At 57.0% G+C, this 57,671-nt stretch carries 45 protein-coding genes (1 of these 45 running past the window's edge); 24 read left to right on the top strand and 21 right to left on the bottom strand.

The features are described 5' to 3' along the window. The 3 genes from Y5S_RS08865 to Y5S_RS08855 form a co-directional block, all read left to right on the top strand. Window positions 1–482, top strand: the 3' portion of a protein-coding gene (locus Y5S_RS08865; protein ID WP_035232306.1) for an RNA polymerase sigma factor. 766 nt of this gene lie to the left of the window's left edge; the window shows 482 of its 1,248 coding nt (coding positions 767–1,248); its start codon lies off the left edge, out of view; its stop codon occupies window positions 480–482. 80 nt (window positions 483–562) lie between these two features. Further along, on the top strand, window positions 563–1,042 hold the full coding sequence (locus tag Y5S_RS08860; protein ID WP_052041487.1) for a YybH family protein: 480 nt from the start codon (window positions 563–565) through the stop codon (window positions 1,040–1,042). Between the two features lie 23 nt (window positions 1,043–1,065). Beyond that, complete coding sequence (locus Y5S_RS08855; protein ID WP_035232305.1) at window positions 1,066–1,464, top strand: YciI family protein; 399 nt, start codon at window positions 1,066–1,068, stop codon at window positions 1,462–1,464. On the opposite strand, the gene Y5S_RS08850 is transcribed toward Y5S_RS08855, so the two are convergent. Then, window positions 1,465–2,592 carry a lipid A deacylase LpxR family protein gene (locus Y5S_RS08850; RefSeq protein WP_081939716.1) on the bottom strand — a complete coding sequence of 376 codons (1,128 nt, stop codon included), beginning with the start codon at window positions 2,590–2,592 and terminating at the stop codon, window positions 1,465–1,467. A gap of 386 nt (window positions 2,593–2,978) precedes the next feature. On the opposite strand from Y5S_RS08850, the gene Y5S_RS08845 reads away from it, so the two are divergent. Continuing rightward, a complete protein-coding gene (locus Y5S_RS08845; protein ID WP_035232565.1) occupies window positions 2,979–4,148 on the top strand; it encodes an acetyl-CoA C-acetyltransferase in 1,170 nt (389 codons plus the stop codon). 264 nt (window positions 4,149–4,412) lie between these two features. Here the strand turns inward: Y5S_RS08845 and Y5S_RS08840 are convergent, their stop codons facing one another. From Y5S_RS08840 to Y5S_RS08825, 4 genes are read right to left on the bottom strand one after another with little or no spacing between them, the layout of a single operon-like run. Further along, window positions 4,413–5,531 (bottom strand): HupE/UreJ family protein, encoded by a 1,119-nt coding sequence (locus Y5S_RS08840; protein WP_035232303.1) that lies wholly within the window; start codon window positions 5,529–5,531, stop codon window positions 4,413–4,415. After that, a complete protein-coding gene (locus tag Y5S_RS08835; protein ID WP_035232302.1) occupies window positions 5,528–6,661 on the bottom strand; it encodes a tetratricopeptide repeat protein in 1,134 nt (377 codons plus the stop codon). Before Y5S_RS08835 ends, Y5S_RS08840 begins: the two co-directional genes overlap by 4 nt. Before the next feature lie 37 nt (window positions 6,662–6,698). Beyond that, a complete protein-coding gene (locus Y5S_RS19850) occupies window positions 6,699–6,947 on the bottom strand; it encodes a hypothetical protein (RefSeq protein ID WP_022985404.1) in 249 nt (82 codons plus the stop codon). Window positions 6,948–6,959: 12 nt separating this feature from the next. Continuing rightward, window positions 6,960–8,474, bottom strand: coding sequence for a DUF4331 domain-containing protein (locus Y5S_RS08825; protein WP_052041486.1), 1,515 nt, complete (start codon window positions 8,472–8,474; stop codon window positions 6,960–6,962). 166 nt (window positions 8,475–8,640) lie between these two features. On the opposite strand from Y5S_RS08825, the gene Y5S_RS08820 reads away from it, so the two are divergent. Further along, window positions 8,641–9,186: a sigma-70 family RNA polymerase sigma factor gene (locus Y5S_RS08820; protein ID WP_035232301.1), complete on the top strand. Its 546-nt coding sequence runs from the start codon at window positions 8,641–8,643 to the stop codon at window positions 9,184–9,186. Beyond that, window positions 9,183–9,881: an anti-sigma factor gene (locus Y5S_RS08815; protein WP_035232300.1), complete on the top strand. Its 699-nt coding sequence runs from the start codon at window positions 9,183–9,185 to the stop codon at window positions 9,879–9,881. Before Y5S_RS08820 ends, Y5S_RS08815 begins: the two co-directional genes overlap by 4 nt. A 58-nt stretch (window positions 9,882–9,939) precedes the next feature. Here the strand turns inward: Y5S_RS08815 and Y5S_RS08810 are convergent, their stop codons facing one another. Further along, a complete protein-coding gene (locus Y5S_RS08810; RefSeq protein WP_035232299.1) occupies window positions 9,940–11,853 on the bottom strand; it encodes an ATP-binding cassette domain-containing protein in 1,914 nt (637 codons plus the stop codon). A gap of 64 nt (window positions 11,854–11,917) precedes the next feature. Between Y5S_RS08810 and Y5S_RS08805 the strand changes: the two genes are divergently transcribed. Together Y5S_RS08805 and bioA are read left to right on the top strand one after the other, a co-directional pair. Then, on the top strand, window positions 11,918–12,394 hold the full coding sequence (locus Y5S_RS08805) for a TIGR02444 family protein (RefSeq protein ID WP_035232298.1): 477 nt from the start codon (window positions 11,918–11,920) through the stop codon (window positions 12,392–12,394). 222 nt (window positions 12,395–12,616) lie between these two features. Next, entirely contained in the window at window positions 12,617–13,891 is a 1,275-nt protein-coding gene (bioA, locus tag Y5S_RS08800; protein ID WP_035232297.1) for an adenosylmethionine--8-amino-7-oxononanoate transaminase, read from the top strand. A gap of 273 nt (window positions 13,892–14,164) precedes the next feature. Here the strand turns inward: bioA and Y5S_RS08795 are convergent, their stop codons facing one another. Continuing rightward, complete coding sequence (locus Y5S_RS08795; protein ID WP_035232295.1) at window positions 14,165–14,848, bottom strand: ParA family protein; 684 nt, start codon at window positions 14,846–14,848, stop codon at window positions 14,165–14,167. Window positions 14,849–15,101: 253 nt separating this feature from the next. Here Y5S_RS08795 and Y5S_RS08790 point away from each other — a divergent pair, with 253 nt between their 5' ends. Continuing rightward, window positions 15,102–15,380, top strand: a complete 279-nt coding sequence (locus tag Y5S_RS08790) for a DUF4124 domain-containing protein (RefSeq protein ID WP_052041484.1) — start codon at window positions 15,102–15,104, stop codon at window positions 15,378–15,380. A 79-nt stretch (window positions 15,381–15,459) separates the two neighbouring features. Then, window positions 15,460–16,197 carry an FKBP-type peptidyl-prolyl cis-trans isomerase gene (locus Y5S_RS08785; RefSeq protein ID WP_035232293.1) on the top strand — a complete coding sequence of 246 codons (738 nt, stop codon included), beginning with the start codon at window positions 15,460–15,462 and terminating at the stop codon, window positions 16,195–16,197. A 168-nt stretch (window positions 16,198–16,365) separates the two neighbouring features. Here the strand turns inward: Y5S_RS08785 and rsd are convergent, their stop codons facing one another. From rsd to Y5S_RS08735, 10 genes are all read right to left on the bottom strand, one after another. Further along, window positions 16,366–16,848, bottom strand: a complete 483-nt coding sequence (rsd, locus tag Y5S_RS08780) for a sigma D regulator (protein WP_035232291.1) — start codon at window positions 16,846–16,848, stop codon at window positions 16,366–16,368. Between the two features lie 243 nt (window positions 16,849–17,091). Further along, the gene (locus tag Y5S_RS08775) at window positions 17,092–17,820 is read right to left on the bottom strand and encodes an LrgB family protein (RefSeq protein WP_035232289.1); all 729 of its coding nucleotides are present in this window, start codon (window positions 17,818–17,820) and stop codon (window positions 17,092–17,094) included. Beyond that, the gene (locus Y5S_RS08770) at window positions 17,810–18,178 is read right to left on the bottom strand and encodes a CidA/LrgA family protein (protein WP_035232287.1); all 369 of its coding nucleotides are present in this window, start codon (window positions 18,176–18,178) and stop codon (window positions 17,810–17,812) included. The genes Y5S_RS08775 and Y5S_RS08770 overlap by 11 nt, the downstream gene beginning before the upstream one ends. Window positions 18,179–18,184: 6 nt before the next feature. Next, window positions 18,185–18,688, bottom strand: a complete 504-nt coding sequence (locus Y5S_RS08765) for a disulfide bond formation protein B (protein ID WP_035232285.1) — start codon at window positions 18,686–18,688, stop codon at window positions 18,185–18,187. 169 nt (window positions 18,689–18,857) lie between these two features. Beyond that, window positions 18,858–19,052 (bottom strand): ribosome modulation factor, encoded by a 195-nt coding sequence (gene rmf, locus Y5S_RS08760; RefSeq protein WP_035232284.1) that lies wholly within the window; start codon window positions 19,050–19,052, stop codon window positions 18,858–18,860. 402 nt (window positions 19,053–19,454) lie between these two features. Then, window positions 19,455–21,017, bottom strand: a complete 1,563-nt coding sequence (gshA, locus tag Y5S_RS08755; RefSeq protein WP_035232282.1) for a glutamate--cysteine ligase — start codon at window positions 21,015–21,017, stop codon at window positions 19,455–19,457. Window positions 21,018–21,128: 111 nt separating this feature from the next. Further along, entirely contained in the window at window positions 21,129–23,489 is a 2,361-nt protein-coding gene (locus Y5S_RS08750) for a Tex family protein (protein ID WP_035232280.1), read from the bottom strand. A 167-nt stretch (window positions 23,490–23,656) separates the two neighbouring features. Beyond that, window positions 23,657–24,019 (bottom strand): response regulator, encoded by a 363-nt coding sequence (locus tag Y5S_RS08745; RefSeq protein ID WP_035232278.1) that lies wholly within the window; start codon window positions 24,017–24,019, stop codon window positions 23,657–23,659. Window positions 24,020–24,363: 344 nt separating this feature from the next. Further along, window positions 24,364–27,972 carry an efflux RND transporter permease subunit gene (locus Y5S_RS08740; protein WP_052041483.1) on the bottom strand — a complete coding sequence of 1,203 codons (3,609 nt, stop codon included), beginning with the start codon at window positions 27,970–27,972 and terminating at the stop codon, window positions 24,364–24,366. After that, entirely contained in the window at window positions 27,965–29,260 is a 1,296-nt protein-coding gene (locus Y5S_RS08735) for an efflux RND transporter periplasmic adaptor subunit (RefSeq protein WP_035232276.1), read from the bottom strand. The genes Y5S_RS08740 and Y5S_RS08735 overlap by 8 nt, the downstream gene beginning before the upstream one ends. Before the next feature lie 209 nt (window positions 29,261–29,469). Between Y5S_RS08735 and ompR the strand changes: the two genes are divergently transcribed. The 3 genes from ompR to Y5S_RS08720 all read left to right on the top strand — a co-directional run bounded on the left by ompR (window position 29,470) and on the right by Y5S_RS08720 (window position 32,912). Further along, a complete protein-coding gene (gene ompR, locus Y5S_RS08730; protein ID WP_231552657.1) occupies window positions 29,470–30,180 on the top strand; it encodes an osmolarity response regulator transcription factor OmpR in 711 nt (236 codons plus the stop codon). A gap of 162 nt (window positions 30,181–30,342) precedes the next feature. Continuing rightward, window positions 30,343–31,668 carry an ATP-binding protein gene (locus tag Y5S_RS08725; protein WP_035232274.1) on the top strand — a complete coding sequence of 442 codons (1,326 nt, stop codon included), beginning with the start codon at window positions 30,343–30,345 and terminating at the stop codon, window positions 31,666–31,668. Window positions 31,669–32,336: 668 nt separating this feature from the next. Continuing rightward, the gene (locus tag Y5S_RS08720) at window positions 32,337–32,912 is read left to right on the top strand and encodes an outer membrane beta-barrel protein (RefSeq protein WP_035232273.1); all 576 of its coding nucleotides are present in this window, start codon (window positions 32,337–32,339) and stop codon (window positions 32,910–32,912) included. Between the two features lie 64 nt (window positions 32,913–32,976). Here the strand turns inward: Y5S_RS08720 and Y5S_RS08715 are convergent, their stop codons facing one another. Further along, a complete protein-coding gene (locus tag Y5S_RS08715) occupies window positions 32,977–34,944 on the bottom strand; it encodes a CocE/NonD family hydrolase (protein WP_035232272.1) in 1,968 nt (655 codons plus the stop codon). 258 nt (window positions 34,945–35,202) lie between these two features. Between Y5S_RS08715 and Y5S_RS08710 the strand changes: the two genes are divergently transcribed. Beyond that, window positions 35,203–37,953, top strand: a complete 2,751-nt coding sequence (locus Y5S_RS08710; protein WP_035232271.1) for a membrane protein — start codon at window positions 35,203–35,205, stop codon at window positions 37,951–37,953. Window positions 37,954–38,994: 1,041 nt separating this feature from the next. Here Y5S_RS08710 and Y5S_RS08705 read toward each other — a convergent pair. The 3 genes from Y5S_RS08705 to Y5S_RS08695 form a co-directional block, all read right to left on the bottom strand. Further along, window positions 38,995–40,116 (bottom strand): PQQ-dependent sugar dehydrogenase, encoded by a 1,122-nt coding sequence (locus Y5S_RS08705; protein WP_035232270.1) that lies wholly within the window; start codon window positions 40,114–40,116, stop codon window positions 38,995–38,997. A gap of 81 nt (window positions 40,117–40,197) precedes the next feature. After that, on the bottom strand, window positions 40,198–41,436 hold the full coding sequence (locus Y5S_RS08700; RefSeq protein WP_081939715.1) for a lytic murein transglycosylase: 1,239 nt from the start codon (window positions 41,434–41,436) through the stop codon (window positions 40,198–40,200). Window positions 41,437–41,513: 77 nt separating this feature from the next. Next, window positions 41,514–42,413 carry a YihY/virulence factor BrkB family protein gene (locus Y5S_RS08695; RefSeq protein WP_035232269.1) on the bottom strand — a complete coding sequence of 300 codons (900 nt, stop codon included), beginning with the start codon at window positions 42,411–42,413 and terminating at the stop codon, window positions 41,514–41,516. Window positions 42,414–42,739: 326 nt separating this feature from the next. Between Y5S_RS08695 and Y5S_RS08690 the strand changes: the two genes are divergently transcribed. The 10 genes from Y5S_RS08690 to Y5S_RS08645 form a co-directional block, all read left to right on the top strand. Next, window positions 42,740–43,246, top strand: coding sequence for a hypothetical protein (locus Y5S_RS08690; RefSeq protein ID WP_035232268.1), 507 nt, complete (start codon window positions 42,740–42,742; stop codon window positions 43,244–43,246). 3 nt (window positions 43,247–43,249) lie between these two features. Then, window positions 43,250–45,196: a coiled-coil domain-containing protein gene (locus tag Y5S_RS08685; protein WP_065130283.1), complete on the top strand. Its 1,947-nt coding sequence runs from the start codon at window positions 43,250–43,252 to the stop codon at window positions 45,194–45,196. Next, window positions 45,193–48,714, top strand: a complete 3,522-nt coding sequence (locus tag Y5S_RS08680; RefSeq protein WP_052041481.1) for a tetratricopeptide repeat protein — start codon at window positions 45,193–45,195, stop codon at window positions 48,712–48,714. Before Y5S_RS08685 ends, Y5S_RS08680 begins: the two co-directional genes overlap by 4 nt. Beyond that, window positions 48,711–49,301 (top strand): tetratricopeptide repeat protein, encoded by a 591-nt coding sequence (locus Y5S_RS08675; RefSeq protein WP_052041480.1) that lies wholly within the window; start codon window positions 48,711–48,713, stop codon window positions 49,299–49,301. Before Y5S_RS08680 ends, Y5S_RS08675 begins: the two co-directional genes overlap by 4 nt. A gap of 11 nt (window positions 49,302–49,312) precedes the next feature. After that, complete coding sequence (locus Y5S_RS08670) at window positions 49,313–49,609, top strand: hypothetical protein (protein ID WP_035232267.1); 297 nt, start codon at window positions 49,313–49,315, stop codon at window positions 49,607–49,609. 102 nt (window positions 49,610–49,711) lie between these two features. Beyond that, window positions 49,712–50,431 (top strand): MotA/TolQ/ExbB proton channel family protein, encoded by a 720-nt coding sequence (locus Y5S_RS08665; protein ID WP_065130281.1) that lies wholly within the window; start codon window positions 49,712–49,714, stop codon window positions 50,429–50,431. Between the two features lie 10 nt (window positions 50,432–50,441). Continuing rightward, window positions 50,442–50,930, top strand: coding sequence for an ExbD/TolR family protein (locus tag Y5S_RS08660; RefSeq protein WP_035232266.1), 489 nt, complete (start codon window positions 50,442–50,444; stop codon window positions 50,928–50,930). Then, the gene (locus Y5S_RS08655) at window positions 50,927–51,412 is read left to right on the top strand and encodes an ExbD/TolR family protein (protein WP_035232265.1); all 486 of its coding nucleotides are present in this window, start codon (window positions 50,927–50,929) and stop codon (window positions 51,410–51,412) included. Before Y5S_RS08660 ends, Y5S_RS08655 begins: the two co-directional genes overlap by 4 nt. Window positions 51,413–51,435: 23 nt before the next feature. Then, window positions 51,436–52,830, top strand: a complete 1,395-nt coding sequence (locus Y5S_RS08650) for an AgmX/PglI C-terminal domain-containing protein (protein ID WP_035232264.1) — start codon at window positions 51,436–51,438, stop codon at window positions 52,828–52,830. Window positions 52,831–53,262: 432 nt separating this feature from the next. Beyond that, window positions 53,263–57,671, top strand: a 4,409-nt coding sequence (locus Y5S_RS08645) for a DUF11 domain-containing protein (RefSeq protein ID WP_035232263.1), incomplete at its 3' end; no start/stop codon positions are given.

Genomic DNA, 57,671 nt, shown 5'->3' with positions numbered 1-57,671 from the left:
GTGAATTGGTGTTGTTGGATGAACAGGATCGCAGTCAGTGGGATCGCGATGATATTGCCCGTGCCGATGCCCTGGTGCGCCATTCCTTGTCGAGCCAACGCTTTGGTGCCTACACCTTGCAGGCAGCGATTGCCGGAGTGCATGCGCAGTCCCCTTCGGCGGAGCAAACCGACTGGACAGAAATTGTCGGGCTATACGATCTGCTTCAGCAACACATGCCAACGCCCGTGGTGGCGCTCAATCGCGCCGTGGCGATTGCCATGCGTGATGGCCCGGAAGCGGGCCTGGAGGCGTTGCATCCGTTAATGGAAGACAAGGCCTTGCGGCAATACCATCTGGCTCATGCCGCACGCGCTGATATGCACCGCCGGCTGGGCAAGCTGTCCGAAGCGCGCCATGACTATGAACAGGCGATGAGATTAACAGAGCAACCCGCAGAGCAGCGTTTCCTGCGCCGACGGATTGCGGAGTTAGCCAAATAGCAAAAAAACCGCTGTACTGTCGAAAGTGTCTTGTCCTATCCGACTCCTGTGTAGATCTGTTGATAATCAAGGAGAGCATGATGACGTCGAACACCACACCGCAAGACAGCATTCGTGAGATGGCGGCGCGCTGGCTGGACGCGATCAAGGCGAAAGACCGTGAGGGTGTGCTGGCCATGTACAGCCCCTCCATTCGCTCATTTGATGTGATTTTTGCGCAGCAGGTGCAAGGTGAGGAGGACTACCGGCAACATTGGGACCGCTGCATGGCGCTGTGCCCCGGCGAGCCACTTTTCGAAATGTATGACGTGACGATCACCGTGGAAGGCCAGTTGGCTGTGACCCATGGTCTGTTCAAGTGCGGTTGCGAGGATGAGAACGGTGAGCAGAAGACGGGATGGATGCGCGGTACCCTGGTCTGGCAGCAGCAGGGTGGAGAATGGCTGATCGTGCACGAACATTTGTCCAATACCTATGATCCCGTTAGCGGCGACTTGATCACTGACTGGCAGCCGGATCATGTTCCGGTTCCGCTGATGCCGGTTCATACACACTCTTGAATCACACTATGGGAGCAATACGCATGAATTATTTGTGCCTGGTGTACTACAGCGAAGCGGCCATGCAGGAGCGTGGTGATGATCACTGGCAAAACCTGAACAAGGAATGTCAGTCCTATAGTGGGGGGTTGCAGGAAAGTGGGGTGATGCTTGACGGCTCCGCCCTGCAGCCGGTGTCGACCGCCACTACGGTGCGGGTTCGGGATGGGCAGGTCAGTGTGACTGATGGTCCCTTTGCCGAAACCAAGGAACAGTTGGCCGGCTTTTACCTTATTGAGGCGCGGGATCTTAACGATGCCATTCGTGTGGCCAGCAAGATCCCACCGGCGCGTTACGGCAGTATCGAAGTGCGGCCGGTACGTGACATTTATGGTGAATCGTCGGACGCGGTGCCTTACGCCGAGGCGTTGGGCCGCCGCTGATCAGAAGCTGCGCGAGAAAACCAGTCCGCCCCATAGCACATCCCGGTCGCCATCGCCGTCGCGCAACTCCGAGGTGTGGCCTCGTAGCACATAACTCAGCCGGTAGCCGTTGCCGAAGCCCCAGGTATAACCGAGCCAGGCTTCGGCAATGGCGTGGTTGACTTCATCCTGACCATAGGTCACTTCGCTGTCCCGAAACTGGCCTTGCAGGAAGGCATTGTAGCCACGCCCAACCAGGGAAATTCCACCGAACAGGTAGTGCTCACTGCGATCTCTGAGTGGCTGGGCATTATTGCGTTCACCATAACGGGTCAGCTCCGGTGTGCTTTGCCACCATGGCGTACCCAGCTGGCCGGCCCGGAAGCTCAGGCTCCAGCGGGCTTCTGTGATATAGCCCAATGACCCCTCCACGGTGCTCTTTACTTCCAGGTTGTCCGAGGAAATGGCCAGGGTCTTCTGCCGAGCCACAGAATAGCGGGCAGTCGGTTCTCCGCCCTGGCTGATCTGGTGCTCCCACCCCTCGGCCCGGTTGCTGCCGATCATCTGGTGAAAACCGTTTTGCAGATCTCCAGCCAGATCAAGGCCCAGAACTCCGACGGTGAGTGTGCTATGCCATGCAACGCGATTGTGCGGGTTCACTTGAACCCGGCTGCTGGAGGCATACAGCAGGCTGGCGTAAGGGCGGTCATCGTAAAGCGGCTCAGAGGCGCTCTTGTCCTCGGGAGTAAAGCCAAACAGGCCAGCTTCGAAACCGTGCCCATGCACCGAGCTGGAACCTATGCCGTCTACGCCAAGGGCGCGGTCAATCCAGCTCAGTGGGGTATCCAGCGATAGCAGAAAATCCCTTGCGCGGGTTCCCGTGGCGGCCACGCTCAGGCCGTAGGTGTAGTCCTGATCGCGATTGACTGGCACCAGGGCATCGTTATCCAGGGTAAAGGACCAGCTGCCCGTGGCGGGCTCCTGCCTGGTGGTATCGAAAGTGGGGCGTAGCGCCTCCCGGGCATCGACGGGGTCGCTGGCGCGAGCCAGTTGAATGGGGGGGCTGCCATCCCCTTGTGCCACGGCGGCAACAAGCAATGTGCTGATCAGTAGCAAGGCCGATCGGTGTTTCCGAGTTTGCGTTCTCATGGAGATGTATCACCCGTCTGTGCTGCCACGGCTGCCTGCACCCCTTGCGGAGCCGTGAGTGAAAGTCTGAGGCTGGGCGATTGTTATGAAAGCGTGTTGTTGTGCTGCCAGCGTTGTGCCCGGTGGGCACCAAGTCATGTGCTGCTAGGTTGTGACAAGGGTGAGGGCTAACCGATCGATGAAACAGCGCGGAATTTACCGGGTTTTAATCAATTTTTTCGAACTTTAAGAATTTTACGTCGGGCTGGGTGTGGGGTAGATGGTCGAGCGGCCTGACCGGATTCGCATCTGGCGGTGCGAAAGCGTCATTGAGTAGCCGTCATGCCCGTCGTAGCCTGCAAGTCATATTTCCCGTGGTAATCAGTCAGAAGATTGAGGAGGCCCTGGTGGCAGAAGCATATATCGTAGCGGCGGTACGTACCGCAGGTGGCAAGAAAAACGGTCGTTTGAGCAAGACCCATCCAGCGGATATGGGCGGCAAGGTGATCGATGCCCTGATCGAGCGTACCGGGGTGCCGGCCGAGAAAGTGGATGACGTGATCTTCGGCTGTGTCAGCCAGATTGGTCCACAGACTTTTAACGTGGCGCGCACTTCCATTCTTAGCTCCTGTCTGCCGGAATCCGTGCCGGGCGTATCCATTGATCGTCAGTGTGGTTCCTCCCAGCAAGCCATCCATTTTGCTGCCCAGGCGGTGATGAGCGGCACCCAGGATGTGATTATCGCAGGTGGTGTGGAATCCATGAGTCAGGTGCCGATTGGCTCTCCAGCGGTGGCGGTGAAGGAAATGGGCTCTCCGTTTGATGGTGTGGAAATCAGCAAACGTTACCCTGGCGAACATTTCAGCCAGTTCAATGGTGCCGAGCGCATGGCTGAAAAATATGGCGTCAGCAAGGAAGAGCTGGATCAGTTTGCTTACGATTCCCACAAACGTGGTGCTGCCGCTACAGAAGCGGGCCGTTTCAAGGAAGAAATTATTCCTGTCACCGTGACGCTGGAAGATGGTTCCCAGGAAGAGCATGTGGTGGATGAAGGGATTCGTTGGGAAGCGGATCTGGCGGCTATCAAGTCACTCAACCCGCTGGTGGAGGGGGGCTATATCAGCGCGGCCAACGCCAGCCAGATTACCGATGGCGCTTCTGCCCTGATGGTGGTGAGTGAGAAGGCCCTTAAAGCATTGGGACTGACGCCGCTGGCCCGCATTCATGCCATGTCCGTTGTGGGCTCTGACCCGACCATGGTGCTGGAAGGCCCGATCCCTGCTACCGAAAAAGTGCTGGCCGCAGCGGGCATGACCATTGGCGATATCGATCTGTATGAAGTGAACGAAGCGTTTGGCTCTGTACCGCTGGCCTGGATGAAAGCGGTGGGCGCGGATTACGACAAACTGAACGTGAACGGCGGCGCTCAGGCGCTGGGTCACCCGCTGGGTGGAACTGGCACCAAACTGATGGGTACCCTGATCTACGAACTGAAGCGTCGTGGTGGCAAGTATGGCTTGCTGGCAATCTGTGAAGGCCTTGGAACGGCTAACGCGACGATCATTGAAGTGCTGTAACGTCAGTTGAAAGTTTAAACGCGTGTGAGGTTGGTGCCTGCCGTCTCCGCGCCGCGACTTTCAGCCTGATAAAAAGCCGCTCCGGGAAACCGGGGCGGCTTTTTTGTCTGCAGGGGGTAGCGAGTAACGAGTTTCGAGTTGCGAAAATCAAAAGCGAAAAGAAAAATCTTTGTCTTTCGGTTTGCGTGGGTTTTGCTCTTCGCAACTCGCAACTCGCAACTCGCAATGTACCCGTTAGCACGGAGCCTGGCTGGAGAAAAGTCATCAGCTGAGCCTTTCCACCAGCCAAACCCCGGCAAGCAGCATGATCGAAAGTGACCCCACTGGCACAAAAATGCGTTGATAAAAATGCGTTTGCCGCATCAGATACGCCAAGGGAACAAATACCAGAACAATGGCAACCTGACCCAGCTCTACACCGAGATTAAAGCCCAGCAGTGGCAGGAAGATGCCGCTGTCGGTCAATCCCAGGTCCGCAAGAACCGAGGCGAAGCCCATGCCGTGGATCAGGCCAAAGACAAACGCCATTACCCATCGTTTGGGGAAGTAACGGGGCAGCAGGTTTGCTACGGCGCCAATGGCAACGGTGGCGGCAATGGCAGACTCCACCAGCCATGAAGGCAGTGAGATGATACCCAGAGTGGCAAGCCCCAGCGTGAGTGAATGCGTCAGCGTGAAGGCCGTCACGATGGCCAGGGTTTGAGTCAGCGCGCTGCCCATGTTGGCAGCCGGTTGCCAACCACCTCTTTGCCAGACCAGTACCGCGGGGAACAACAGGGTCAGCAGAAACAGAATGTGATCATAGCCAATCAGGATGTGATGGATCCCCTGATAAACAAAACCCTGGAAGGCCGGCCAGAGGGGGGTGTGTTCTGCGTTGAACTGTTGGCGGCGTTGCTGGTTGCTAAAGGTGGCGGTAAGTTGGGTGCCATCCTGGTCCAGACGTAAAAGGCCATGATGATCCGGATCGCGCTCAAACAGGAGCTGGTAATCGACTTCCAGCTGTTGGGGAGGGGCGCTGCATTGGCCTTGTAAGTGCAGGGCCGCATAGGTGCCATCCACATGATCAATAGCCTGCAAACGGGTCAGGGTTAATGGGCACGGATAACGTATGTCGTCTTGCAAGGCCGTCAGACTGAGTGCGGGCAATATCTCTTTGCCCAAACTGCCCTGCATACGTTGCAACTCCCCCCAGGTGATCACCGCATCGCGATTCTCATCGAGCGGAATCAGCAGGTTCAGATCTCTCAGGGCAATGTCCCAACGTCCGGAAATTTGTTTGCTGTCGGAGCGAGCGTCGAGTTGCAGGTAACTGTCACTGGGTTTATGCGCCAGGGCCTGCACCGTGATCAGGGCAAGAATCAGGGATAATATCGCTTTCATCGGGTTGCCCTCTCGTTCCAGTGTTGAGAAGGCGCGTCGTTGATGTTGTGACGTTGAATAAATCGGTAGGCATCATCCAGTGATTTTTCATTTTCGCTCAGTGCCGCACTGGCCAGCAGGATGCGCAGATCGCTGAGCTCCCTTTGTGTTTCCCAGTTAGCTCTGGCCGCCTCAAGTGCCTCGTCAGCCTGTTCCGTTACCGACAGTAAAAAACGGGCGTGTTCACGATGATGAATGGGTCTTTGTGATTGTTGGGCCATGTCGATGCGTTGCTGATAGGCATTGCGCCAGTTTGAAGCTTCAGAATGCTGGCTTCGCTTGGCGGCAATGGCCAGGCGTAGCAGGGCGTTATCCCTGTCCTGCCAGTCCAGCAGGTCGGCAATCACCTTGGCGTTGGCACCTTGCATAAGCCAGATGTCGCTCTGCAAATAACGCAGGTAGGGCGATTGCGGAGCTATCTGCAAGGCCTGTTGAACATGGGTAAGTGCCAAGGCGTTCTTCCCTTGTTGCACGGCGATTTCAGTGAGCAGGGTGTATAGCCACTGGCGTTCCTCATCTGTCATTGAAAGCTGCTCACTGTTGGCCAGCCGGGTCAGTGTCTGCTCGGCCTTGTCCAGGTTGCCGGTCATTGCCTGGATTCCACTAAGGCAGAGGATGACACTGGTGGCAGGGAGAGAGGTTGCGGCTTGCTGACAGGCTTGTCGAGAAGAGGCGAAGTGGCCTTGCACGCGATCCAGGTTGGCAAGCATCAGCCAGGCCTGGCCCTCATCCGGGCGTTGTTCAAGCAAGCGATTCAGTCGGCTTCGGGCCAAGGAAAAATGGTGCTGGTATTGTTCGATTTCTGCCATCAGCAGTTGCGTAGCGGCAGCGTTGGTGGGCGTCAGGAACGGCTTTAATGTGGCTTGGGCATAACCCAGAAAGCGGGAGTCCTCCCTGAGTCGAGCTTCATCAATCAGTTGTCGTGCCTGCGCTGTGGCGTTGGCCTGGTTTTTCATCGGTGAAGATTGCTGCAGCGCTTGTTCGGCCGGAGATAGTCGAGCCAGAACCTGGTCGTTGGAAGATGGGGTGTAGGGGGCCGCCCAGTTCTGCCCGGCAATCAGGCTGAACAGGACGACAAAAAAAGGTGCCATCACTCTGTGGTGATGGCACGCCCCCCGATTCCATTTTTTAGTTTGGAGAGTCCAGAACACTGTTGTAGGCCTCCGGGTTGTTCTGGTCGCGGTCCACAAGCCGCAGGTTGTTGATGTTGACCGGGTCGCGGTCATCTCGTGTATTGGCCAACTGCACCTTGACGAACGCCGTGTAGTTGATGGCAGCATTCGCTTGCGGTGGCGGTCGGTCATTATTGTCGTCACCGCCGCAGGCGCTCAGCGCCATTGCAGAAAGCAGTACGGTGGTCATGGTAAAAAAACGCATGATGTCCTCCTGTTACATGGCCACGTTGTTGGCACCCGGCAGCGGGGTGTTCAGGTAGGGGAAAGTGGTGAGATAGGCATTCGGGTCCGGAAGCGCTCCGTCATTCACAATAGCGCCACCATTTACTTGGCTATTTTGTGTGCCACAGCTACCGATCTCGCCGCCCGGATCTGCGCCATTAACGTCACCACCACACAGGAACCCTTCGGCAGCGGTGAGTGCAATATCGACTACATCATCAATTGGCCGGCGACCATTGGGGAAACCGGCAAAATCTCCACCTGCTACGCCCAAATCCACCTGGGAACCTGCTGCAGTTGCCGGGATGGCAGTGTTGAGGCGCAGTATTTCACTGGCCGTTACCATGGGCAGCTGGGTAACGCCGGGTACACCCGTCAGGAAGACCGTGACCAGATCGTTACGTGGTGTCTCCGGAGCAGTGACACCAAACAGGATCTCTACCAGTGCAGGCAGCGTCGGATTGGTCACATAGGTGGCAAACTGACCGTCATCTTTCGGTTCACTGGCATTGAAACGGTCCTTGTCTTGCAGGCCGATAATGACCTCATTGACCAGCGGATTACCGAGGCGTGACACCTGTGTATAGGCGCCTCCTTTCACGGCCGGCCCTTTGGCATTGGCGCTGGCGGTAGTGTCTGTGCCTTTCGGGGAAGGGTTAATGACGGTGGCCTGACGTACACTTGCGGTGGTCCAGCCGCCAATAACGCTGTTTTCACCGGTCAGACAGGACGCAGGGACTTCCAACGCCAGACTGGTGACGTTCTTGTCGCCAATGGTATTACTACGGGAATCGCGGTCGCCGAGTGGATTGAGCGCAACCAGATCAAATACTTCCCCGAGGTTCACAACAAAGCCTTCCTGTCGTTGACCCGCAAATACTTTGCCCGGCATGGGGCAGTCCGGGATGGCAACCTCGTGGATAAAGCTGTCGGCATAGGTGGCATAGTCCGGCAGCGATTTGGTGCCGATGTTGTCCAGGGGCTTGTCGAATGTCTCACTACCGCTGCCGGCATCGGTGAGATTTTGTACTGTGCCGGTGCGACGATCGCCAGTAATCATCTTAACTGTATAGGTTTCGAGCACGTTCTGGGCGCTATTGTCACCTGCGGTAATCTGGCCAATATTGATCAGGGGAACGGGTACGCTGGTGCCTCCAACATCGACTGCCAGATTTTTGCGTTCGGTGTTGAACTGGAATTGGAAGGTAATGTCTTCCTGGGCATTGCCGGTGTTGTCGATGTGAATCTCGTAGATGGCCTCGTCGTCCAGAGAGAAGTAGTTGGGGCCGCCATAGGCATCCTGCAGCGGCAGATAATTGGCGATCAGGGTGACGTAACCCTCGCGATCAGCTTCGTAGCTGTTGAACATGTAGAAATCGGTGCCATCAACTTTGGGCATACCGGTAATGAAAGGCGCTTCCCGATGACTGGATGCCATGGCGCTGGTGCTCGCCAGCACCATGGCCAAGGTAGAGGCAGCGGGTATGAGAAGACTGCGGCATTGCATGGTGGATCTCCCTTTGTATTCGTTGTGAAGGGAGTTACGCCCGACACGGCGTTACGGATGCAGAAAATATTTTGTTTTTTTATGCATCCAATCCGTCGAAATTCACGTACTACTAACATCTTTGCTGTCATGACTGGGTCTGTTCACACCAACTCAGGCCCCGGTTATGGATTGCGACAATGAACGGCTAGTGACTTTGCTGGCGAAGTCCGCACAGGGCGACCGGCAATCGTTCGCCAGTCTTTATCAGCAAACCAGTGCAGCGGTTTATGGCATGTGCGTGCACTTGCTGCGCAATACCGATGAGGCTCAGGACGTGTTGCAGGAAACCTACATTCAGGTATGGCATCACGCGGGTGAATACCATGCAGACCGTGGTACTCCGATCACCTGGATGATGTCTATTGGTCGTTATCGTTGTCTCGACGCCCTGAGGCGAAGACGGCATCACGTGGATTTTCAGCAGGTGGAGTCCATCCAGGAGAGCGACGCGCCGGGCCCTATGCAAATGGCAGACGCCCAGTCTGAGCGTCAGCGCCTGAGTGATTGTCTCAAGGATCTTGATGAGCGCTATCGCGCTACCATCGAGATGGCTTACTACCGTGGGTTCACACACCAGGAGCTGGCCCTGGCCATGGGCCAGCCCTTGGGAACGACCAAGAGTCTGGTCCGTCGTGGCCTGTCAGTGTTGAGACGGTGTCTCGGTTCATGAAGCCTGATCACTTTGAGCGTAACCAGGCGCTTGCTTCTGAATATGTGGTGGGGACATTGCAGGGTGCCGCACGCAAGCGATTCGAGCACTGGATGATGGAATCACCGCGCTTGCGCCGTCAGGTGTGGTACTGGGAGCGAAGGCTTGAACCGTTCAATAACACTTTACCCAAAACGACACCTCCTGCGCAGCTGTGGGATCAGATAGAGCAACGATTGTTCCCGGAGCCGCAAGCATCCAATGTCGCCGCAGGGCAGGGGCAGGGGCTGTGGTTCTGGCGCTGGAGTGCAGGGCTCGCCATGGCAGCTTTGCTGGTTGTACTCATCTGGACTCCTTTGCCATCGCAATCCACACAGGGGGTGGTAGCGGTGGTGCAGTCGGAGCAGGCTCAGCCGCTCTGGGTGATGAATGCGTCCGCGGCGGATCACAGCTTGACCATGAAGGCCTTGCCATCGGTGGCTACCAATACGGGGCAGGATTTTGAACTGTGGCTGCTGTTAGAGTCTGGCGTGCCCGTTTCCTTGACGGTGTTACCTACGGAAGGTGCCGAACTACGTATTCAGCTGAGCAACGAGCAGGCGCGAGAATTGCTGAAGAGCCGATCGCTTGCCATCAGTCTTGAGCCCAAGGGGGGGTCGCCTACCGGGCAGCCCACCGGTCCGGTTCTCTATCACACTCAGCTGGTAGACTTCTGAGGCAACCGCAACAGTAACAACAACAGTAAGTGAAGAGGGCGTGCGGCCGGCGGCCATGTTACTCCAGTGCGCTTTCGGCCTCTTCCAGCGCTTCCATGGCTTCCAGCAGAGCACCCTCCAGCTCGTCGTGTTGTTTCTTGAGGCGCGCTTGATCTCCCAGCAAGCCGTTCATTTCGTTTTTACGGCTATCGTCGGTGTAGAGTGATTCATCGCCCAGCGACGCTTCGGTTTTTTCCAGTTGGCTTTCACAGTCGGCCAGTTGTTTTTCCAGCTTTTCTACCTGTTTTTTCAGCGGACGCAGCTGTTCACGCTTTTGGGCGGCCAGTTGACGACGGGCCTTGGCATCCATGCCGTCATCGGCTTTTTCTTCCCGTGCCGGTTTGCCGTCCTTGCGGTTTTGTTGCAGCCAGCGAGCGTAGTCATCAAGGTCGCCATCAAAACGCGATACCGCACCATTGGCCACCAGCCAGAATTCATCCACCGTGGTTTCCAGCAAATGGCGGTCGTGGGATACCATCACCACTGCCCCCTCGAATGCCTGCAGGGCAAGGGTCAGCGCTTCGCGCATGTCCAGGTCCAGATGGTTGGCGGGTTCATCGAGTACCAGTAACGCGGGCTTTTGCTGCACGATCATGGCTAACGCCAGACGCGCTTTTTCGCCTCCCGAAAAACGGCCTATCGGAGCAAACACATCGTCGCCCTGAAAACCGAATCGGCCCAGCTCATTACGCAGTTGTGATTCGCTCCATTTGGGGTAGAAGCGTGACAGCATCTGGTACGCGGTGTCGTTGTGATCAAGACGGTCCACCTGTTGCTGGTGGAAGTAGCCGATGATCAGATCGTTGTCTTTCTCAAAGCGTCCCGCCAATGGCGGCAGCTCACCCACCAGGGTGCGCACCAGAGTGGATTTCCCTGCGCCATTAGGGCCAAGCAAACCGAGGCGCGATTCCGGCCGCAGGCTAAGGCTGACATTGCTGAGAATCGGTACGGCCCCGGAATCGTTTTGGTAACCGCACTGCACTCCATCCAGATTTTCCATGGGGTTGGGCAGCTTTTCCGGCGTATGGAAATCAAAACTGAAGCCGGAGTCCACATGGGCAGGAGCAATCAATTCCAGTTTTTCCAGCGCCTTCACCCGGCTTTGGGCTTGCTTGGCCTTGCTGGCCTTGGCCTTGAAGCGGGCGATAAATTTTTGCAGGTGGGCTACCTGTGCTTGCTGCTTGTCATGCATCTTCTGCTGCAGGGCCAGCTGCTCGGCGCGCTGACGCTCGAAGTCGGAATAGCCGCCGCTGTACTGATGTAGCTGCTGGTGCTCTATGTGGAGGATCTGGTTGATGGTGGCATCCAGAAAGGCCCGGTCGTGAGAAATGACCAGCAGGGCGCCGGGTTGCTGCACCAGATAGCTCTGCAGCCAGAGGATGGCATCCAGATCCAGGTGGTTGGTGGGCTCATCCAGTAATAGCAGGTCGGCATCGCTCATCAGTACCTGTGCCAGATTGAGGCGCATGCGCCAGCCACCGGAGAAGCTGGATACCGGTTGCTGTTGCTGGGCTTCGCTAAACCCCAGACCTGCCAGCAGGGTGGCCGCGCGGGCCGGTTGCTGCCAGGCATGCAGGGCTTCCAGCTCGCCGTGGGCGGTGGCAATGGTGTGGTTGTCCTCAGCCTGTTCGGCATTGGCCAGCTTGTTCTGCGCTGCGCGCAGGGCTTTGTGGCCATCCAGAACATAGTCGATGGCAGCTTGTTCCAGCGCGGGGACTTCCTGAGCCATCATGGCCAGGCGCCAGTCTGCTGGCCGATTCAGGTTGCCGCCGTCGCTCTCCAGTTCGCCCATGATAAGCTTGAACAGAGAGCTCTTGCCGGTGCCGTTACGGCCCACCAGGCCCACTCGCCAGCCCTTGTGCAGCACAAAGCTGGCGTCTTCCAATAACAGGTCGGGGCCACGGCGCAGATTGATATGTTCCAGAGAGAGCATGATAGGAGCCAGTTGGACACAGGAAACCGGCGCAGTGTAAGCCAGCAACCGTATTGGGGGAACCGTGGACGAGACCGTAAAGCAGGATCTATGGCGCTATGCACTGCTGCGTTGGCAAGATCGGGAATTCGAGCAGGCGTGCCTGCACTTGCAGGATGACTACCAGGTGCCAGTGTCCCTGTTGCTGTGCGGGTTGTGGCTGGCGGAATCTGGCAAGCAGCCAGATGCTCTGGTAGGACGCCGCATGACCGAGGTGGCGGAGCAGTTTGAGGCCGATTATCTGCGTCCCCTGCGGGCGGTACGCCGCAAGGCGTCGGAGGATATGCGGCTGCCGGAATTCAAACGCCAGATTCAGCAGGTGGAACTGGAAGGGGAGCGTTGGTTGCTGACCACCTTGCCGTCGTTTTGCGACCGCCTGCTTCCCGCAGGAAAACCGGTGGATGCCATGGGGTGGCTGCTGGTGCTGGTGCCGGAGGTGGCACAGTGTGAGGGGCTGCAGAGGGCGTTGAGCGAGCTGGTTGGGTTGCAGGATGCAAGTTGAAAGTTCCAAGTTGCAACGCGGGGATACTGGGTTGCCACACGATTGACGCATGAGTCCGCGCTGAAAGTGCTCATGGTTGGAATGGCTTTCCACATGAGCTGAGTCGCGGCGGCAAGGTTAATGATTTGGCACACTCCCATGTCGCGCTTTGCGCCTTGAAACTTGCATCTTGAAACTCCCCCCTGCCATTCTTCCTTTCCACGTTTATGCCCGGACGGCCCCATGACCACCGATCTCGATTTTGACCGCGACCACCTTTGGCACCCCTATACCTCCACCACTGCTCCACTGCCTACCTTTCCGGTAGCCAGTGCCAAGGGGGTGAGGCTGACACTGGAGGATGGTCGTGAACTGGTGGATGGCATGTCATCCTGGTGGGCGGCGGTGCATGGTTACAACCATCCGGTGCTGAATCTGGCGGCCAAGGATCAAATTGACCGGATGGCGCACGTGATGTTTGGAGGTCTGACCCACGAGCCAGCGGTGGAGCTGGGCAAGAAGCTGGTAGCGCTCACCCCCGAGCCATTGCAGAAGGTGTTTCTGGCCGACAGCGGTTCGGTGTCCGTGGAAGTGGCGATCAAGATGGCGCTGCAGTTCTGGCTGAGCCAGGGCCATAAAGGCAAGGACAAACTGCTCGCCCTGCGCAACGGGTATCACGGTGATACCTTCGGAGCGATGGCGGCGTGTGATCCCGTCAATGGCATGCACTCCCTGTTCAGTGGTGTGTTGGCGCAGCATCATTTTGCCCCGGCCCCGCAGAGTCCATTTGAGGGGCCTCTGGCTCCGGATGATGTGGCCGCAGTGCGTGCCCTGCTGGAGCAGCATGGCCATGAGATCGCGGCTGTGATCCTTGAGCCGGTGGTACAGGGGGCTGGGGGGATGCGTATCTACAGCCCGGAATATCTGAAGGCCGTACGAGCGCTGTGTGATGAATTCAGTGTGTTGCTGATTTTCGATGAAATCGCGACCGGCTTTGGCCGTACTGGCAAACTGTTTGCGCTGGAACATGCCAATGTCTGTCCGGATATTCTCTGCCTTGGCAAGGCGATTACTGGCGGATACATGACCTTGGCCGCTGCGCTGTGCACGGACCGTGTGGCGAAGGGTATCTGCGACGGTGAGGCCGGGGTGTTGATGCACGGCCCAACGTTTATGGGTAACCCGCTAGCCTGTGCCGTAGCGAATGCCAGTATTCAACTGTTGCTCGATTCCGGCTGGGAGCAACGGGTGGCCGCCATCGAGGCGCAGCTGAAGGAGGAGATCCTGCCACTCACACGGTTCAGTAGTGTGGCAGATGCCCGTGTGCTGGGTGCTATCGGGGTTATGGAAATGAAAGAGCCGGTGGACATGGAAGCGGTACAGAAAGCCTTTGTGGAGCAGGGTGTGTGGATTCGCCCTTTCGGCAAGCTGGTCTACATCATGCCGCCGTTCGTGATTGAGTCTGAAGACCTGAGCAAGCTGACCGGGGCCATGAGAGATCTGGCGGCGCGGAGTTGATAGCTGCAAGTGGCAAGTTTCAAGTTGCAACGCGATCAGGATCAGTCCTGAGATCCATGGTTGTAGCCGCGTTATGGCTCCGGCAACCAGCCAGGAAAAGTAAGACCAGGGCAAACTGGCGATCGAGAAAATGGTTTGCCGTGTGGAGAGAAAAGAAAGCACTCAAGACCTTCGATTGTCCCGCTTCACGGGGCGCGGAGATATAGATTGCCGACTTGGCACTTTCCTTATCCGCGTTGCAACTTGAAACTTGTCACTTGCAACTAGCGCTTCCTACCGAAACCCCGGCATGGCCTGAATCAGATGGCGCTGCACTTCCAGCCATTCGCCGATCAATCGCCAGTGCTGTTTATCATCCAGATGACGTGAGACGGCGGCGTCCATGATGCCTTCGCCATTCGTCATGGCCTGCACATACGTCTGAGTGTCGCGCAGGGTGACGAGATAGGGGATCTTGAGGCTGGTGAGAAACTGGCGTAGTGATTCATACATCTTGGTGCGTGTGCGCACCCGGTTCGCAATCACCGCGAGACGGCGCGGGCGGCGTCGATAACTGGGTGTCAGCATCACGTTTTGCAAGAAGCGGGTGGTGGCGCGAATGTCGATGGGGCTGGGTAATACGGGTACCAGGACAATGTGGGAAAGCCGCAGCAGATGATCCAGCTGATGGGTGTCCAGCCCGGCGGGTGAGTCGATGATCACCACCTCGGCTGCCTGGTCCAGCCGTTGCTGTAAGCGCCCAAGAGATAACGGTTCCCCGGCAGGCCAACCGACACCGTGAATGTAGTCGGTATGACGGAGCTTGAGCCATTGCAGGGTGGATTGCTGGGGATCAAGGTCCATGAGTGTGACTTGGCGTCCCAGCGCTTCGTAGTAACAGGCAAGATTGGTGGAAATGGTGGTTTTGCCGCATCCGCCCTTGCTGTTGGCAACCAGAATAACGGTTCGTTTGGCCATGGAACGGGCCTGTGGGTAGGTGGGTGCGCGATTTGTTGGTCTATTCTGTGCGCTATTCATGCCGTAGGTTGCCAAATATTTCGTATGATTCTACCCGCCATAGGGATGGAAGCCATGTTGGTAATGAAAAAGGGTGATCCTCCTCACAAGCCTCCACAGTACCCCATTTGATATCAAAGTGGTGTAAATTGTGGGGCGATTTGCCATTACAGGGAACCTTATGAGGTTCTCCTGTCTTAAAGGGGGTAACAGCATGCGGTATTTCTTGATTCTGATTGTGCTGGTGGTCGCAGTAGGGGCTGCCTTGTTCACCGTTCCTCTGGAAGGGGGCAAGCCATTACTGGATTGGCGGCATATCGAGAGAAACTGGCAGCAACCGGAAAAGCTGATTGACGATGGATTTGACGGATTGACCGGAAAGCCACAAGAAACAACGGTGTTTCGCTGGCGCGACACACGGGGTAACTGGCAGTATGGCCAGACTCCGCCCCCTGGGGTCGATGCGGAAGAAACTACCGTCAAGCCACGCTAGGCCTGCATGCCTGTTTTTTGGCGTGTCTGGCTGGGTAGCGAATTGAACACACAATAAGATGAGTCCATTTGGAGGCAGAATGAAGAAGTTGGGAATCGTGCTGGCAGGTACCGTGCTGCTGGCAGCCTGTGGCCAGGATAAGGTCGAGCTGGAAACGGATAATCAGAAAGGCTCCTACGCACTGGGTTTTGTCAGTGCCGAGCAAATGCAGCAGCTGGGCGTCCTGGACAAGGAAGCCTTCATGGCAGGCCTGAAAGATGGCCTGGTTGAAAACCCTGAAGGCAAGATGAATGAAGAAGAACTGCAGGCTGCTTTGCAGGCGTTCCAGCAGCGCGTGATGGAAGCGCAGCAGGAAAAAATGAAAGCCGCCATGGAAGAGCAGCAGAAAGAGCAGGAAGAAGCGGGTGCCAAGAACCAGGAAGAAGGCGCAGCCTTCCTGGAAGAGAATGCCCAGCGTGACGGTGTTACTGTGACCGATAGCGGTCTGCAGTATGAAGTCCTGGCCTCAGGCGAAGAGGGTGCCAAGTCTCCGACCCTGGACGACACTGTGGAAGTGCACTACCACGGTACCCTGCCTGACGGCACCGTATTCGACAGCTCTGTAGAGCGTGGCAACCCGGCCACCTTTGGTCTGAAGCAGATCATCAAAGGCTGGCAAGAAGTGCTGCCGATGATGAAGGAAGGCGACAAGTGGAAAGTATTTGTACCTTCCGAGCTGGGTTACGGTGAGCAGGGTGCAGGCCCGGGCAGCGACATCGGTCCCAACCAGGTGCTGATTTTCGAAATCGAGCTGCTGGATGTGAAAGGCGACGAGTAATTTTCGTCACTGGCACCAAGAAAGGGGCACCAAGCGGTGCCCCTTTTTTGTTTGCGGGCGGAATTACACAAAAGGTGGGTCGGATGTCTGGGGTCGTACGATAAAGACCCAATATCGGGTTTCAGTCTTTAGCGTCTGACATCCGACATCAGATGCCCCTCACAACAGTCAATGCATCGCCTGGCGCAGGGGCGGTTCCTGTTGATGGATGCTGAGAATCAGTTGATCTTCCAGTGCGAAGCGCTCTTCCAGTGTCTGCATCAGCAGGCTGATACGCTGTGGTAACTGGGCTTTCAGTTCCGCACAGGTGCCGGGGTTTTCAAAGTCGGCGTTAAAGGCCAGCGCTTCATCGGTGGAGCTGTCCAGCTGGCGAAGAATATGATGGGTGAGTGCGGGGTTCTCCCGATGGAAATGGCGCGCTTCATTGACCAGCTCGCGATAAACCTCGAAGTACCCGGCGCTGATGTAATCCATCAGCAATTCGCAAAACTGCTGAAGCTGTTTTTGCTGCGGTTCCCGGGAGCTGAGTCCTCGTACTCCCTGCAGGGTGCACAGCAGGACAATCAGTTGCTGGCGCTCATCCAGCCAGGCCTGTACCAGGGTTTCAATGCGTTGCCACTGGGCGGTTGCGCTGGGTGATGTGCTCGCCATTGTCGATCCTCCTTGTCGGCCAGGCAGAGGCTTTCTGCCATGATTCCTTCCAGATTTTCGAGACTAGGCGTTTTCGGCGGATCGTCGCAATGGGCAGAATCGGCGTGTTTGGGTTGCTCGCCGGGCGAGGGAGAAAAAACAGCGCGAGCTCAGGCACTTGCTGCTAAAGACGGATTTCTTATAACCAAAGCGGTTTTTGTGACAGGGCTGATGAGCCGGGGAAACTGTGCCCCGGCTCACAATTCATGAGAGAAGTGCGGCAATCCAGGGCCAGATCCAGGGCAGAGCCAGCGCGGTGACCAATCCACACAAGCCCAATGCCAGACCACTGAAGGCTCCCGCTTTTTCACCAAACTCGAAGGCCCTGGCGGTACCAATGGCATGGGCGACCAGTCCCAGTGCAAAACCGCGGATACGGTCATCGTTAACCTTGAGGAGCCGGAAAACCGGGCCGGCTGCCAGCGCCCCGACAATGCCGGTAATGGCCACAGCACCAGCCACCAGTGATTCAGAGCCACCCGTGGATTTCACCACTTCCACCGCAATAGGCGTGGTAATGGACTTGGGGGCAAGCGAGGCAATGACATCCTGCGGTGCGCCCAGCCACCAGGCCAGCCCCACGGAAATCCCCGCGGCGATGGCCGCTCCGATCAGCGTAGCGATGACAATGGGGGTGAGTACACTGCGTACGGTGTGTAGTTGCCGATACAGGGGCCAGGCCAGCGCCACGGTGGCCGGTCCAAGCAAAAAGGCAATCAGGCTTGTCTGCTCGCGGTATTCCTCATAATCCACGCCCACCAGTGGCAGCACCACGATCACCGGGATAGAGGCCACCAGGAAAGGGTGGAACAGGGGCAGGCTGTTGCTCTTGCCGTACACCCATAGCGCAAACTGGTAGCTGGCCAGGGTGAGGAGAATGCCGAACAGGGGGGTGTGGACCAAGCCGGCAAGGGAGCCCATTTCAGCGCTCATGCTGATCCCCCTGTTCCTGATGCTTGTTGCCCATGAGGAATTTCAACATCAGAGTCACAAGAATCAGGCTGACAATGGTGCCGCCCACCACTGCGACTGCAAGGGCGAGGGCGTTTTCCTGATAGCGATCCCATTGCAGCACGATGCCAACCCCAAGCGGGAAAATCAGCAGGCTGATGTGCTTGATCAGGGTGCCTGCCGCTGTTGCAACACGTTGAGTGAAAGGTGCATTGAGCAGCAAGGCGACCAACAGCAATACCATTCCCAGCACCGGGGCAGGAAGTGGCAGGCCGGTGAGGCGGACAACCACCTCTCCCAGAAACTGAAAAAACAGCAGAATCAGTAGACCATCAATCATGGCGGTTCAGCGCGGCAGAGGGCGGAACAGCTGGATCAGGGCAACCACTAGCAGGCCGGCGAAAACCACCAGCGACCAGGCTGGGAGGCTCAGTCCGAGGAAGCTCCAGTCCATCTCGGCACACTCACCGGAGCCCGCCAAAACTTGCTGGAGCACATTCTGGAGAGGGAAGACGTCGAGCATGTACTCAAGTCCGGGGCCACAGGCGGGCACCTGATCCGGCGGCAGGTTTTGCAGCCAGATGTGGCGAATGGCTACTGCGCCGCCACCAATGGCTGCCAAAGCAGTGAGCAGACCATAAATGCGTACACCAACCCCCTTGGGGCCGTGCAGGGTGGCGACCAGCAAGACCACCGCGGCGGCAATCACGCCAACACGCTGGAAAATACACAGTGGGCAGGGTTCCAGGCCATCCACATGCTGCAGGTAGAGGGCCCCGGCCATGGCGGCAAGGCAAGCTAGCAGAGCAAGCAGGTTGAGCTGTCGTGGAGCAGGAATGATGGACGTCATGATGGGCTCTTTCGTTCGTTGACGCCGGAAGGGTAGGCAAAAGCGCGCCGGGCGGCAACTTCGGAGCGACAAAAGCAGGGTGACGCCGGAGTGGGCATCAGGAGGAGCTGGCCTGTTGTGCTATCGGCAGGGGCGCTTGTTCTCCCGGCCAGGCCAGTTCTGGTATTGGTCAGGCCTGTTGTGCGGACGGGGTACTGTGATTGCGATCATTCCACGCTTCAATGCCGGCCTCCCAGCCCTGAAACCACCATTGGGTCAGTGGATCATCCGCAGCAAACGGGCAGCGATTGCTGTCGCCTCCGCCCATACCCCACATGCAGCCCTGGTTGTAGGCCTTTTCCCGTTGTTGCTGATTCGGGTCCATGTGTTTCTCCCTGTCTCGTTCCTTGAGACTAGCATTGCGGCAGGGTTTGCATAGGGGAACACAGCGCATTTTTGTAGTGAATACGACGCAAAGTGCTACAACGTGTACGGATGGTCAAAGCGGGTGTGACGTGGGTCTTGCAGGAAGTTGGAGCGAATTGCGAGGTACGAGTTTCGAAAGGCAAAACACTCGCTCTGTTGTTAATGCTGTTCACTTTAGTCGTGATGCTGTTTTTTTGTGGGAGGGTGCTTGCACGCGAATGAAGCCCCTTGAAGTAAAAGCTTCGCGTGCAAGCCCCCTCCCACAGAAACATCGAGCTTAATTGAACAGCATCACGCTGTGTTTTCAGGCTTTCACAACTCGAAACTCGTACCTCGTAACTGGCTTTTTGAGTCTGGCTGCCTAGTCCCTGAAATAATCGGCCAGGTACTCGCTGAACGGCGGTTCGTTCTCTTGCTCCCAGGCGGCCTGCTCCGTCAGGCTGCTGGCGGCCAGCTGTTCCAGGCGGGCATTGGTTTCATCGCAGCGCTGACGGGACAGGAAGTGATCCCGGTGCGCCAGTGCCTGGTTCATGGCGAACTGGAAGAAGCTTTGTTTGCGGCCTTCCAGTTTTTCCAGGATGCGTGCAGAAGGGGTGGCATCCGGGGTGTGCACCTTCTCCTGTTGGCGAGCCAGGGCATCGGCATAGTCATTGCCGCCGTGGGCGCGATCAAACAATTCCGCGATGGGTTGCATCTGTGCCAGCTTTTCGCTGGCCCAGTCCTTGAGAGTAACGGACTTGCCCCAGCGGCAAAGCTCGATGCCGGTATTGCGGCCTTCGTATACCACTTTCTGGAGATTGATCTTGCTGGCCGCCAGGTCGCATTTTTCCAGCTGTGGTGACTCCATCAGCAGGCAGTAGGTGGCGAACAGATCCAGGAAACGGATCTCCTGCTGGTTGATGCCCACGGGTTCAAACGGATTCAGATCCAGAGCGCGAATCTCGATGTACTCCACGCCGCGCTTCTGAAGTGCGGTAGTGGGGCGTTCGCCTTTGTTGATGGTGCGCTTGGGGCGAATGGATGAGTAGTACTCGTTCTCGATCTGCAGGATGTTGGCATTGAGCTGCTGGTAGTTGCCTGCGGCATCCTTGACGCCAATCTTCTCGTAAGCGGCTTCCGGCGTCTTGATGGCGTGGGTCAGGCTCTCGACGTATTCATCCAGATTGTTGTAGCTGATGGCCAGCGACGACTGGGCATTGTTCTGGTAGCCCAGATCACTCATACGCAGACTGGTGGCCTGTGGTTTGTAGAGCGTGTGGTCGAAGGTGTCCAGCTGGTGCTCTCGGCCGGCCAGGAAGGATTTGCACAGCGCAGGCGAGGCACCAAACAGATAGACCAGCAACCAGGAGTAACGCTGGAAGTTGCGGGTCAGGTCGAAGTAACGCCGAGAGATGTAGGTCTGCAGCGGCGCCGTGTCTTTCTCCAGCAGCTGGTTCAGCTTCCAGAATTCTTCCGGATAGGAGAAGTTGTAGTGGATGCCTGCGATGGTCTGCATCTTGCGACCATAACGGTGGCCAAGCCCTTCCCGGTAGATGGTTTTCATGCGGCCCACATTGGAGCTGCCGTACTGGGCTACCGGTACGTCGCTGTCCTTGCTGATCATGCAGGGCATGGAGTTCACCCACAGCACTTCGTCACCAATGTGGCTGTACACATAGCGATGCAGTTGCTCAAGAAAGGCGAGGGGCTTGTGAAGCTCGGTGGTGGCCGGGGTAATGAACTCCAGCAGCGCTTCGGAATAATCCGTGGTGATGTAGGGATGGGTCAGGGCCGAACCGAGGGCCTTGGGGTGCGGCGTCTGCGCCAGGGTGCCATCGGTGGTGATGCGCAGGCTTTCCTTCTCGATGCCACGACGGATACCGGCCAAGGTGGCGGCGGCATCGGAGTCAAGCAGGGCATGGATTCGCTGTTCCAGTTCTTTCATGGTTGGGCCCGGTCCGGGCCGCCGGTGTGAACCGGCGGCGGGTATGACGGTAATCCGACAATCATGGGGCAATCCCGTGACACTGAGAAGTCAGTGTCCGGGTGCCATGGCTTACAGGCGCTTCTTGCCTTTTTTCTGATCTTCTTTTGCCTTGGCAAACAGATCCGCGAAAGTGCCGCCGGCGTTTTGTTGCTGGCCGTTGCCTTGACGGTTGCCGCCCTGACGCTGTCCGCCACGGGATGCATTGTTGCCCTTGCGAGCGGCTGCACCGGGGCGACCGGCAGAGGCTGCGCCTTTTTCAGCAGGCTGGTCATCCATGCGCATGGTCAGGCTGATGCGCTTGCGGTCCAGATCCACTTCCAGCACCTTCACTTTGACGATATCGCCGGGCTTGACCACGGTGTGTGGGTCTTCCACGAATTTGTCAGACAGCGCCGACACGTGCACCAGGCCGTCCTGGTGAACACCGATGTCCACGAAGGCGCCAAAGTTGGTCACGTTGGTCACCGTGCCTTCCAAGATCATGGAGGGCTTCAGGTCCTTGAGGGTTTCCACCCCTTCCTTGAAGACCGCTGCCTTGAACTCCGGGCGCGGATCGCGGCCGGGTTTTTCCAGTTCGCTGAGGATGTCGGTGACTGTGGGGAGACCGAAGCTGTCATCGATAAAGTCAGCGGCATTGACCTTCTTCAGGAAGGGCACGTCACCGATCACTTCCTTGAGCGGACGCTCGTGCTTGGCGGCGATCTTTTCCACCACCGGGTAGGCTTCCGGGTGCACCGAGGAGCCGTCCAGCGGGTTGGCGCCGTTCATGATGCGCAGGAAGCCGGCGGCCTGTTCAAAGGTCTTGTCGCCCAGACGCGGCACCTGCTTGAGGTCATCACGGCTGCCAAAGGCGCCGTTCTTTTCCCGGAAGGTGACGATGTTGCCGGCGATGGTGCTGTTGAGGCCGGCAATGCGCGACAGCAGCGGGGCGCTGGCGGTGTTCACGTCCACGCCCACGGAGTTCACACAATCTTCTACCACCGCATCCAGGGAGCGGGACAGTTTTACCTGGCTCACGTCATGCTGGTACTGGCCCACACCGATGGCTTTCGGATCGATTTTTACCAGTTCGGCCAGCGGGTCCTGCAGACGACGGGCAATGGACACGGCACCACGGAAGGATACGTCCAGCTCGGGGAATTCCCGGGCCGCGGTTTCGGAGGCGGAGTACACCGAGGCGCCCGCCTCGGACACCATGATCTTCTGGATGTTGCCCTTGCTGGCCTTGACCACTTCACCGGCGAGCTTGTCGGTTTCGCGGCTGGCGGTACCGTTGCCGATGGCGATCAGTTCCACCTTGTGTTTCATGCACAGTGCGGCCAGTACCGACAGGGACTGGTCCCACTGGTTCTTGGGCTGGTGCGGGAAGATGGTGGTGTGCTCCAGCAGCTTGCCGGTGGGGTCCACCACGACCACCTTCACCCCGGTACGCAGGCCCGGATCGAGGCCCATGGTGCACTTGGGGCCGGCCGGGGAGGCCATCAGCAGGCTCTTCAGGTTGCGGGCAAATACCTGGATGGCTTCTTCTTCGCCCAGCTCGCGTACGCGGCCCAGCAGTTCGGTTTCCAGGTGGGTGTTGAGCTTGATCTTCCAGGTCCAGCGCATCACTTCCTTGAGCCAGTCATCGGCGGCGCGGCCTTCGTGGTTCCAGCCGGAGACGGCGGTGACCATGCCTTCACAAGGGTGCGGGATGGCGGTTTCCAGTTCTTCCGGCAGCACCATGGAGACATGCAGGATGCCTTCGTTGCGGCCACGGAACAGGGCCAAGGCGCGGTGGCTGGGGATGTCCTTCAACGCTTCGCTGTGATCGAAGTAATCGCTGAATTTGGCACCGTCCTTTTCCTTGCCGTCGGCCACCTTGGCCTGGATGTGGGCCTTGTCCCACAGATAGGTCCGCAGGCGGGTGAGCAGCTCGGCGTCTTCAGCGAAACGCTCCATGAGGATCTGCTTGGCCCCGTCGAGGGCGTCCTTGGCGGAGGCGATCTTGTGCTCTTCGTTCAGGTAGCCAGCGGCCAGTGCTTCCGGGTCCTGGGTGGGATCATTGAGCAGGCTGTCTGCCAGCGGTTCAAGACCCGCTTCCCGGGCGATTTGGGCACGGGTGCGACGCTTGGGCTTGTAGGGCAGGTAGAGATCTTCCAGGCGGGTCTTGGTGTCGGCCGCCTTGATGGCCTTCTCCAGTTCCGGAGTGAGCTTTTCCTGTTCGGCGATGCTCTTGAGAATGGCTTCGCGGCGCTCTTCCATCTCACGCAGGTAGCGCAGTCGCTCTTCCAGATTCCGCAGCTGGGTGTCATCCAGTCCGCCGGTCACCTCTTTCCGGTAACGGGCAATAAAGGGGACGGTGGCACCTTCGTCGAGCAGGCCGACGGCAGCGTTGACTTGTTGTACCTGGCAGCCGATTTCCTCGGCGATGATCTGTTCAATACTACGCATGTTGATTCCTGGCTTGCATGCCTGCAGTTCCGGCGTGGGGTGAATCAGCTTGCCGCGTGCAAGCGTTCTTCAAAAACGAAAACGACCGGAATCATAGGGAATGATGCCGGTCGTTAACAGATTGACTTGTATTGGCTGCTGTGGCTTGGATTTGGAGCCGGCCAGGCTTAGCCCAGCGCCTTGTTGATCATTGCCACCAGCTCGGCTTCCACCGGGGGTTTGACCACATAGCCGAAAGCGCCCTGGCGTTCGCCCCACACCTTGTCGGTTTCCTGATCCTTGGTGGTGACCAGAATCACCGGGATGTTCTCGGTACTCGGGTCCCGGGTGATCTTGCGGGTGGCCTGGAAGCCGTTGAGCTCCGGCATGACCACATCCATCAAGATCAGGTCTGGTTGTTCAGCGCGCGCCTTGTCCACGCCTTCCATGCCATTGGTGGCGGTCACGACACTGTGCCCCTGACTCTCGACAATCTTGACCAGGTTGGTGAGTTGCGTCGGGGAATCATCCACTACAAGGATTTTTGCCATCTTGCTCTCCTGAAACCAGGCCATTCCGTCGCGGTGGCCAGTGTTGTTATCTGTCTTGCAATGCAATCAAAGGAGCATCATAGCAGTTCATGGCGGGCAGGTAATCTGCCCAATTTCGACAGGCGGAGTGACACAAAATGTCGGCAAAAGCAGCGGTGAATCGTGATACGGTTCAGACTCTACGGTGCTGAATTGCTGTAGCAGCTTGCCTGTCAGCGATCCGGGCAGAAGCGAGGAGGTCGTTTCGAGTTGCGAGTAACGAGTTTCGAACCCCTCAAACGGCTGAAATCTTGCGCCCAGGTTTTGCCTTTCGTAACTCGAAACTCGTAACTCGCGCCTGGTTGCTACCTCGTCAGGGTGCTGGCGCTGCGGCGGGTCCAGAACAGCAGCGGCAGGATGATCAGGCTGTACCACACGGTGCTTTTCGCCACATCCCAGAAGTGCTGGGCGAGGTTGATGCCGGGCTCTCCGGCCCAAGGGGCCAGGATTGCCACCAGTAGCCCCCCTGCGCCAGTCAGCATTAGCCAGCGGCGGGCGCTGACAGGGGCAGAGCGCTTGCGCTGGAACAGCTGCCACAGGAACAGGGCGCCCAGCGCTACCATTATCAGCCAGACTACGCCGGCAGGGATTGCCACCAGCAGATCCCCGGCTTTGAGGCTGCTGATCAGGGCGGGCAGCATGCCGAGCAGTTTGAGTAGCAGCAATGGACCCAGAAGTATCACCCACCACAGGTGCCCGCCCAGGCCGGTAGGGCCAGGTTGCTGGCGGTAATGTTGCGGGTCGAAACGCCAGGTGGCTTGCAGCAGGTTTCCCCAGTTGCCGGGAGCAAGAATGCGGGCAAGGTGTTCGGTGCGATCACGTTGCTCCTCAATGATCATCAGCATGGCGGGTACGACCAGCAGGATCAGACCCGTGCCGAACAGCAGACCGAACACCAGGCTCACTGCCATGGGCTTGAGGAACTGGGCCTGCATGGAGGTTTCAAACAGGATCGGTGTCAGGCCGGCAATGGTGGTGATGGAGGTGAGCAGCACGGCTCGCAAGCGGCGCACACAGGCTTCCACGATGGCATCAAAGCGGTCCATGCCTTCCGCAATCAGCTGTTTGTAGAAGCTCACCAGCACAATGGAGTCGTTAACGATAATGCCCGACAGGCCGAACAGCCCCATGGCGGAGAACATGGAGAAATGGATGCCAAAGGGGGCCGTGAACAGATGCCCTATGACGGCACCGGTCAGGCCGAAGAAGATCGCGGTCATGATGGCCAGAGGCCAGGAATAGGAGCTGAACACCCAGGCCAGCACAATATAGATAATGGCCAGTCCCAGCAGGGCACCGGTGGCCATGTCCTTGAGGTTCTCTGCCTGCTCCTGGAGCTTGCCCTCATAGCCGACGCCGACGCCATAACGGGCCTGGAGCCGTGGAAGTGTCTCTTCGTTGAGCGCGGCAATGATGGCGTTGGCATTGCCTTGTTCCGGGTCCAGATCCGCATAGACGGTGACGGCCAGCTCGCCATCCACACGGCGCAGCAGGTCGACCCCTTTGCGCGCATCAAAGCGGACCACATCCCGTAACGGAATGGCCTCTCCTTGCGGGGTAATGATGGGTAGTCGTTCGATAGCGCTGAAGCGACGACGTTCCTGATCGGGCAGCATCACCCGGACTTCCACTTCCTCGTCTTCTTCGTTGTACAGCTGAGCCAGATTGCCATCAAATGCCGAGCGTAACTGGCTGGCCACATCGTTCAGCGAGAGTCCCAGTGAGCGTCCCTGCGGGGTAAGTTCAAAGGTCAGTTGTTCCTTGCCGTAGGGAAGGTCGTCGTCCACATTGCTGACGCCGCTGAACTCGCGCAGTTTTTCCTGTAGCGCCAGCGAGGCTTCCTTGAGGATGTTTGCATCGTTGCCAGTCAGTTTGACCTCAATGGGTTTGCCGGGTGGTCCTGCCTCGGGTTGGGAAATGGTCAGTTGCTCAAGTCCCGCCGGCAGTGTCAGCTTTTCACGCCAGGCATCAATCAGTTCCTTGTTGCTGATCTCGCGGTCGGGGCCGATGTACACCTCAACCATCAGTGTGCCGAATTCATCTCCAGCCTTGTCCTGACGGCCGCCGGGGCTGGGGAAACCCGCCAGGGCTCCGTGGTGCATGATGGAGGTTTGCACCAGATGGCCTCCCAGTTCCTCGTTGGTTTCGTAGAGGGTGCCTTCCAGGTGATGGAGGAAGCTGTCCACCTGACTGCGGTCGGTACCGGAGGTAAAGGTGGCAAGGGCTCGAATCTGGTCACTGTCCACGGGTGGGAAAAAGGTGAACTTGAGCCAGCCGGTGGCGACAACCGTGAGGGCCAGCACGAAGGCGCAGATGGCGGATACGCTGACCAGGTGGCGGTGCTCCACAGACCATTGCACAAGGGGGCGGAATTTTTCGTCCCGTAGCCGGTTGAAGCCCTCGTCGATGCGTTGGCGCAAACCGCTGCTTTTGATCTGCAAACCTCGGAAACTGTGGTGCAGATGGCCGGGTAGCACCAGGAAGCATTCCATCAGGGAGGCGAGGATCACACAGATCATCACGAACGGAATATCGAAGGCAATCTTGCCCATGGCACCGCTCATCATGCCCAGCGGCAGAAACGCCGCGATGGTGGTGGTGGACGAAGCCACCACCGGCCAGAACATGCGGCGGGCACCGCCCAGGGCGGCGCGGTGGGCGGATTCTCCCTGTTGCAGGTGCGTGAGCGTGTCTTCGCCCACCACAATGGCGTCGTCCACAATCAGACCGAGGGCCAGAATCAGGCCGAACAGGCTGATCATGTTGATGGTGCCACCAAAGAACCACAGCAGCCCCAGTGTGGCCATGAACGACACCGGGATACCCACGGTGACCCACCATGCCACTCGCGCATTGAGGAAGAAATAAAGCGTGAGGATCACCAGAATCAGACCGGAAATCCCGTTCCAGAGCAGGGTGGCGATGCGCTCTTCGACCAGTTTCCATGCCTGTGAGTGAAAGGTCAGGGTGACTCCCTCTGGCAAGGTGGCCCGCCGTTGTTCCCCCCAGAGCAGGATGCGGTCGGCCAGTTCCAGCATGTCGTCATCTTCGCCACGCATGGCCTGCAGTTCGATGGCGGGAGTGCCTTGCCAGGAGAGGGTGGCCTGATCATCGCGGGGGCGGCGCTCGATGATGGCCACGTCGCCGAGGGTCAGTTGTTGTCCCTCAGCGGTGGTGATCAGTGGCAATTCAGCGAAGGCCCGCTCATCACGACGTTGGCCCAGTGCTCGCAGTTGCTTGGCGGCATCGTCCCGGCCCACGGTTCCGGCTGGGGTGTCCTGACTGAAACTGCGTACCCGATTGGCGATTTCCCCCAGCGTCATGCGCAGATCATGGAGGGTGCCGGCGGGTACCTGAATCGCCATTTCTTCTTCTGGCATACCGGCGAATTCCACCTTGCCGATGCCCAGCGCCAGCAGTTCATGTTCCAGTTGTCGCGCCAGATGTCGCAGCTCTTCCAGGCTGCCGTCTTCAGAGGTGAGCAGGATGCTGGTGACCAGCGAATAACGGGTTAGCTTTTGAATGACAGGGCGTTCCGCGTCCTGTGGCAGATTACGGATGGAGTCGATGCGCTGGCGAACCTCGTCCAGTGCCAGGCCAAGATCGGTGCCCGCCTGCAGTTCGATAAAAAAGGCGGCAGCGCCCTGTTGGGAGCGGGCGATCAGTTTTTTGGTGTTGGGCAGGGTCTTGATCGCCTGTTCAACAGGAATGGTAATGGAGCGTTGCACATCTTCCGGGCTGGCACCGCGCCAGGGGATGGTCACCGTGACGTAATCGAACTCGAAGTTCGGGAACATCTGGGTGTTGAGTCGGGTCAGGCCCAGCAGGCCGAGCATCAACATCAACAGCATCAGCAAGTTGGCCGCGACCTTGTGTCCGGTGAAATTGGCGATCAGACCGCGAGGCTCACTCACCCTTGGCCTCCGCGGTATCGTTGGCCCCGGTGTCGGCATTGCTGCCGGGCACCGGCTGCGGGTCTACCGGCAAACCGACAATGGCCTGGGGCAATTGGGTGGTCATGATGCGCTCGCCCTGGCGTAGTTGCTGGGCCTTGAGCAGCAGCAGGGATTGGTTGCCGTCCATGGATTCGCCAACAATTTCTGCTTCCACCCGTTGCAGGCGGTTGTCATCGTCTATGCGATAGAGGCGATCCAGTCCATGCAGGGCAGTGGCTGGAAGCGCCAGCAGCTGATCCTGTTTGGGCAAGGTCAGAGTAATCGTGATCGGGCGACCAAGGGCTGCTGCAGGCACGCCATCGGCAAACTCGAACAGACCGTCGATGCCGCCACGGGCATCCATGGCATCCCCGGCCAGACGCTTGAGGTGAAGCGCCAGGGTTTGGCCTTCCAGCTGGGTGCTGGCGGCGAGATCGCCCTGCATCAAGCCTTCGCGAATGGCCGGCAGGTGGCGGTCAGGGATCTGGGCGCGCACTTCCAGCTCGGTGTCGGCAAACAGGCTGATTAACGGTTCGCCGGGGCGTACCCGCTCACCGGGAGCCACCGCCACATTGGTGACAGTGCCATCGAAAGGCGCGTCAACACGGGTGCGGCCCAGGTCGATTTCAGCCTGTTTCAATTGGGCCTCTGCACTGGCCAGGCGGGCTTCCATGCGCGCCAGCTCATTGCGGAAATCATTCACGCTGAGCTGGCGCTGGGCCAGTGACAAATCGGCGCGGGCCTTGGCTTCTTCTGCCTGATCCAGCTGGGTCTGGGAGACCAGATTCTTGCCGCGCAGGGATTGCAGACGTTCAAGGTTGTCGGTGGCCAGGCTGGCCAGTTTCTTTTCCAGTACCAGGTTCTGTTTGTCGCTGTCGTAGCGCAGGCGGGTGGTGTCCAGCTGGGCGCGGGCTTCATCACGGGCGGCCTTGGCGCGGTCACGGGCCAGTGCGGCTTCGGTGTCATCCAGTTGGATCATCAGGTCGCCCTGACTCACCCGATTGCCGGCCCGTACCGGGATCTCGGCCACGTTGGCGGTGACCACTGCGGTGAGGCTGGCGGCGCGGGGAGACTGAACCCGGCCAAACAACTGTATCTGTGGCGCTCGGGCAGCAGGTTCTGCCAGTACATAACGTACCCGGTCAAAATGTTCGCTGACATCCTGAGTGTCAGCAGGTGGTTTGAATACGGCCAGCAGAATGATGGCCAGTACGGTGCCCAGAATGACACGAGGTACCGGTGGAATCTGTTGGAGGCGCTCGCGCAAGGTCGACCCCTTTTCTCATTTATTGTCTGGATAATGGCGGTAAAACAACGGTCCCAGTTGCCTGCGCCGCCGTCGGTAGCAATGTTTTTAAACAATCTGGTCATGCCATTTTCTTGCACGTTCGCAGCATAATGCGTAAATCAGACGCTGAAATAGTTCTGTTGCGTCAATTTTACGTCTGCTTGTCGATGCAGATGCCGGGAGGACCAGTGAGCGAACAACAAGACAAGATTCTCGTCGTGGATGACGATGCGCGCCTGCGCAGCCTGTTGCAACGGTTTCTGGAAGAGGCCGGGTACACTGTCAAGGCGGTGGCAGACGCCGAGCAGATGGACCGTGCCTTGTCCCGTGAAATCTATTCACTCATGGTTCTGGATTTGATGCTACCCGGTGAAGACGGTTTGTCCATCTGCCGTCGCCTGCGGGATGCGGAGAACGGCCTGCCGATCATCATGCTGACCGCCAAGGGCGATGATGCGGAGCGTATTGAAGGGCTGGATGCGGGGGCGGATGATTACCTGCCCAAGCCGTTCAATCCCAAGGAACTGGATGCCCGTATTCGGGCAGTGCTGCGCCGCCATGTGCGTGAGCTGCCGGGTGCGCCGAGCAAGGAAGAAGGTCAGGTGAGTTTTGGGCCCTGGACCCTGGATCTGGCCAACCGCACCCTGACCCGCGATGGTGATCCGCAGAGTTTGACCACCGGCGAATTTGCCGTGCTCAAGGCGCTGGTGCAGAACCCCCGCGAGCCGCTCACCCGAGACAAACTGATGAGCCTGGCTCGTGGCCGTGAGTGGTCTGCCATGGAGCGCTCCATTGATGTACAGGTGTCGCGTCTGCGTCGCCTGCTGGAAGATGACCCCTCCAAGCCGCGTTACGTCCAGACGGTCTGGGGGGTGGGTTATGTGTTTGTTCCGGATTGAGGGAGGTCTGACGTCTGAAGTCGGATGTCTGACGCTGTACAGACGAGGCTGAATCTCGGCTGCATTATCCTTGCATTTCCGGGGGGGCATGGTTTGGGTTTTGACGTCCGACGTCCGACGTCCGACGTCCGACCTGCTATTCTCTGCCCAAACAGTCATGGAATGTTGCCAGTGAAGTTTTATCCTCGCACCGCCTTTGTCCGTTCCGCCATTGTGGTGGGGCTGGTGATTGGCATCAGTCAGGCGCTGACCCTGTGGTTTTTTGCGCGTAATGCTTACTTGCCTGGTATCCGGGAATACGCGCGGTTGACGGTGCTACAAGCAGAGCTGGCATTTGCGGAGCAGGGTGGTGAGGATGCCCGGTTGGCGGGAAGACTGGCTGGTGCTACCAGCATTGAGGTGGCCACGCCAAGTAATCTTCACCAGGGCACCATGCTGCTGTCACAGCCAGTGGTCAGTCGCTTTCGGGAAGAACTGGAGCAGATGCTGGATGAGCCGGTGACGGTGCGGCTGGAAGATAATCGTCAGCCCGTGCTATGGGTAAATGCCCCCTCTTTCCAGGGAAACTGGCTGCGGGTGCCGATGGAATTCTTTCGCGACTATGACCGCTACCTGTTGCTTGGTTGGGGGGTGACGGTGCCGTTGCTGGCCATTATTGGCGGCCTGTTAATTGCTCGGGGTTTGAATCTGCCCTTGCGCAGACTGGCGAGAGTGGCGCTGAAAGTGGGGCGCGGTGAGGCGGTGCCAGTGCTGGATACCGCCATCGGGCCGGAGGAAATCCAGGCGGTGAATGCGGCCTTTAATCGCATGACCAGTGATTTGCAGCAGGCGCAGCGGGATCGAGCCCTGTTGCTGGCGGGCGTGTCTCATGATTTGCGTACCCCGCTTACCCGTTTGCGGCTGTCTGCAGAGTTCATGCAAGACGAGGAGTTGGCGAAAGGTATCATTGAGGATATCGAAGACATGGACGCCATCCTCGATCAGTTCATTGCCTTTATCCGGGATGGTGCCGACGAGACTCCGGATTTTGAAAATCTCAATGGGCTGATCCAGGAAGTGGCGGGCAAGTATCCGCCGGAGCAGCTGCGTTTCGAGCTGGATGATTTGCCGCGGATGATGCTCAAGCGACTCACGGTGAAGCGTATGTTGGCGAACCTGATTGGTAATGCTCTCAAGTATGGGGCGTCGCCGGTAGAGATTCGCACTGCCGTCAAGGACAACGTGGTGGTGCTGACCCTGCGGGATCATGGCAAGGGCGTCAAGGAAGAGGATATTCCCCTGTTGTTGCAACCTTTTTCCCGTGGAGAGAAGGCGCGGACATTAAGTGGCAGCGGCCTGGGGCTGGCCATCGTCAAACGTATCGTGGATATGCATCACGGCGAGATGAGTCTGGCCAATCATCCCCATGGCGGGTTGATGGTGACGGTACATTTCCCAGTCACCGGCCAGTTTGTGCAACCAGAATCCTTGTCTGCCGGTGTGAGATAAGTAACGCTCTGGAAATTGTTTGTTCTGTTTTGTGCGGTGTGAGCTGGTTCACGGTTTATCCGGTTTTGGCGGCGCATATTCGGAATCATTGAGACGCCGGGATGGATGTTGCTTCAACCGTAAACCCGGCGAAATCGACCGCTGAGCCTGTAGCCGTAACCTAAGGATTGTGTTTACGCTTACAGCTGCATATAAACAGCCTTGAGCAATAATAACGGCCTGAAAAATATATTTAGAAGTGGGCCGAGAGCGAACAAATGGACTTGGGAGAGCTCATTATGACCTGTCGACATCGCGGGTGCCTACCCCGTATTGCCTCACCACCCTACACCGATTTCTGCTGATTCCAGCATGCTGGCCTCGCCTCGTTACGGGTGGCCGCTGACGTGTTGTGAATGCCGATAACCTGCTGCCCCCTGGCACAGGTCGTTGGGCCGCACCTTTGTGCGGCCTTTTTTTGTCGCTCTACGAACTGAAGTTTCAAGGCAGGTACTCATCCTTGGGAATGGCCTTCAGATGCTTTGGTACCTGTAGCCCCCCACACACAAAAGAAAAAGCCTGCTTTTCGCTGTAGTTACATGCGCACAACGAATTTTCGCCGGGCCTGTTGTGACGACGATGTGACACTCTGTTAAAGTCGTATCTATCTGTATTCATGGAGATGAAAAATGAAAAAAGCCATGTCGCTCGTACCGCTAACCCTGGTTGCACTTCATGGGCCGGCCTGGGCTGATGATGTGTATTCCCAGGATGGTTACTTCGGGGCGCATTACAGCATGTTGAGTCAGGAAACTGACGACGAAGATATTGAGCCAGCAGGCCTTCAGACCCGTTTTGGGGTGCAAGTTAACCCCTATGTGGCGTTGGAGGGGCGCCTGGGTTACGGCATCGATGATGATGAACTCAGCGAAGGTGGCCTTAGCGTCAATATCGATCCCGAATGGTTGGTGGGCGCTTATCTCAAACTGGGGCTGGACCGTCGTCAGCCGGTGGCACCCTATGTGTTGCTGGGGCATTCAACCGCGAAGGCTGAGGTCACCACTGAATTTACCGTCAGCTCTTTACTTGGATCTACTACATTTCGTGATAGCGAAGAAGTGACAGCCAGTGATCCCTCCTACGGTGCTGGTGTAGATGTCAATCTGAGCGACACGGCGGCGATTTATGCCGAGTGGGTACAGCTGGACGATGATGACGACTTTGATCTTACTACCATCAACCTCGGTTTCATCAGCCGCTTTTAGGAGTAGGGCCAAACGTGATGGTGTGGCCCTCTCCCATTAGCAAACCTGTCAGTGCGATTCGCTTTCAGCTTTGCGGGTTGAAATGCGATTGCACTGACTCTGTCGGTACCAAGGGAATATTCACACGGGATGGCATGTTGGGGCTGCTGTAGAGGGTCAATGCCCCCAGCAGGCTTGTCAGCAGATCCGGGATCGGGCTGATGCCATGGGGAAGATCGCTGGCCCCTACGCTAACACGCAGACGCTCACCTGCCGCAATCACCGCACTGGTGGGGAAGACTTCTACGTCAGCCAGAAACGGTTTGAACGGGGTAATGGTCTGGCGGCTTTCAGCGCTGTACGGATGCCAGGGCTGGATCAATTTGTTATCCATGTAGCGGGCGCGTTCTGGATCGTTGGCGCTCATGGATGCCATCTGGATGCCATGGGTTAGTGGCCGGGCAATTCCGTTTTCATCAACTACACTGATGCGCACGGTTACATTGGTGTCGAAGGCTGTGGTAGAAGCCCAGATCTGTCCGGTAATCGGACCATTGATGGCCATTGCCTCGGGTAGGGGTTCGCTGGTGTAGACCGCTTCCAACAGATTGGTCAGGTTGTCCTGCTCGGCGCAGGGAGGGGTGATCATACCCAGTACACCTGCGGTCCACTGGCTGGCGCTGGCTGAGCAAAGGCCGTTGAGAGGCGTTTGTAAAAGGCTGGTCTGGTAACTGGCGCCTGGTGCTTGCCGGGTAATGGTGCCCAGCAATGGCAGAAGGGGTTTGCCATGCAGGTAGAATGTTTCTGCATGGGCTTCAGGGTGAGGCCAGTCTGAGGCGGTGACATAGCGCTCGCTGCCTTTGTAGTACTGCGTGACCGGTGGATAGCTATCAGCGCTGGTATCCATACCCTTGAGGTAATGATCAAACCAGGCCAGGCGAATATTGGCCAGATCAGGAACGCCATCGGCCGGCAAGCCTTCACCAAATGAGCCTTGCAGATGTGTCCACGGACCGATCAGCAGTTTGGCATTGGTATGCGCCTTGAGGCCTTCATAGATGAGCGGTTCCCCTCGCTGGAAAATATCGTGCAATCCACCCACCACAAAGGTGGGAGCGCTGACCTTGTCGATTATTTCCAGTGGAGAACGGATGCGCCAGAATTCAGTGTCATAACGGTTTTCGTCGCCGATGAGAGCGCCAGCGACAACGGGTAGCTGAAAATCGGTCAGTGCGCCTTGCAGGTGTTGCAGCAGGGTCGTCAGTGCATAGCTCGGGTCGTTATTGTCAAACCCCGCAGGGGTGGGAATCAGACTGAGTCCGGTAACCAGCGTAATCCATAGGGGAATAAAGCCTGCGTTGATCTGCCCGCCCCCAAAAACCACATCCCGATAGGCATCCCCCATGGGGACTACGGCAAAAATAGCTTTCACTGCCGGGTCTTCACTGGCGCCAGCCAGAAGGCCAGTGATGCCCATGTAGGAAGCCCCATTCATGCCGATAGTGCCGTTGCTCCAGGGTTGTATCGTGATGTAGTCCAAAAGCTCGGCAATATCATCATGATCAATCTGGCTGAATGCCTGCCAGCTGCCTTCCGAAGCGCCGGTGCCACGCATGTCTACGGTGATGTAGGCATACCCTCTTTGCACCAGCTCGTTATCAGCAAATGCACCCGCGGAGTAGAACTGGTTGTAGCCAGTGAAGGTGGCGATAACGGGTAACGGCTGATTGATGGGGTTGCCTGCGGCGTCTGCCGGCAGAGTCACCGTGGCTGCCAGGCGAATGCCGTCACGCATGGTGATGAGCTTTTGTGGCAGGGTTACGGTGTTTGGGTAGTCTTGTGCCCGTTGGTAGGCGTCTGGCCAGATCAAGTTGGCCTGCTCGGAAGCAGGAAGCTCTGGCGCCGGTTCGCTGACATTGGGTATCGCTGTGGACGTATTGGCATCGGGTGTTTGTGTCCCGGAACTGCTGCTGTCGCCGCCACAGGCTGCAAGACTGATAGTGAGAGTGAGTGCTGCTAGCCCGCGAGGCGGGAACAGGGTAGGGATTTGCATGGCTGGCCTCGTCGTTATTATCGAATGAAGGAGGTAGCCGAGATGACTCGTTATACACCTGCAAGGCATTCCCGGCGCCGCCCTAAGGCAAAAGAAGGTCGGGTCGACCGAGACAAAGGTTAGATTGTGACTCGGTGTGGCTCAGTTGATGTGCAGTGGCGCGTGCTGGTTCGTTCGGTAATTTTTGTGAGAATGTGTAATGGAGCTGGCGGAATGTTCTGCTTGAGTATTGGCTCCGGTCAGGAATGAGGTAGCAGGATGAGAGGGTCGTTCAGTCTGGGGTTGTTGGGGGCGATGGCGGTTAGCTTGGTACAGGCTGAAACCCTGGTGCAGCGCAACCAAACCGTCGTGCCCCATGATGACGCTTATTACAAGGCTTCGGTGCGTAATACCGAGCTGATTTTCACCGAGAAGAACAAGGGCTTTGCGGAACATGCGGCTGGCGCTCAGCAACATCTACAGCCTGATTATGAGGCCACTTTTGGCTATCAGATGGACTCGCCGTTGTATGTGGGATTAATCTCCGACAACAACCAGATTGCCAATGGTTTTTCCACCCAGTTTCCGCACAATCGCCAGATCAATTATGTGGGCGGCGCGGCGGCGGTAGATTACTTTTCCACTACCTCCTGGCTGGATGTGCTGCTGTTTCATGAGACGGCGCATAACTATCAGATCAACGCCAAGGACAACAAGGTGTCCAGTGCCCTGCACAAGCTGCTCGGCAACGGCAGTCTGATGACGCCCTTCATTCCTGCCATTGTGCCCAACGCCTTTGAGTCCTCTTTCATGCTGGAAGGCAATGCGGTACTTAACGAATCCCGTCACGGTAATGGTGGCCGGCTTTACAGCGGCCGTTTTGATGCCCTGGTAAACGCCCAGGCCAGGGCCGGCTATCTTGAGCCGGAGCGGGTCTACAACCAGACGCTGTATTTCCCCTACGGGGAGGCCAGTTATGTGGTGGGGAGTCACTACCAGTATTACCTGGCGGATAATTACGGGCTGGATGCCACCAACAGCTATTTCAAGGTGCGTTCTCGCTACTGGTACCTGCCCTTTGTCACCAATGCGCCGCTGCGCACCGCCATCGGCAACAATTTCGACAACACCTTTGCCGACTGGGCCAACCAGCAGAAGCAGCAGGCACAGCTGGCGGTGGTCAGCGAAGGTGAGCCGTTGTTGACCTCCAAACACTTCACTGCGCTGAACAGCGATGATCAGGAGATCTTTTTTCTCGCCAGCCCCGAAGATGTCCGTGCCCCTTTCCATGTGGTGCTGAACCGGCAAAACGGGGAGGTGCAGAAACAGCGCTCCACATATCGGGCGGGCGAGCTGATTAGGCATGACGGCGAGACCTGGTCCGTTGCCAGTGCCTACAGCACGCCGTGGCGGATTTATCAGGGGCTGTACAGTGAAAGTGCCTATCTGAATGACGAGACCCGCGGCCGAATCATGCAGGGTTATACCGCTGCGGGGGAGCCGGTCTATTTCGATGTGGCCAGTTCCTACGATCAGCCACAGCTGTATGTGGGCGACCGTTTCTATGCCCAGGTCAACTCCGGCGTGGAAGTGAAAGGGGACGATCTCTATTACTTCGTACAGGACGGCTCCACTCGCACTTTGTTCCGTAACCGCACCGCGCTGTATCAGTACCAGGGTTACTACGGAGTCATAGCGGATGTGGACAGCCAGGGGCGGGTATTGTTTGTGGCCAACAGCGAGCTAGGTTCAACCCTGTACCGGGTTGCTGCCGAAGGGGGTGCGGTGAGCCGGGTGCTGGCGGAGGACGATATCGTCGGTGCCCGCTTGCTGGATGATGATCAGGTGCTGGCGGTGGCGATTCAGGCGGATCATTACGGTTACTACCTCAAGCCGTTGCAGCCGCAGGTGGCAGCCCCGGTGGAGCGGACGCTGCTTTGGGATACCGCGGAAGGCGCGGCGGACAACCTGACGGTGCAAAGTGAACCACAGGCGTTGAGTCTGGATCGTCGTTATCACTCCTGGACTGCCATGCGCTACAGCGCCACCGATCTTTCCGCCAGCCTGTATGTGGAAGACGATGATGAGAGCACGCCGCAGGACGAGACGGACACGCATACCCTGTACAACGTCAATGTGCGTTTCGCGGATCCGCTGGAACAGAATGAATTTTCCCTGTTTGCCTATCGTGATGAAGATCTCACCAAGCTGGCAGGGGTGGGCTATAACAACAGCCAGTTTTTCCTCATTGGTGGGGTGAAACAATACTGGGTGCAGGACGATCAACTGGACCGGGAGGCTCTCCCGGAAGAGGCGCGGGACCATGGGCTGAGTGCCGAGCTGCGATTGCCGATGTTGCAGTCCGGTTACTGGTACAGCGAGCTGGCTGGCACCTGGTATCAGGATTATCACCTGGATGAGCGTGAACCGTTGGCGGGGACCTGGCGTCTCAATCGCACTACGCGTTTTGGTAACAGTTTCCTGCCCAACAAGCACTTTGGTATTACCGGTTATGGAGTGGACGACCGGGATGACGCTACCTATGGCGGAACCCTGAGTCTGATGACCGATTTGCCGGCCGAGTTCTATTTGGGTGCCCGTGGTCAGTTATCCCGAAGCGATGCGGCAATCAATCAGTTTGAACGTCGTGGTGTGGAGCTGGACGAGCAGCAGGACTTCATCGCCAACGATCCTTCCCGGGTTGTGATTCCGGCGCTGGAAGGCACCTACTATGCAGAGCAGGTGGCGTTTGGCGAAGCCAGTGTTTCCAAGGTGATCAACTTGCCCTGGTATTCCTTCAAGTTCCCGGTGTCGTTGCGTCGTGAGGCACTGCACCTGCGCTATCGTCATTACGATCTGGATTTCGGCCCGGTGGAGCTGGAACTGAATCAGGCGATTGTCGGGCTGGATGCGGAACTGTTGCTGTTCCACCGCGCGCCGCTGCGCTTCGCGTTTGAGTATGCCTATACCGATGATGACACCATCACCAGCGAGAGCAGTTTCCAGCTGGTGACGTCGGTGGGGTTCTGAAGGGGTGAGTTTCGAGTGACGAGTTTCGAGTTGCGAAAATCAAAAGCGTAAAAGACAAAGGTTCATCGCGGATTTCCGGGAAAGCCTGATTTAATCTCCCTCTCATTGCCGTAGCGTCGGTTATTCGCTGCGCTCGGTGGCGGTGCGATCCCAGACCAGGATCAAAAGCCTTTTCACCACAGAGGGCACAGGGTTCACTGAGGAAAGACAGGTTTTCTCTGTGGACCCTGTGTGCTCAGTGGCAAATCAGTTATTAACGATGTGGGTTGTCGCGCCGCCAGCGACGCTCCCTCGTTCAGTGACCGGCATGGGGTTGAGTGTGTTGTGGGAGTGGACGTTCGGCCACGATGCGCGGTAGCGCCTGGCAAGGTATTTCGCGGCGGAACCGCCGCTCCCACAGGTGCAACAGTTCGCCCAAACGCTAAAGATGGGGTGATTACCCACTCGCCGTGGGAGCGGGCGTGCGACCGCGAAATAGCCTTCCTGCGTGAATGTGGACTGGTGCTGGTACGCCAAGGGTTAATGGCTGGCAACAACGCTGTGGGAGGGTGCTTGCACGCGAATCTTTTTAACCCTTCGCGTGCAAGCACCTTCCCACGGTATTGACCTTCTGGCGAGTCGGGTTTTGCGTCAGCTGTCGGGCTGAATAGTGCCTTTCCCGCTAATCCGCGACGAACCAAGAAAAAGCTTTGGCTTGCGCTTAGTGTGGGGTTTGCTCTTCGAAACTCGAAACTCGAAACTCGAAACTCGAAACTCGAAACTCGAAACTCGAAACTCGAAACTCGAAACTCGAAACTCGAAACTCGAAACTCGAAACTCGAAACTCGAAACTCGAAACTCGAAACTCGAAACTCGAAACTCGAAACTCGAAACTCGAAACTCGAAACTCGAAACTCGAAACTCGAAACTCGAAACTCGAAACTCGAAACTCGAAACTCGAAACTCGAAACTCGAAACTCGAAACTCGAAACTCGAAACTCGAAACTCGAAACTCGAAACTCGAAACTCGAAACTCGAAACTCGAAACTCGCTTCTGATTCTCTATTCCGCCGGTTCCAGTCTGAGCAGCTTGCCGTTGCTGCTGTCGGTGAGCAGGTACAGATAACCGTCCGGTCCCTGTCTTACATCACGGATGCGTTCGTTGCGGTCTTGCAGCAGACGAACTTCGCGGGTGGGGGTAGTGCCGTCAAACGTGACTTTGTTGAGGTGGGCCAGTTTCAGGGCGCCGTTGACCACGTCACCTTGCCAGTCCGGATAGCGGTCACTGGTGATGAATGCCATACCTGAGGGCGCGATGGACGGCGTCCAGTGCAGTAGCGGCTGGGCATAGCCTTTCTTTTCGGTGTCACCGATGCTTGGCCCATAGTACTCGCGGCCGTAGGTGATCACCGGCCAGCCATAATTGATGCCCGGCTCGGGGGCGTTGATCTCGTCACCGCCGCGGGGACCATGTTCATTCAGCCAGGGTTTGCCGGTTTGCGGGTGCAGTGCCATGCCCTGCGGATTACGGTGGCCCCAGCTCCAGATTTCGGCAGCCTTGCCCTTCTGTCCGGCCAGCGGGTTGTCAGCGGGAATGCTGCCATCCTCGCGCAACCTGAGAACGCTGCCTGCCGGGTCGCTGGTGTCCTGGGCTCGATCGCGCTGGCCGCGATCGCCGATGCTCAGAAACAGGTAGCCGTCATTATCGAACAGGATTCTGCCGCCGAAATGTTTGGCGGTATTGGTGCAGGATTTTTCAGCCACATAGATATCGCGGAAATCGGAAAGGGTGCCTTCCCTGTAGATGCCATATCCGACCGCAGTGGTCCCGCCGTTATCCCCGCAAGGTTTGGCATAGCTCAGGTACAGACGTTGATTGTTGGCGAAATCAGGATGCAGGCCAATGTCCATCAGGCCACCCTGGCCTTTGGCTACCACCTCTGGCACCCCGCTGACCGGAGTGGAGTGCAAGGAGCCATCGACCAGGCGCCGCAGGGTGCCGCGCCGTTCGGTCACCAGCCATTCGCTATCAGAAACAAAAGCCAGTGCCCAAGGGTGATGGAGGCCACTGCCAATTTCGCTGGCGATGATGGTGTCATCTGTCTGGGGTGATAGTGATGCGCTGTTGTCGGCGCAGGCGGTGAGGGCAAGACTGCCCAGCAAGGTGACAAGAACAGGACGCATGATTCGCTCCGCTTGAATCGAATCCAGAGCATGCCACGGACGGCGGGTGAGGGTCACCCACCGCCGATGATTTGGAGTGGCTTATTGGCTGTCGTCGAGAATGCCCAATGCATTCAGGACTTCAGCGTCCGGAAAGCCGTCAGGCACCATGCCGTTGGCTTGCTGGTAACGGGCAATGGCCTTGCGGGTGCCGGGGCCCATCAAGCCATCTTCCTTGCCCGCACCGAATCCCTGGCTGTTCAGTACCCGCTGGGCCAGGGTCACTTGTTCGCGGTTGAGACGGGGGGCGGGTACTGGCGGCTGGGCAAGCGTGCCCGCCCCGGCGATGCGATCAGCAAGCCGGCCTACAGCAATGGCGTAGGCCTCTGAGCGGTTCCAGCCCATGATCACGCGGAAATTATCATAGGCGAGGAAGGCGGGGCCGTTGTGGCCGGAAGGCACAATCACGGCAGCTTCCATCTCGGCGGCAGGCAGGGGCTGGCCATTGGGCATGGTGATGCCGTGCTTCGCCCAGTCGGTCAGGCTGCGCTTGTGGGCAAAGCCGGTGAGCTGATAATCAAAGTTTTCCGGCAGTTTGACTTCCCTGCCCCAGCGCTGCTCTTTCACCCAGCCCAGATCACGCAGGAAATTGGCCGCTGACGCCAGAGCGTCTTCCCGGCTGCCCCACAGATCGCGACGGCCATCGCCATCATGGTCTGTGGCGTAGCGCAGGAAAATGGCGGGCATGAACTGGGTCTGGCCCATGGCGCCGGCCCAGGAGCCTTGCATGGTGTCGGCGCGGGCATCGCCAGCCTCGACAATGCGCAGGGCGTTAAACAGTTCTCCGGTGAAGTATTCGCCGCGCCGACCTTCGCAGGCCAGGGTGGCCAGGGCGTCCAGGGTAGGGATGTAGCCCAGATAGCCCCCGTAGTTGGTTTCCAGCCCCCAGAACGCCACCAGATAGTGGCCCGGCACTCCGTATTCGCGGGTCAGCTCCTTTAGCAATGGCTGCAACTCACGGTAGCGCTCTCGGCCGGTCTTCACCCGGGTATCGCTGACCCGACGAGTGTAGTAGTCGGCGAAGCTGCTGGTGAACTCCGGTTGGCTGCGATCCAGCTCAATGACCTTCTGGTTCAGGCTCACTTTGGCCAGGCTGTCCTTGACGGTTTGCTCTGCAACGCCGGCCTTGATGGCTTGATGCTGCAGATCGCTCACACATTGGCGAAAGCTTTCCTCGGTGAGGGTGGCTTCAGTGTTCGAGGCCGTTTCCTTGGCAGCATGGGCAGGCTGAATAAAAAGCAGAGCGGGGACAACAAGGGGAAGCAGGCGTACAGCGAACATGCACTCTCCGAACAGCAAGGTGGACAAAGGGTAAATGCCAAGGATACCTGCCCGTGTCGGGCAGGGCTGTAAAAAACTCAGTGAACCAGTTCTCGGCGCACTCGAATGGCAGTATTCCGTGGGCGGATGGTCACATTGCGGTGTTCGCATATCGCTCGGGCCAGGGCGGCACCAAACAGCAAAATCATGGAGGAGTAATACACCCACATGAGCAGAACCACCAGTGAGCCGGCCGCGCCATAGGTGGAGGCGGTGGCGGTATAAGTCAGGTACAGGGCAATCAGGGCGCGACCAATTGAAAACAGGACGGCGGTAATCAGGGCGGCCAGCAGGACATCTTTCCAGCGCAGGACCACATCCGGCAAGACCCGAAACATGGTGGCAAAGAGCAGGGTGATGACCAGCAGTGATACCAGCATCTCCATGGCGACAGCCAGGCTGCCGTGAAAGGGTAGCCAGTGGCCGGCGTAGGCCATCAGTGAGTGAACGATCACATTCAGTAGAAGGGAGACCAGCAGTACGAATCCCAGTGATATCACCACAGTCAGGGACAGCAGCCGGCTCTTGATCAGGGCGATGATGGTATTGCGTGAGGGCCGGGGAGCGACTTCCCAGATGGTGTTCATGGAGTGCTGCATCTGACCAAATACGGTAGTGGCACCGATGATGATCACCAACAAGCTCAATGCCCCTGCCAGCAGGCCCTGGGTCGGGGCCTGGGTCTTGGCAATCAGATTGCGGATTTCCTCCGTGGCAGCAGGCCCCACAGTGCTTTCCAGCTGGGCAAGAATCTCAGCCATGGCAGCGTCGCTGGTCATCACCAGTGAGGTGACCTTGACCGCCAGAATGATCACCGGTGCCAGCGAAAACAGGGTGAAAAACGCCAGCGACCCCGCGTAGCTGCCGGCATTGCTGTCCAGCCAAAGCCTGATGGCTCGTTTGAGAATGGTAAATCCACTGTTGAGGTGGTCGCGCATGATGTTCGGTTCTCCGCCAGTTGGGGCAGTGTGCCGCACCGAATGGGGGCTGGGAAGGGGGAGAGGAGTCGTGATGTGGCTCACAGAAAACCGTAGCGCGCCGCATGAGCGGTAGTCAGGGCGGGGTGGGTCGCCTTTGTTTTGGCAGGATTATTCAATATGTTTCATTTGAATATCATGCTTTAAAGTTGGTGGCTAGGTACTTGTTATATATCAAAAAATAATGCTTTCAACTTACAGAAATGTGTACCAGTCGGAGGATTTGGTGATCCGGTCATGGTCAGATGGACTAAAAGAATTCTTAAGGGATGCTCCCTGGGGACGTTATGTTTGAAGTAGTTAGAGTGTTTTCGCTGGCGGTGATGCTGACTTTGGCGCAGTGGGTGGCGGCAGCGGATGATGTATCCCGTGACAAGATCAAGGGTCTGGACGAGCAAGTTCAGGACATTAAGCAGGACGTGCTGGCTATTTCTACTGAGCTACTGCAGCTAGAAGAAAAACTGATCTACCCCTCCAATACCCAGGTTTCAGTGTTTGTGTCCATGGCGGGCGAACAGGATGCGCGTGTGGACTCTGTGGATATCAGGGTGGATGGCGAAGACGTGATGCATCACGTCTATACCTTTAAAGAGCTGGAGGCGCTCAAGGCGGGTGGGGTGCAGCGCATTTACACCGGCAATGTTCGCGCCGGCCAGCACAAGCTGGAAGTGACCGTTTCCGGTCAGGATTTCCAGGAAACTGCGAGCCACACCTTTACCAAGGAGCAGGGCCCGCGTCTGGTGGAAATTTCCCTGTTTGGCTCGGGTAACACCATTAACTTTAAAGACCGGTAATTCATGGCTTTCCGTCACATTGTGCTGTTCGGGCTGTGCGCCATGGTGCCGGCCTGGGCGGAAGACTCTTCTGACTCCCAGCCCCGGGACCTGTTCCTGGGGGAGGCGTTCTATTATGCCGAGCAGGGGCTGTATTTTGATGCTATCTCCCGCCTGGATGCCGAGCTGGAGCAGTACTATCGGGTAGACGAACAGCGACTGGACCCCCTGCACATCGACTCAGGCCATGCCGAATTCTCGGTGGGGGATTTCGAGCTGTCCTATCGCATGCACCGCAAGGCGGGCCGCGCCATCAACGCGGTGCTGGAAGGCGATGTAGATCAACAGATCAAGAATGAAGCGGCCTATCGGCTGGCGCGTATTTTTTATGAGAAAGGCGAAAAGCTGAATGCGGTACATACCATCGACCGGATCGAGGGCACGGTACCGGAAAGTGTTCGTAATGATGAGCGGTTGTTGCGAGCCCAGATCTATACGGTGAATGGCCGTTTTTCAGAAGCTATCGAGATTCTGGAAAAGCTGGAAAACGTTTCCGGTTACGAAGGGTTTGCTGGCTATAACCTGGGTATTGCCCTGATCCTTTCTGGTGAAGAGAAGAAAGGTCTCAATCAGCTGGACAAGACCGGTCAGATCCAGGTCAGCAAGAAAGATGAGCCCTCTCTGGGGATTCGGGACAAGGCCAACCTGGTACTGGGTTATCGGCTGCTGGAGGCGGAGCAGCCGGAAGAGGCCAAGCAGTATCTGGACCGGGTGCGCCTTGAAGGGCCCTTCTCCAACAAGGCTCTGTTGGGCTCGGGCTGGTCCGATGTGGCGCTGCAGCGTTTTGACCGGGCGCTGGTACCGTGGACCATTCTGTTCAAGCGTAACCCCACCAACAAGGCGGTCCAGGAAAGTCTGTTGGGCGTCCCCTATTCCTACGCCAATCTGGAAATGCATGGCAAAGCCGCACTGCTTTACGGTAGCGCGCTGGATGCCTTTGGTGTGGAGCGAACACGTCTTAACGATTCCATCGAGAGCATCCGTAACGGTAATTTCTTCAGGGCCATGGTGCGCGAAGAGATCAAGCTGGACAGCAACTGGCTGGTGCGCCTGCGTGAATTACCGGAAACCCCGGAAACCTACTATTTGATGGATTTGATGGCGTCCAATGATTTTCAGGTGTTGTTGAAAAATTACCTGGACCTGGAAGACATGCGTCGGCGGATGATTGCCTGGCAGGAGGATCTGGCCGCCTATGAAGATCTGATCGAAATGCGCCGCCGTTATTACGAGCCTCTGCTGCCGGGTATTGATGCCCGCTTCCGTGAATTGGACTCCCGTATCCTGTTGCGTATGGAGCAACGGGACAGTATTCGTGATCGCCTTCAGCGACTGCTGGTGGCGCCCCGCCCGGAAATGCTGATTACCGCAGATGAGCGAATTGTTGGTATGCAGCTCGATCAGCTGGAGCAGCAATATCAAAACGACCAGAGTCCCTCAGGTGAGGAAGCGCGCCGTCGCATCAAGCGGTTGCGCGGAGTGTTGAGCTGGAATGTCAATCTGGACTACCAGGATCGTCTGACGGAAGCCTTTCAGCACCTGAAAGAGCTGGAAGTGGATGTGCAACGGATGGAAACCATCTATGCCTCTTATGTCCGTACCCGTCAGGCTGCTACGCAAAGTTATCAGGGGTACGAGGCACAGATTGTTCGGGCCAGAGCGAAGATTGATCGTGCCGGCAAGACCGTTACGCATCTGATGAATGGCGTGGGGCACATGCTTGAAAAAATGGCGATCAATGAATTGCAACAGCGTCGTGATCGCATTGACCAGTATCAAATTCAGGCTCGTTTCGCCATGGCGGAAAGCTACGACCGGGCGGTGAAGGCCCAGCAGGAAGCCGCGCAGAAAAAGATTATTGAGGCCAGTGAAGAGAACAAGGCGGATAGCGGGGAGGGCGAATCACAATGATGCCAACCCGTGTAGTCAGTCTGTTGGCCGCGTCCGTATTGCTGGCCTCCTGTGCTTCGGTGTCGGAGAAGGGCACCATTGCTGAATTGCGCAATGTGAAGCTCGATCTGTCTGATGAAGTGATCGAAGGTGGTATCGAAAAAGCCATGCAGGGCTACCAGAACTTCCTGGAAGAAACCCCTGAGTCTGCCATGACGCCAGAGGCGATTCGTCGTCTTGCTGATCTCAAGATCGAGCGTGAATACGGCACCTTCGAAAGTCCCGGCGTTGGTGTGACCGCACCAGTAACCGGCGGGGCATCGGCAGCCATGGATGCACCGGAAAAATCTGCTCTGCCAGGTGCCGGTGAAGCAACCGCCTCGGGCATCGCCGTGATTGGTGATCAGGAATCAGAATCGGATTTCGAAAACCGCGCAACCCAGACCGACATGCCGGCTACGGTGGGGGCAGTGCCGGAAGACCAGGTGGCAAACGGTCTTGAAAACCAGAGTGCGGAAGAAGCGATTGGGCTCTACAAGCAGTTGCTTGAGAAGTACCCAATGTATGAGCGAAATGACCAGGTGCTATACCAGATGACCCGCGCCTATGAAGAACTGGGTCGTGTGGATGAAGCCGTTGAAGTCATGAATCGCATTGCGGCGGAATACCCGAACTCGAACTACATTGATGAAGTCCAGTTCCGTCGTGGTGAATACTACTTTACCCGCAAGAAGTATCTGGACGCGGAAAACGCCTACCTGGCTATCGTGAATGCCGGTTCTGACTCATTTTATTACGAGCTTTCTCTCTACAAGCTGGGGTGGACCTTCTACAAGCAGGATATGCTCGAAGAGGGCATGAACCAGTTTGTGGCGTTGCTGGATCACAAGATCAGCATCGGTTACGACTTCGAAAACCCGGAAGATGATATTGAACAGAAGCGTATCGACGATACCTTCCGCGTGATCAGTCTGAGTTTCTCGGCGATGGGCGGCCCGGATTCTGTGGTGGACTACTTCAAGAAGCATGGTTCGCGCAGCTATGAAGTGGATATTTACCGTAACCTGGGTGAGCACTATCTGGAGAAGCGTCGCTATGCGGATGCGGCAGCATCCTACAAGACGTTTGTTGAGTTGAACCCCTATGACAAAGTGGCCCCACACTTTGATATGCGGGTCATCGAAATCTACAAAAAGGGTGGTTTTCCCAAGTTGGTTATCGAGGCCAATAAGGAATTCGCCACCAGTTATGGTCTGAAATCCCGCTACTGGCAGCACTTTGAAGTGGATGCCTATCCAGACGTGTTGGCGTTGCTGAAATCCACGCTTACTGAATTGGCGAATTACTACCACGCCATGTACCAGAACAAGGATTTTGTGAAGCAGCGTGCGGACAATTTTGTCGAGGCTCAGCATTGGTATCACGAGTTCCTGGATTCTTTCCCGAAAGATGCCGAGGCGCCGGTGATGAACTACCAGCTGGCGGACCTGCTGCTGGAGAACAAGTCCTATCATGAGGCTGCCCTGGAGTATGAGCGCACGGCCTATGATTATCCTGCCCATGAAAAAGCGGCAGCAGCGGGTTACGCAGCCGTGTACACCCACCGCAAAAATTTGGAAGTGGCAGAAGAAGCGCAGAAGGATCCAGTAAAACGCGATGTGATTCGCAGCTCGTTGCGTTTCTCTGAAACTTTCCCGCAGCACGAAAAAGCATCGCTGGTGATGAATGCCGCGCTGGAAGATATCTTCGCCATGAAGGACTACGCCTTCGCGGTGACCACCGGTCGAAAGATGCTGGAGTTGTTCCCCGAGGCTCCCCAGGAAGAACGCCGCTCTGGTTGGTTGATTGTGGCTCACTCTTCGTTTGAATTGGAGCAATTTGCGGATGCGGAAGCGGCGTATCAGAACGTATTGAATCTGACCGCACCGGAAGATCCGACTCGCAAGGAGTTGGTAGAAAACCTGGCAGCCGCTATCTATAAGCAGGGTGAGCAGGCCAATGCCGAGGGCGAGTACCTGGTAGCGGCTGAGCACTTCCTGCGGGTAGGCCAGGCTGCACCGCAGTCCAAGCTGCGTCCGTCTGCGGATTATGATGCCGCTACTGCGCTGATCAAGCTGGAAGACTGGACTCGTTCTGCCGATGTGTTGATGGCATTCCGCAACAACTACCCGGAGCATGAGCTACAGGCCGATGTGACCAAGAAGCTGGCTCAGGTGTATAGCGAAGATGGCAAGCTGGCATTGGCGGCGGCGGAATACGAGCGTATTGAAAGCGAGAGTGACGATGAGGGTATTCGTCGTGAGGCGCTGAAGGTGGCTGCGGATCTGTATATGGAAGTCGATAACGCTGACAAGGCTATCGAAGTCCGTCGCCGCTTCATTACCTATTTCCCGGCACCGCGGGAGCCGGTAATGGAAATGCACAATGCTATCGCCGGTATTCTCAAGAAACGTGGTGATACCCCGGGCTATCACAATGAGCTGAATGCGCTGGTTTACGTTTATTCTCAGGCAGCACCGGAAGATCGTTCCGATCGGATGCGTTATCTGGCAGGTACCTCACACCTTATCCTGACCGAGCCGATGTACACCGAATTTGCCGAGCTGAAGCTGACTCAGCCTTTCGAGTCCAGCCTGCGCCGCAAGCGTGATGCCATGAAGGCGGCCAATGCGGCGTTTGGCCAACTGGTGGATTACGAAATCGGCGAAGTCACGGCAGCGGCGACTTACTACATCGCGGAAATCTATTACAACTTCAGTCGCTCGCTGTTGAACTCCGAGCGCCCGAGTGGGCTAAGTGAATTGGAGATGCAGCAGTATGAATTTCTCCTCGACGAACAGTCCTATCCGTTCGAAGAGAAGTCCATCGATATTCACGAGAAGAACGTTGGCTTGATCGATGTGGGCGTTTACAACGATTGGGTCGACAAGAGTATCGTCAAACTTTCCAGTCTGATGCCGGGCCGTTACGCCAAGTTTGAAGAAAGCAGCGGCTTTATCGCGATGGTCAACAATGTCAGCTATCAGTCGTTGGTGAGTCCGCAGTTGCCAGTGGCGCCTGCCGCACCGGCAGGCGAAGGTGCGGCGGCGCCAGCTTCCGCCCCAGAGGTTATGGACGTGCAGGGAGTGCAAGCGGTTCCCGTAACTGATGATGCTGCCATGGATGCAGCGGCGGCTGACTCAGAAGCGCAAGCCATGGATGTTGAGCCGGAAGTCGCAGGCGAAGCCGGTGACGCCGTAGAGGAAGGCATGGGGGAAAAGCAGGCAGAGGCAGCTGAACCTGAAGCCACGGTGACTGCAGATGATGCAGCCGTGAGCGAGGCCTCGCTTGCCCAAGATGAAGCTCCGGTTGCTGAGGAGGCTATGGCAGAGGCAGAGGTTGCTGAAGAAGCCAGCGAGACACCTGCGGATGAGTCCTCCAACGTTGTGGAGCCTGACAGCAAATCTGTTGTGGATGTGCAGGAATCACCGGAAGAGGTGGCGGCTGAACCTGTTGATACAGCCGCTGACGCTGAAGTAGTGGAGGAGTCCGCGTTATGAGAAATGCAGGCCGGCGTAGCCACGCATTATCGACTTTTCTGGCGGTGACCTTGTCTCTGCTGCTCGGCGGATGTGCTACTACCGCCACCACATCACGCTCTGGCGAGAATGTTGTGCTTAACGAAGAGCAGACCGCGATGTTCAATGCGGCGATGGTGCAGATGGAGCAGGAAAACTATCAGGCAGGAATTGATCAACTTGAGCAGCTGGTGGCCCAGAATAATGCCAGTGCGGTGCCGCATATCAATATGGCTATCGCCTACAAAAAACTGGAAAAAATGGACAAGGCAGAAGAAGAATTGCAGGCAGCCCTGAATATTGAGCCGGGAAATCCTGTTGCCAACAATGAATACGCACTGCTCCTCAGGAAAAAGGGACAGTTTGTCGAGGCGCGGCAGACTTACGAGAAAATCCTGACAAAATATCCTGAGTTTGCTATTGCCAACAAAAATCTGGGTGTGCTGTGTGATATCTACATAAAGGATTATCAATGTGCCCTGGATGCCTACCAGGCTTACAGCGCAGTGACGCCGAAAGATGAAGAAGTGAAGATCTGGATTTCAGATCTGCAGATGCGAACCCAATAAAGGGAGGCAGCATGAAAAAGATTATTTATTTGTCTCTCCATTTGTCTCTCCTGCTAACAGGATTGCCTGGCGGGGTCTTGGCAGAAGAGCCAGAACCGGAGACCAAGGAAATTTCGGGTATGTCGGTGATGGGGAATAACGACGCACCAAAATCCCTGTACATCGTGCCCTGGAAAACGTCGGAAATCGGTCTGGAGACAGATCTGACTTCCAGTTTGCTCAATGAAGACATGGTGCCGGTGGATAAGCCGGTTTTCATGCGCGAGCTGGAGTTCTATCAGGTAAGCACTGAGGGCAAGGCCGAATAGCGCTTTCTGTTGCGGGGCATTGCCAAGGGCAGAAAGGCCCGTTCGGGGTTTTCGGATAATTTGCAAAACAATCAACCATCAAGGTCTGAGGAAGAGTGAGTCATGAACGTTGTAATTAAATTTTTCCAGGATGGCGGCTTCTGGATGTACCCGATCCTTGTCGTGGGGATCATCGGTGGTGCGTTTGCCGTCGAACGTTTTATCAAGCTCAAGCTTCTCGAGCGCGCCAACAAGCGTACTTGGGAAGATATTTATCCGCTGCTCCAGAAAGGTGAGTTCGACAAGGCTCGCCAGATGGTGGAAGCCAGTAACTCCGCTGTGGGTCAGCTGTTGACCATGGGTCTGGAAGTTCAGGGTACCGTTCGCCGCCGTGACGATATCGAAATCGCCATGGAAGAAGCGATGATGGAAATCACCCCGCAGCTGGAAGCGCGCACGGTGTACATCTCCATGTTCGCTAATGTGGCTACGCTGCTGGGGCTGCTGGGTACGATTATCGGTTTGATCTCTGCCTTTGAGGCGGTGGCCAACGCCAACCCGGCAGAAAAATCCGCTCTGCTGTCCAATTCTATCGCGATGGCCATGAACACCACAGCATTCGGGCTGATCGCCGCGATTCCGTTGCTGGTGTGTTTCAACATGGTCAATTCCAAGACCGCCGCTATTGTCGGCAGCCTGGAAATGATTTCGGTGAAAACCCTGAAACTGATCAGCACTCTGTCCCGTCGAGGCTATCAGGCAACGCCTGCTTCCAATGAGGCAGAAAAAGACGAAAACGCGAAGGACGACGAGGGCGACACTTCCGCCGAAGCCTCCAGCTGAGTGGTAAGTCATGGCACGTAAAACGCATAAAAAGCAGCTGCCGGAAGCGGAACTGGACGTGACTTCGTTCATGAACTTGATGGTGGTGTTGATTCCTTTCCTGTTAGCGACGGCGGTGTTTTCCCAAGTGTCGATTCAGGAGCTGAATCTGCCTTCTGGTTCCGGCGGGGAAGTCTCGGACAAGCCGAAGGTCACTATTGAAGTGATGGTTCGAAAAGGCGCGCTGGAAATCAGCAACGGCCGTTCCATTACGGACCGCTTTCCCAGCAAGGATGGCGAGTACGACCTGGCATCGCTGACCGATGAGCTGCGCCGTTTAAAAGAAAAGCATCCGGAGAAGGAAGACGTCACTGTGCTGCTTGAGCCGGATATTGAATACAACGACATGATCGCTGTGATGGATACGGTAAAGATCTACAAGGTGAAGTCGGAAGAAGAGGACGCGCCTGATGTTTCCGAGGTGTTGTTCCCGGATATTTCCATAGGGGATGCGCCATGAGAAATCAGCGTCGTATGCGTCGTCTGGCGCGCATCGGTAACAAGTCAGGCTCTGGCCTGAACCTCACCTCTCTGATGGATATTTTTACCATCCTGCTGCTCTATCTGTTGGTTAACCAGTCGGATACGCCGCTGGAACCACCGAAAGATGTGAAGTTGCCGGACTCCATTGTTGAAACCAAGCCGCGGGAAACGCTGGTGGTAACGGTGGATGCAAACCAGGTGATCGTAAAAGGGGAGCCAGTGGTTTCGATGGAAGATGTGCTCGCCAATGACCGTGGAATCATCGTGCCGATTCGTGATCGCATGGTGGAAATCCGCGAGAGCTCCATCGGTCTTGGTGCTGAGGAAGAAGAAGACAAGAGCACTGAGGTAACGATCATGGCTGACCGCAAGGTGCACTACAGCGTAATGAAACGCGTAATGGCGTCCTGTACCGCTGCCGGATACACCAAGATTTCACTTGCGGTTAATCAGAAATAATAATTTCCAGATTGGCAGATCCTGTGAATACATCATTAGCACGACGACAGCAGGACCTGATAGGCCAGGTAGAAAGCGAGCAACAAGCGCTGGCTGACCTTCAGGAAGAGCTGCGAAAAGTTGAAACCGAGCTGACAGAGAAGGCTCCACAACGCCAGAAATTTCAGCTGCTGGGAGTGATTTGTGAATCACTGGATCAGCTGCATGAAATGGGCGCGGCGTCACTTTTCTGGGGTGAGGGGGTGTCCGAAGCGGAGCACGAGCAGAAGATTGCGGCGACCCGTGAAGTGGCTGAGCAATTCAACAGTGAGCTCAAGGTGCTGGATGAAGCACAAGGTTCATTGCAGGAAAAGATTGTTTGGCGGCAGGGCAATATCAATGAACTGAACTTCCACCTGGCGGAAGTCACTGAAGAACTGGAAAATTCCAAGTTCGACTTTGTCATCGAGCGTGAAGCAGATGACAGCAAGATCTTTGTGGCGGGCTTGTTGCCCTGGTCGAAGACCGAAGAGGATGAGAAGCGTCAGCGCAAAGCACTATTGATTTCGCTGGTGCTGATGTTCCTGATCGGTGGTATTCCGGCTATCTGGGTGTTGCCGCCGCCGGATCCGGATCGTGAAATCGAGATTCCGGAGCGTCTGGCAAAACTGGTGAAAGAGAAGGCCAAGCCCAAGCCGGTGGAGAAAAAGCCTGAGCAGAAGAAACAGGATGACGAGCCCAAGCCGGATGAGCCCAAGGTGGCGAAGAAGGAGCCCAAGCCGGAAGAAGTGAAGAAAGCGCGCGAGAAAGCAGTGACCAAAGGGGTCCTTGCGCATAGCGATATGTTCTCGGATCTGATGGATGACTCCATGACATCGAACCTGGGCGCCGAGGCGAAAATCTCCGGCAGCCGGGCAACGGGTGCTGCTGCAGCCAACGGGGCGGCAGGTTCCAGGGCGCTTATTACGGCTTCAGCAGGTGGTAGTGGCGGTGTGGCTGCAGCCAGCGCGGTCAGCCGTGGCGGTGTTGGTAGTGGCGGCGGGAATGCCATCAGTGGCAGCGGCCTGTCCACCGGGCAGGTGCAGAGTTCCGTGGCGGCCAGCGTCAAGGAAAGCGCACGCCCGCTCACCAAGGGCGCAGGGCCTTCCCGTACGGATGAAGAGATCCAGATTGTCTTTGACCGTTACAAGTCGGCGCTATACCGGATTTACAACCGGGAACTGCGTAACAACCCGAGTCTGCGCGGCAAAATGGTGCTGGAGCTGACCATCGAGCCGGATGGGTCCGTGTCTGCTTGCCGGGTGAAGTCCACGGATCTGGACTCGCCGACCCTGGGGCAGAAGGTGGTGGCCCGGGTACAGATGTTCAATTTTGGCGCGAAAGAAGGCGTGCCGAAGACAACCATCCTTTACCCGATCGACTTCCTGCCAGCGGGCTAGATCTGGGCTAGTCCCACTCAAGCCGGGTCAGACTTTTCTCTGATCCGGCTTTTTTGTGCCTGCAACCTATTGATTTTCGTCACTGATTACCGCTCATCCAATGCAAAAGTCTTCTTATCACTTTTTAGAGGAATGACGCCTAAACGGTTGTTTCGGCAGAAAAAGTGCGTGTCATATCACGGTATTAATACTAGTAATTTCTTAGACTCGAAAGTCTGAATGGCAATTTCGACCATTCAAAAATAACACTAAAGTTTTAAAAAGGGCGCCGCGTTGAAGAAAGAGCTTTTCCTGAGACGGCTGCTGAGGGATGGGGAAATGTCACCAAGCCAGCAATGGACCTTCGTTCTCGGGCAATTTTATGCATTTTGTTCGCTGAGGTCCTCTAACCGGGTTTCAGCGCCGCGCTCCCGTGATCTGGGGAATGTTGGCGTGCTGCAGGCGCTCTTGGCCCTGTTCCTGGTTGCCTTCTCCAGTGGGGTTTTGGCTGCCTCCTTTAGTGTGTCCGACTTTGCGGTACCGGGCAGCGACCCCCTTGATGTCTACAGCTGTGAGCTGGATGGCCCCGGTGACTTGGCCAATAACGGCCAGCCGTTCGGGCCCAGCGATCAGCTTTCTATTGACCGCTCCTGTGTGATCAAGAACTTCACCTGTGATGATCCGCTGAATTCCACGCTCAACTTTGCCAGCCATGTGCCCGGCACCCTGATTATCTTCGAGAATGTCTGCTATGGCGGTAACTTTGCCTGTGCAAATGTGGAAGGCTCTGCATTTGTCTGGGCGGTTAACGGCTCTGACTTCAGCTCGGTGAAGCCGGGGTGTCAGGATCTGATTATCCCGGTAGAGAAGATCGACAAGAACGCGACCGATCTGAGCGATAACCCGATTACGTCTGTGAGTGTGGGGGTGCCGTTCCGCTATACCCTGGATGTGCCGATTCTGTTTGATCCGGTCAGCGGCACGGTGATTCCGGGTTATGGCTCCCTGAATGATCTGGGCAACATCAAAATTGAAGATGACATGTTGCCCGGCACCCTCGGGGTGGATCTGGAATTGCTCAATGTCACCGTGAGCTCCGATACATTTGGGCCAATGACCGAGAATGTCGATTATACGCTGGATCCCGCCAGCCCCCCGGGCAAGCCGAATGCGCCCGGGTTTATCACGATAGAGATAATTAACCCCGATCCGCTGCCCCCGGGGGACCAGATTCATATCGCTATTGATGTGATGTTGACGGATGACCCCCTGAATAACGTCGGCAAGATTTTCACCAACGTGGCCGAATGGGAATTTTCCCGCTATATCGACGGGACCCTCTATGATCCGCTGCCGGGTGAGAACGGCACCGCACAGCTACTGAGTATTTCCCAGCCCGATTTGCAGGTGGAAAAAACCACCACGGCATCCGCAGTGAACTTCAGCGATATGCCGGAATACAGCATCTTCGTCCAAAATATCGGTGGTGCGCCGGCCTGGAATATTGTGGTGGAAGACCAGATTCCGCTGGAAATGCGTGATTTTGATCCGACCACGTCCCTCACGGTTACGCTTGCAGGCAACCTGCTCGATCCGTCGGATTACGATCTGACCTACACTACCGCCGGCCCCAATGATGGTTTGCTGGAAATCGAATTGCTGGACTCTGCTGGTGCGCTGAATGCCAATGAAATCCTGCGTATCGATTACACCAGCCAACTGGATCAGCCGGGGGGAAGCAATGAGCCGGGCAATGGTGCTGTGCTTACCAACGTGGCCGCAGCCACGCTCTGGTATAACGACATCAGCACCAATGGCAATCGTGTGGAATACACCGGTTCGCGTACCGATGGCACCGTCGGTACCGACGATAACCAGGATGCGGCTTCAGTCACTGCGGCACTCACCGGTTACTATTTCGAAAAAACCGTCAGCAATGTAACCAGTGGCATTTCTCCTGCCTTCACCGCTATCCCCGGTGATCGTCTGCGTTACCGGGTGCGTTTGTTCAACCTGGATCAGGAAATCTATAACGTCACCATTACGGATCAGCTGGATCCGACCCGTTTTGATGTCAGCTCGGCCACTGTGGATGCCGCCACCTGTCCAGTGGGTGCAACGGTCTGTGCCTTTGATGGTGCAGGTCTATTGACGGTCAGTGGTGCTATTGATGTAGCCCCCAGTTCGGCCCAGCAGTCCATTGCCATTGAATTCGAGGTGGACCTGCTCGACACCCTGGTCAATGGGGATGTGGCCAGCAACCAGGCAGATATGTCTGCTGAGGATGATCTGGCCAACCCGGTCACGGCATCCAGTGATGACCCTAACGTGAATGGGGTGGTGAACCAGGCCGATCCGCTGGCGCCGCCCAGTGATCCCACCAACATCAGCATCATCTCTCCTGGCCCGTTGCTGAAACAGGGGCCGGTTGGGCTCACCGAAGCGCCTATCGGGGAGATTTTCGAGTACACCTTCACTGTGCCGCAAACCGCAGTGGCTGCGCCCTTGTACGATGTGCAGGTACAGGATGCGCTGCCGGCGGCGCTGGAGCCGACCACCATGCTGGCGACAGCCACCATTATCGATGGCGCAGGCGTCCCGACAGGAACCTCGTATAACCTGACCGTTACCGACACCGGTAGCGGTTATCTGCTTTCCGAGAACGTGACAGGACTGGATCTGGGGGCCAATGAGCGGGCGCAGATCACTCTGGAAGTGCAGGTGGCGAATATCCTCGCCAACCAGGATGGTGTGAGCTTCAGTAACACGGCCACCTATTCCTACGCGCGCATCAACGGTGCCGCCCAGAGTGACCCGGCGGGTACACAAAGCACTACGGCGCCCATTACCATTGTGGAGCCTGCAGTCACGGCGACCAAGTCCGCAGTCAACCTGGACGGCAACACCCCGGCACAGGGCGGTGACACTCTGGAATACACCATTACCCTGTCCAGCAATGGCACCTCCACGGCCTTTGATACCTCGATCTTCGATACCCTGCCGGCAGGCGTGAATTATGTGCCTGGTTCTGCTGAAATTTTGCTGAATGCAACGACGACTCAGGTAGATCCGGATGTCACCGCCGGCGTACTCACCTGGGGGGCGTTGAATGGTGATGGGAGCCTGGATATTCCGGTCAGCCAAGACCTGGTGCTCACCTATCAAGTGGTGATTAACGGTGCTTCCACCGGCGACCTGATCAACCAGGTAGACGTGCAGTGGCAATCCCAGGACGGTGCGGTTGATGGTGAGCGTAACGGTGCAGATGCTCCTGATGCAGCGGGGCTGAACAACTACTTTACTTCGACCAGCAGCACGTTGGCCTATGCGGATAACACGACTTTCGCCAAATCGGTTCAGTCAGATACCTGGAATGACGGTGGTGTTCTCAGTACTGATCTGGACAGTCTGGTTCGGGTGGGCGACCAGCTCACCTATGCCCTGACCCTGAGTCTGCGTGAAGGTCTCACCGAAGCGGTGACGGTAGCCGATACTCTGCCTGCCGGCCTGGAAGTGGTGAGTGTCAACTACATCAACGATGCCAATATTACTTTTACTCCCGCCAGTGAGCCGCTGGCCGGTGATCGCGGAGCCATCAGCTGGCTGCTCGGCGATATCACCAACACCCCGGATGCCGATGACACCAATGACACTCTGGTTATCGAATTGGTGGCTGAAGTGTTGGCCAATGATCCGGATACCCTGGTCCAGCTCGACACTCAGGTCATTAATAACAGCGCAGAGCTGAACTACACCGGTGCAGCGGCTCCACTGCCCTCCGGCGATATCCCTGCCACCGTTAACCAGCCGGTAATGAGCGATATCAGCAAAGTGGATACGGTGGGTGGTCGTACGGGTGCGGGCACCAATGCGGACCCCTATCAGGTGGACCTGTCTGCAGACACCATGCAGTTCCAGCTGGAGACCTGTAACAACGGTGATGCGCCTGCCTATAACCTGACCATCAGCGATACCCTTGTCAGCCAGTTTGATCATACCGATCTGGCTGTTTCACCTGTGGTGCAGTTGGGCGGTGCGCCCCTGACCGCTACCACCGATTATGCCTATACCGCGCCCGCTGCCCGTGGCGATGCGTTCAGTATCGTGTTCAACGATGGCGTAGCGGTAAATCCGGGCCAGTGTGTACAAGTGGATTACAGCGTCGGGTTCAATACCGATGTCAGCACCACCACTCCCTGGAGCAATAATGCCTCGCTGGACAGTTACTGGTCGCTGCCAGCCAGCACTGGTCAGCAATACGCAGGAACGACAGCCCAGGTCTGGATGATCAACGCCAGCGCCAACCCGCTGCCGGTCAAGGCGGTTCTGGGGCAGGCGGATGGTGAGGTGGTAGTGGGTGAACAGGTGGTGTTCACCGTGACGGTGCCCGCCGACAATATCGTGCGCGACAATGTCACTGTCACCGATGTGCTACCGGATGCGTTGATATTGGATGATGCGACGGTCTCCATTGCTGGTGCCGCCGCAGTCCCCGCCGTGAACAGCGGGACCAGCCAAACCCCGGTCTTCAATATTGGTACCCTTCAGGCCGGTGAGGATGCACTGATCACTCTCACCACCCACGTTGCCAACTCGGTGAACGCCAACAATGGCGACACCATCGTCAACGAAGCGTCCTACGTTTATGACGGGCAAGCAACGCCGCTGGTTAGCATCCCGACCGCTCCGCTAACGATTGTTGAGCCACTGCTTGCCATCGCCAAGAGCGCAGTCAACCAGACCAACCCGGGTAACCCTGCAGCGGGCGGGGATGTCATCGAGTACACCCTCACCATGGAGAACACGGGTACCTCCATGGCCTTCGATTCCAACGTCACCGACACCCTGCCAGCGGGCCTGAC

This window comes from Alcanivorax nanhaiticus (assembly GCF_000756665.1).
GTDB lineage: Bacteria > Pseudomonadota > Gammaproteobacteria > Pseudomonadales > Alcanivoracaceae > Alcanivorax > Alcanivorax nanhaiticus.
Note: the sequence above shows the minus strand (reverse complement) of the source record. Positions and strands in the feature narration are given on the sequence as shown.

Bases quoted from the DNA above. Each gene is read 5' to 3' on its own strand.
- gshA (WP_035232282.1), bottom strand. From the start codon at position 21,017: ATGAAAGAACTGGAACAGCGAATCCATGCCCTGCTTGACTCCGATGCC.
- Y5S_RS08695 (WP_035232269.1), bottom strand. From the start codon at position 42,413: ATGCGCGACCACCTCAACAGTGGATTTACCATTCTCAAACGAGCCATC.
- rsd (WP_035232291.1), bottom strand. From the start codon at position 16,848: ATGGCGAGCACATCACCCAGCGCAACCGCCCAGTGGCAACGCATTGAA.
- Y5S_RS08795 (WP_035232295.1), bottom strand. From the start codon at position 14,848: ATGGCCAAACGAACCGTTATTCTGGTTGCCAACAGCAAGGGCGGATGC.
- Y5S_RS08675 (WP_052041480.1), top strand. From the start codon at position 48,711: ATGAGAAATGCAGGCCGGCGTAGCCACGCATTATCGACTTTTCTGGCG.
- bioA (WP_035232297.1), top strand. From the start codon at position 12,617: ATGACCACCGATCTCGATTTTGACCGCGACCACCTTTGGCACCCCTAT.
- Y5S_RS08660 (WP_035232266.1), top strand. From the start codon at position 50,442: ATGGCACGTAAAACGCATAAAAAGCAGCTGCCGGAAGCGGAACTGGAC.
- Y5S_RS08725 (WP_035232274.1), top strand. From the start codon at position 30,343: ATGTTGCCAGTGAAGTTTTATCCTCGCACCGCCTTTGTCCGTTCCGCC.
- Y5S_RS08690 (WP_035232268.1), top strand. From the start codon at position 42,740: ATGTTTGAAGTAGTTAGAGTGTTTTCGCTGGCGGTGATGCTGACTTTG.
- Y5S_RS08785 (WP_035232293.1), top strand. From the start codon at position 15,460: ATGAAGAAGTTGGGAATCGTGCTGGCAGGTACCGTGCTGCTGGCAGCC.
- rmf (WP_035232284.1), bottom strand. From the start codon at position 19,052: ATGGACCCGAATCAGCAACAACGGGAAAAGGCCTACAACCAGGGCTGC.
- Y5S_RS08790 (WP_052041484.1), top strand. From the start codon at position 15,102: ATGCGGTATTTCTTGATTCTGATTGTGCTGGTGGTCGCAGTAGGGGCT.
- Y5S_RS08850 (WP_081939716.1), bottom strand. From the start codon at position 2,592: ATGAGAACGCAAACTCGGAAACACCGATCGGCCTTGCTACTGATCAGC.
- Y5S_RS08775 (WP_035232289.1), bottom strand. From the start codon at position 17,820: ATGAGCGCTGAAATGGGCTCCCTTGCCGGCTTGGTCCACACCCCCCTG.
- Y5S_RS08705 (WP_035232270.1), bottom strand. From the start codon at position 40,116: ATGCGTCCTGTTCTTGTCACCTTGCTGGGCAGTCTTGCCCTCACCGCC.
- Y5S_RS08680 (WP_052041481.1), top strand. From the start codon at position 45,193: ATGATGCCAACCCGTGTAGTCAGTCTGTTGGCCGCGTCCGTATTGCTG.
- Y5S_RS08815 (WP_035232300.1), top strand. From the start codon at position 9,183: ATGAAGCCTGATCACTTTGAGCGTAACCAGGCGCTTGCTTCTGAATAT.
- Y5S_RS08665 (WP_065130281.1), top strand. From the start codon at position 49,712: ATGAACGTTGTAATTAAATTTTTCCAGGATGGCGGCTTCTGGATGTAC.
- Y5S_RS08765 (WP_035232285.1), bottom strand. From the start codon at position 18,688: ATGACGTCCATCATTCCTGCTCCACGACAGCTCAACCTGCTTGCTCTG.
- Y5S_RS08715 (WP_035232272.1), bottom strand. From the start codon at position 34,944: ATGCAAATCCCTACCCTGTTCCCGCCTCGCGGGCTAGCAGCACTCACT.
- Y5S_RS08750 (WP_035232280.1), bottom strand. From the start codon at position 23,489: ATGCGTAGTATTGAACAGATCATCGCCGAGGAAATCGGCTGCCAGGTA.
- Y5S_RS08745 (WP_035232278.1), bottom strand. From the start codon at position 24,019: ATGGCAAAAATCCTTGTAGTGGATGATTCCCCGACGCAACTCACCAAC.
- Y5S_RS08710 (WP_035232271.1), top strand. From the start codon at position 35,203: ATGAGAGGGTCGTTCAGTCTGGGGTTGTTGGGGGCGATGGCGGTTAGC.
- Y5S_RS08670 (WP_035232267.1), top strand. From the start codon at position 49,313: ATGAAAAAGATTATTTATTTGTCTCTCCATTTGTCTCTCCTGCTAACA.
- Y5S_RS08700 (WP_081939715.1), bottom strand. From the start codon at position 41,436: ATGTTCGCTGTACGCCTGCTTCCCCTTGTTGTCCCCGCTCTGCTTTTT.
- Y5S_RS08840 (WP_035232303.1), bottom strand. From the start codon at position 5,531: ATGAAAGCGATATTATCCCTGATTCTTGCCCTGATCACGGTGCAGGCC.
- Y5S_RS08720 (WP_035232273.1), top strand. From the start codon at position 32,337: ATGAAAAAAGCCATGTCGCTCGTACCGCTAACCCTGGTTGCACTTCAT.
- Y5S_RS08820 (WP_035232301.1), top strand. From the start codon at position 8,641: ATGGATTGCGACAATGAACGGCTAGTGACTTTGCTGGCGAAGTCCGCA.
- Y5S_RS08810 (WP_035232299.1), bottom strand. From the start codon at position 11,853: ATGCTCTCTCTGGAACATATCAATCTGCGCCGTGGCCCCGACCTGTTA.
- Y5S_RS08855 (WP_035232305.1), top strand. From the start codon at position 1,066: ATGAATTATTTGTGCCTGGTGTACTACAGCGAAGCGGCCATGCAGGAG.
- Y5S_RS08685 (WP_065130283.1), top strand. From the start codon at position 43,250: ATGGCTTTCCGTCACATTGTGCTGTTCGGGCTGTGCGCCATGGTGCCG.
- Y5S_RS08655 (WP_035232265.1), top strand. From the start codon at position 50,927: ATGAGAAATCAGCGTCGTATGCGTCGTCTGGCGCGCATCGGTAACAAG.
- Y5S_RS08860 (WP_052041487.1), top strand. From the start codon at position 563: ATGACGTCGAACACCACACCGCAAGACAGCATTCGTGAGATGGCGGCG.
- Y5S_RS08770 (WP_035232287.1), bottom strand. From the start codon at position 18,178: ATGATTGATGGTCTACTGATTCTGCTGTTTTTTCAGTTTCTGGGAGAG.
- Y5S_RS19850 (WP_022985404.1), bottom strand. From the start codon at position 6,947: ATGCGTTTTTTTACCATGACCACCGTACTGCTTTCTGCAATGGCGCTG.
- Y5S_RS08825 (WP_052041486.1), bottom strand. From the start codon at position 8,474: ATGCAATGCCGCAGTCTTCTCATACCCGCTGCCTCTACCTTGGCCATG.
- Y5S_RS08835 (WP_035232302.1), bottom strand. From the start codon at position 6,661: ATGGCACCTTTTTTTGTCGTCCTGTTCAGCCTGATTGCCGGGCAGAAC.